Annotated in this window: 55 protein-coding genes (1 of these 55 only partly in view); 23 read left to right on the top strand and 32 right to left on the bottom strand. The window is 55.2% G+C overall.

The window, feature by feature from the left end:
- Positions 1-11: 11 nt before the first annotated feature.
- The gene (locus N5923_RS15640; protein ID WP_267143659.1) at positions 12-320 is read left to right on the top strand and encodes a hypothetical protein; all 309 of its coding nucleotides are present in this window, start codon (positions 12-14) and stop codon (positions 318-320) included.
- A gap of 323 nt (positions 321-643) precedes the next feature.
- On the opposite strand, the gene N5923_RS15635 is transcribed toward N5923_RS15640, so the two are convergent.
- From N5923_RS15635 to N5923_RS15570, 13 genes are all read right to left on the bottom strand, one after another.
- Positions 644-1,030 (bottom strand): hypothetical protein, encoded by a 387-nt coding sequence (locus tag N5923_RS15635; protein WP_267143742.1) that lies wholly within the window; start codon positions 1,028-1,030, stop codon positions 644-646.
- 142 nt (positions 1,031-1,172) lie between these two features.
- Positions 1,173-1,487, bottom strand: coding sequence for an ArsR/SmtB family transcription factor (locus N5923_RS15630; protein WP_267143658.1), 315 nt, complete (start codon positions 1,485-1,487; stop codon positions 1,173-1,175).
- 15 nt (positions 1,488-1,502) lie between these two features.
- The gene (locus tag N5923_RS15625) at positions 1,503-2,627 is read right to left on the bottom strand and encodes an alkene reductase (RefSeq protein WP_267143657.1); all 1,125 of its coding nucleotides are present in this window, start codon (positions 2,625-2,627) and stop codon (positions 1,503-1,505) included.
- 215 nt (positions 2,628-2,842) lie between these two features.
- A complete protein-coding gene (locus tag N5923_RS15620; protein ID WP_267143656.1) occupies positions 2,843-3,088 on the bottom strand; it encodes a YmjA family protein in 246 nt (81 codons plus the stop codon).
- Positions 3,089-3,386: 298 nt separating this feature from the next.
- A complete protein-coding gene (locus N5923_RS15610; protein ID WP_267143655.1) occupies positions 3,387-4,262 on the bottom strand; it encodes a hypothetical protein in 876 nt (291 codons plus the stop codon).
- Between the two features lie 80 nt (positions 4,263-4,342).
- A complete protein-coding gene (locus N5923_RS15605; protein ID WP_267143654.1) occupies positions 4,343-4,900 on the bottom strand; it encodes a fimbrial protein in 558 nt (185 codons plus the stop codon).
- A 56-nt stretch (positions 4,901-4,956) separates the two neighbouring features.
- On the bottom strand, positions 4,957-7,446 hold the full coding sequence (locus N5923_RS15600; RefSeq protein WP_267143653.1) for a fimbrial biogenesis usher protein: 2,490 nt from the start codon (positions 7,444-7,446) through the stop codon (positions 4,957-4,959).
- Positions 7,447-7,548: 102 nt separating this feature from the next.
- Complete coding sequence (locus N5923_RS15595) at positions 7,549-8,253, bottom strand: fimbria/pilus periplasmic chaperone (protein WP_267143652.1); 705 nt, start codon at positions 8,251-8,253, stop codon at positions 7,549-7,551.
- 494 nt (positions 8,254-8,747) lie between these two features.
- Positions 8,748-9,464 (bottom strand): ABC transporter ATP-binding protein, encoded by a 717-nt coding sequence (locus tag N5923_RS15590; RefSeq protein ID WP_267143651.1) that lies wholly within the window; start codon positions 9,462-9,464, stop codon positions 8,748-8,750.
- Complete coding sequence (locus N5923_RS15585; protein WP_267143650.1) at positions 9,461-10,336, bottom strand: ABC transporter ATP-binding protein; 876 nt, start codon at positions 10,334-10,336, stop codon at positions 9,461-9,463. The genes N5923_RS15590 and N5923_RS15585 overlap by 4 nt, the downstream gene beginning before the upstream one ends.
- Positions 10,333-11,619 carry a high-affinity branched-chain amino acid ABC transporter permease LivM gene (gene livM, locus N5923_RS15580; protein ID WP_267143649.1) on the bottom strand — a complete coding sequence of 429 codons (1,287 nt, stop codon included), beginning with the start codon at positions 11,617-11,619 and terminating at the stop codon, positions 10,333-10,335. Before livM ends, N5923_RS15585 begins: the two co-directional genes overlap by 4 nt.
- A 10-nt stretch (positions 11,620-11,629) precedes the next feature.
- Positions 11,630-12,544, bottom strand: coding sequence for an ABC transporter permease subunit (locus N5923_RS15575; RefSeq protein ID WP_267143648.1), 915 nt, complete (start codon positions 12,542-12,544; stop codon positions 11,630-11,632).
- Between the two features lie 113 nt (positions 12,545-12,657).
- Entirely contained in the window at positions 12,658-13,773 is a 1,116-nt protein-coding gene (locus N5923_RS15570; protein WP_407704472.1) for a branched-chain amino acid ABC transporter substrate-binding protein, read from the bottom strand.
- Positions 13,774-14,400: 627 nt separating this feature from the next.
- Between N5923_RS15570 and N5923_RS15565 the strand changes: the two genes are divergently transcribed.
- Positions 14,401-14,928 carry a hypothetical protein gene (locus N5923_RS15565; protein ID WP_407704471.1) on the top strand — a complete coding sequence of 176 codons (528 nt, stop codon included), beginning with the start codon at positions 14,401-14,403 and terminating at the stop codon, positions 14,926-14,928.
- 101 nt (positions 14,929-15,029) lie between these two features.
- Here N5923_RS15565 and N5923_RS15560 read toward each other — a convergent pair whose 3' ends face one another.
- The 11 genes from N5923_RS15560 to N5923_RS15510 all read right to left on the bottom strand — a co-directional run bounded on the left by N5923_RS15560 (position 15,030) and on the right by N5923_RS15510 (position 27,210).
- Positions 15,030-16,331 carry an NtaA/DmoA family FMN-dependent monooxygenase gene (locus tag N5923_RS15560; RefSeq protein WP_267143739.1) on the bottom strand — a complete coding sequence of 434 codons (1,302 nt, stop codon included), beginning with the start codon at positions 16,329-16,331 and terminating at the stop codon, positions 15,030-15,032.
- 42 nt (positions 16,332-16,373) lie between these two features.
- Positions 16,374-17,711, bottom strand: a complete 1,338-nt coding sequence (locus tag N5923_RS15555) for an LLM class flavin-dependent oxidoreductase (RefSeq protein ID WP_267143647.1) — start codon at positions 17,709-17,711, stop codon at positions 16,374-16,376.
- Between the two features lie 28 nt (positions 17,712-17,739).
- Positions 17,740-19,341 (bottom strand): dipeptide ABC transporter ATP-binding protein, encoded by a 1,602-nt coding sequence (locus N5923_RS15550; RefSeq protein ID WP_267143646.1) that lies wholly within the window; start codon positions 19,339-19,341, stop codon positions 17,740-17,742.
- On the bottom strand, positions 19,338-20,171 hold the full coding sequence (locus N5923_RS15545) for an ABC transporter permease (protein WP_267143645.1): 834 nt from the start codon (positions 20,169-20,171) through the stop codon (positions 19,338-19,340). Before N5923_RS15545 ends, N5923_RS15550 begins: the two co-directional genes overlap by 4 nt.
- Entirely contained in the window at positions 20,168-21,169 is a 1,002-nt protein-coding gene (locus N5923_RS15540) for an ABC transporter permease (protein WP_267143644.1), read from the bottom strand. The genes N5923_RS15545 and N5923_RS15540 overlap by 4 nt, the downstream gene beginning before the upstream one ends.
- Before the next feature lie 15 nt (positions 21,170-21,184).
- Positions 21,185-22,801, bottom strand: a complete 1,617-nt coding sequence (locus tag N5923_RS15535) for an ABC transporter substrate-binding protein (protein WP_267143643.1) — start codon at positions 22,799-22,801, stop codon at positions 21,185-21,187.
- 11 nt (positions 22,802-22,812) lie between these two features.
- On the bottom strand, positions 22,813-23,313 hold the full coding sequence (locus N5923_RS15530; protein ID WP_267143642.1) for a GNAT family N-acetyltransferase: 501 nt from the start codon (positions 23,311-23,313) through the stop codon (positions 22,813-22,815).
- Positions 23,314-23,562: 249 nt separating this feature from the next.
- Positions 23,563-24,588 carry an LLM class flavin-dependent oxidoreductase gene (locus N5923_RS15525; protein ID WP_267143641.1) on the bottom strand — a complete coding sequence of 342 codons (1,026 nt, stop codon included), beginning with the start codon at positions 24,586-24,588 and terminating at the stop codon, positions 23,563-23,565.
- Between the two features lie 80 nt (positions 24,589-24,668).
- The gene (locus tag N5923_RS15520) at positions 24,669-25,325 is read right to left on the bottom strand and encodes a methionine ABC transporter permease (protein WP_267143640.1); all 657 of its coding nucleotides are present in this window, start codon (positions 25,323-25,325) and stop codon (positions 24,669-24,671) included.
- Positions 25,306-26,430 (bottom strand): methionine ABC transporter ATP-binding protein, encoded by a 1,125-nt coding sequence (locus N5923_RS15515; RefSeq protein WP_267143639.1) that lies wholly within the window; start codon positions 26,428-26,430, stop codon positions 25,306-25,308. The genes N5923_RS15520 and N5923_RS15515 overlap by 20 nt, the downstream gene beginning before the upstream one ends.
- A 12-nt stretch (positions 26,431-26,442) precedes the next feature.
- Entirely contained in the window at positions 26,443-27,210 is a 768-nt protein-coding gene (locus tag N5923_RS15510) for a MetQ/NlpA family ABC transporter substrate-binding protein (protein ID WP_407704484.1), read from the bottom strand.
- 305 nt (positions 27,211-27,515) lie between these two features.
- On the opposite strand from N5923_RS15510, the gene N5923_RS15505 reads away from it, so the two are divergent.
- Both N5923_RS15505 and N5923_RS15500 read left to right on the top strand, forming a co-directional pair.
- The gene (locus tag N5923_RS15505; protein WP_267143637.1) at positions 27,516-28,502 is read left to right on the top strand and encodes a helix-turn-helix transcriptional regulator; all 987 of its coding nucleotides are present in this window, start codon (positions 27,516-27,518) and stop codon (positions 28,500-28,502) included.
- 134 nt (positions 28,503-28,636) lie between these two features.
- Positions 28,637-30,778, top strand: a complete 2,142-nt coding sequence (locus N5923_RS15500; RefSeq protein WP_267143636.1) for a TonB-dependent siderophore receptor — start codon at positions 28,637-28,639, stop codon at positions 30,776-30,778.
- A gap of 106 nt (positions 30,779-30,884) precedes the next feature.
- Here the strand turns inward: N5923_RS15500 and N5923_RS15495 are convergent, their stop codons facing one another.
- Positions 30,885-31,535, bottom strand: a complete 651-nt coding sequence (locus N5923_RS15495) for a DUF1028 domain-containing protein (RefSeq protein ID WP_267143635.1) — start codon at positions 31,533-31,535, stop codon at positions 30,885-30,887.
- A 197-nt stretch (positions 31,536-31,732) separates the two neighbouring features.
- Here N5923_RS15495 and N5923_RS15490 point away from each other — a divergent pair, with 197 nt between their 5' ends.
- The 5 genes from N5923_RS15490 to N5923_RS15470 are packed head-to-tail and all read left to right on the top strand — an operon-like array spanning position 31,733 to position 37,553.
- Positions 31,733-33,244 carry an ABC transporter substrate-binding protein gene (locus N5923_RS15490; RefSeq protein WP_267143738.1) on the top strand — a complete coding sequence of 504 codons (1,512 nt, stop codon included), beginning with the start codon at positions 31,733-31,735 and terminating at the stop codon, positions 33,242-33,244.
- A gap of 21 nt (positions 33,245-33,265) precedes the next feature.
- On the top strand, positions 33,266-34,213 hold the full coding sequence (locus N5923_RS15485; protein WP_267143634.1) for an ABC transporter permease: 948 nt from the start codon (positions 33,266-33,268) through the stop codon (positions 34,211-34,213).
- Positions 34,210-36,006, top strand: a complete 1,797-nt coding sequence (locus tag N5923_RS15480) for a dipeptide/oligopeptide/nickel ABC transporter permease/ATP-binding protein (RefSeq protein WP_267143633.1) — start codon at positions 34,210-34,212, stop codon at positions 36,004-36,006. Before N5923_RS15485 ends, N5923_RS15480 begins: the two co-directional genes overlap by 4 nt.
- The gene (locus N5923_RS15475; protein ID WP_267143632.1) at positions 36,003-36,779 is read left to right on the top strand and encodes an ATP-binding cassette domain-containing protein; all 777 of its coding nucleotides are present in this window, start codon (positions 36,003-36,005) and stop codon (positions 36,777-36,779) included. Before N5923_RS15480 ends, N5923_RS15475 begins: the two co-directional genes overlap by 4 nt.
- Positions 36,780-36,791: 12 nt before the next feature.
- Complete coding sequence (locus N5923_RS15470; protein ID WP_267143631.1) at positions 36,792-37,553, top strand: FadR/GntR family transcriptional regulator; 762 nt, start codon at positions 36,792-36,794, stop codon at positions 37,551-37,553.
- Positions 37,554-37,595: 42 nt separating this feature from the next.
- On the opposite strand, the gene N5923_RS15465 is transcribed toward N5923_RS15470, so the two are convergent.
- On the bottom strand, positions 37,596-38,252 hold the full coding sequence (locus N5923_RS15465) for a hypothetical protein (RefSeq protein WP_267143630.1): 657 nt from the start codon (positions 38,250-38,252) through the stop codon (positions 37,596-37,598).
- Positions 38,253-38,302: 50 nt separating this feature from the next.
- The gene (locus N5923_RS15460) at positions 38,303-38,599 is read right to left on the bottom strand and encodes a hypothetical protein (protein ID WP_267145243.1); all 297 of its coding nucleotides are present in this window, start codon (positions 38,597-38,599) and stop codon (positions 38,303-38,305) included.
- 221 nt (positions 38,600-38,820) lie between these two features.
- On the opposite strand from N5923_RS15460, the gene N5923_RS15455 reads away from it, so the two are divergent.
- From N5923_RS15455 to N5923_RS15440, 4 genes are all read left to right on the top strand, one after another.
- Entirely contained in the window at positions 38,821-39,840 is a 1,020-nt protein-coding gene (locus N5923_RS15455) for a fatty acid desaturase (RefSeq protein ID WP_267143628.1), read from the top strand.
- A gap of 130 nt (positions 39,841-39,970) precedes the next feature.
- The gene (locus N5923_RS15450) at positions 39,971-40,990 is read left to right on the top strand and encodes a hypothetical protein (RefSeq protein WP_267143627.1); all 1,020 of its coding nucleotides are present in this window, start codon (positions 39,971-39,973) and stop codon (positions 40,988-40,990) included.
- 155 nt (positions 40,991-41,145) lie between these two features.
- Positions 41,146-42,687 (top strand): DUF1593 domain-containing protein, encoded by a 1,542-nt coding sequence (locus tag N5923_RS15445; RefSeq protein ID WP_267143626.1) that lies wholly within the window; start codon positions 41,146-41,148, stop codon positions 42,685-42,687.
- A 113-nt stretch (positions 42,688-42,800) separates the two neighbouring features.
- The gene (locus tag N5923_RS15440) at positions 42,801-44,006 is read left to right on the top strand and encodes an FAD-dependent oxidoreductase (RefSeq protein WP_267143625.1); all 1,206 of its coding nucleotides are present in this window, start codon (positions 42,801-42,803) and stop codon (positions 44,004-44,006) included.
- Here the strand turns inward: N5923_RS15440 and N5923_RS15435 are convergent.
- Entirely contained in the window at positions 44,003-44,701 is a 699-nt protein-coding gene (locus N5923_RS15435) for a response regulator (RefSeq protein WP_267143624.1), read from the bottom strand. The genes N5923_RS15440 and N5923_RS15435 overlap by 4 nt on opposite strands.
- Positions 44,691-46,313, bottom strand: coding sequence for an ATP-binding protein (locus N5923_RS15430; protein WP_267143737.1), 1,623 nt, complete (start codon positions 46,311-46,313; stop codon positions 44,691-44,693). The genes N5923_RS15435 and N5923_RS15430 overlap by 11 nt, the downstream gene beginning before the upstream one ends.
- Before the next feature lie 408 nt (positions 46,314-46,721).
- On the opposite strand from N5923_RS15430, the gene N5923_RS15425 reads away from it, so the two are divergent.
- The 10 genes from N5923_RS15425 (at position 46,722) to N5923_RS15380 (ending at position 55,232) form a co-directional block, all read left to right on the top strand.
- Positions 46,722-48,095 carry a 2-hydroxycarboxylate transporter family protein gene (locus N5923_RS15425; protein ID WP_267143623.1) on the top strand — a complete coding sequence of 458 codons (1,374 nt, stop codon included), beginning with the start codon at positions 46,722-46,724 and terminating at the stop codon, positions 48,093-48,095.
- A 24-nt stretch (positions 48,096-48,119) separates the two neighbouring features.
- On the top strand, positions 48,120-48,980 hold the full coding sequence (locus tag N5923_RS15420; protein WP_267143622.1) for a fumarylacetoacetate hydrolase family protein: 861 nt from the start codon (positions 48,120-48,122) through the stop codon (positions 48,978-48,980).
- A 65-nt stretch (positions 48,981-49,045) separates the two neighbouring features.
- Entirely contained in the window at positions 49,046-50,089 is a 1,044-nt protein-coding gene (gene citC, locus N5923_RS15415; RefSeq protein ID WP_267143621.1) for a [citrate (pro-3S)-lyase] ligase, read from the top strand.
- A gap of 28 nt (positions 50,090-50,117) precedes the next feature.
- Positions 50,118-50,411 carry a citrate lyase acyl carrier protein gene (gene citD, locus N5923_RS15410; protein ID WP_267143620.1) on the top strand — a complete coding sequence of 98 codons (294 nt, stop codon included), beginning with the start codon at positions 50,118-50,120 and terminating at the stop codon, positions 50,409-50,411.
- Positions 50,408-51,283, top strand: coding sequence for a citrate (pro-3S)-lyase subunit beta (citE, locus tag N5923_RS15405; protein WP_267143619.1), 876 nt, complete (start codon positions 50,408-50,410; stop codon positions 51,281-51,283). Before citD ends, citE begins: the two co-directional genes overlap by 4 nt.
- A gap of 28 nt (positions 51,284-51,311) precedes the next feature.
- Positions 51,312-52,838, top strand: coding sequence for a citrate lyase subunit alpha (gene citF / locus N5923_RS15400; RefSeq protein WP_267143618.1), 1,527 nt, complete (start codon positions 51,312-51,314; stop codon positions 52,836-52,838).
- The gene (citX, locus tag N5923_RS15395; RefSeq protein ID WP_267143617.1) at positions 52,838-53,377 is read left to right on the top strand and encodes a citrate lyase holo-[acyl-carrier protein] synthase; all 540 of its coding nucleotides are present in this window, start codon (positions 52,838-52,840) and stop codon (positions 53,375-53,377) included. Before citF ends, citX begins: the two co-directional genes overlap by 1 nt.
- Entirely contained in the window at positions 53,355-54,197 is an 843-nt protein-coding gene (citG, locus tag N5923_RS15390; protein WP_267143616.1) for a triphosphoribosyl-dephospho-CoA synthase CitG, read from the top strand. The genes citX and citG overlap by 23 nt, the downstream gene beginning before the upstream one ends.
- Entirely contained in the window at positions 54,194-54,727 is a 534-nt protein-coding gene (locus N5923_RS15385) for an RBBP9/YdeN family alpha/beta hydrolase (RefSeq protein WP_267143615.1), read from the top strand. Before citG ends, N5923_RS15385 begins: the two co-directional genes overlap by 4 nt.
- A gap of 58 nt (positions 54,728-54,785) precedes the next feature.
- Complete coding sequence (locus tag N5923_RS15380) at positions 54,786-55,232, top strand: type II toxin-antitoxin system RatA family toxin (protein ID WP_267143614.1); 447 nt, start codon at positions 54,786-54,788, stop codon at positions 55,230-55,232.
- A 48-nt stretch (positions 55,233-55,280) separates the two neighbouring features.
- On the opposite strand, the gene N5923_RS15375 is transcribed toward N5923_RS15380, so the two are convergent.
- The 3 genes in view from N5923_RS15375 to N5923_RS15365 are tightly spaced (at most 26 nt apart) and all read right to left on the bottom strand, a layout consistent with a single transcriptional unit that may run on beyond the window.
- A complete protein-coding gene (locus tag N5923_RS15375) occupies positions 55,281-55,976 on the bottom strand; it encodes an RraA family protein (protein WP_267143613.1) in 696 nt (231 codons plus the stop codon).
- 1 nt (position 55,977) lies between these two features.
- On the bottom strand, positions 55,978-57,507 hold the full coding sequence (locus tag N5923_RS15370; RefSeq protein WP_267143612.1) for an MFS transporter: 1,530 nt from the start codon (positions 57,505-57,507) through the stop codon (positions 55,978-55,980).
- Between the two features lie 26 nt (positions 57,508-57,533).
- Positions 57,534-57,671, bottom strand: the 3' portion of a protein-coding gene (locus tag N5923_RS15365) for a 2-hydroxyacid dehydrogenase (protein ID WP_267143611.1). The gene runs 810 nt beyond the window's last position; the window shows 138 of its 948 coding nt (coding positions 811-948); its start codon lies off the right edge, out of view; the stop codon is at positions 57,534-57,536.

The raw sequence follows: 57,671 nt of genomic DNA, 5'->3' as shown, positions 1-57,671 counted from the left end.
TCGGTATGCCAATGAGTTTCGTGCTTTATGTTGCAGAATCACAATCCGGTAGTCTGAAGAAACAATATCCCCGTCTTCTTGATAATTCCCTGGAATGCCTGATCAGCATTCTTCCTGTAATCGCGAACCGCCTCGCGGTTGAAATCGGTCAAGTATTAGCTGTACCGCAACAACAAATTCGTCCGGTATTAGGCTTAATTGTCTATTGGCTAATTCTGGCTCATACAGATAAGAAGACCGGGATGCCAGACAGGGATCAGATGTTTGATATCCTTAGCGGCATCCTGTCTGTAAGGTTTTTGGCATTTAAAAAAATATGAGTCTGCTTGCTACGAATGGGCCATTAGAAATTGCCAGACGTGAGTCACTTATGTCCGCTCCTGGCACTAAACCGCCACAGAAAAAACCTCGGGCACTGATGAGCGCAAAGCTGATATACCTAATATTCAGCAAACTTGCCTGCATCGTTTAAGACCAAATTGATAATTACAATGAGCTGGCTACGGTACTGTGTAATCTGATGTCCGGCCCGAGGCCTTTACTGTCATCGAACAGTTCGTAATCCTGACCGAATTAGATACCGATCAGGTCATCCCGTGCCAGACAACGCCGGTCACAGGTTTTCACTTCAGATGAACCACGCTTATTTTGCTGCAGAGCGTCGGTCCAATATGTCTTTTACATAGTGATCAATAGCAATGTGATGTTCGCGACTCACCCGCGCAATAAACGCCTGGAGAAAATCGAACGTGGAGTGAAGCGTATCCGCGACAAGGCCATCGAAGTCGCTTTGGCTGAAGCGGGCATTCCCCTGCATCGTCGAATGCTGTAGCAAGGCATGTGCAGTGGTTTCAAGAACGGCACGCCTGTAGTCATCGGTAAGCAGCACATCCACATCGACCTGGCGAATCTCAAACCTGAAGCTGAAGCTGACAAACCCTGAGTCGACAGGCTGATCCCAGGTCAACCGCTCGCCTGACTGCTCGACACAGGCTTCGTACCCTTCACCCATCAGCCGTATTGGTTGCATATCGATGCCCTCTCCTTTCAGCCGTTTACTCTTCGCGGAGACATACATTGATGTCCCCCTTAGCAAGACCAGCGGCGCTGACGTTAACGCCGATCAGTTAGTATCACCGGCGTTGTGCTGACCGCTATTCAGTCAGGTCTGTTTACAAGTTTTCAAGGAAATCGCCGAGTGCTGATGCAACCTCATCAATCCGCGGTTCACAGCGCCGGTAATATGTCCACTTGCCTGATTTGCTTGCTTCCAGCAGCCCGGCATCCTGCAGGACTTTCAGGCATAGCGATGTGGCGGGTTGTGAAAGCCCTGCTTTGTCCTGAATCAGGCTGGCGCAAACGCCATACAAATCGTAGTCATAGAGCTGGGTGTAGGCTGCAAAAGATTCGCCTGGATTTTTCAGCCATTTCAATACTGACAGACGGGTTGGGTTGGACAGTAATTTCATGGCATTTTCAGGCGACATGCAGCCTCACAAGGTTCAGGAATTGTAAACAGGATAGTCAGTATATCCTTTACGGGTTCCACCATACAGCGAAGCGCTATCGACGGGGTTCAGGCCGGCATTTTGTTTAAATCGCGCTGGCAAATCCGGGTTAGCAATAAAGGTACGACCAAAGCCAAAGAAATCCCCCCATCCCTTGCTCAGCACATACTCAGCTTTCTCCCGGGTATAACGTCCGGAATACATAATCGGGGAACTGAATGTTTCGCGCAGCGCAATGCGGAAATCTTCAGGCATCTCCGGGCTGTTGTCCCAGTCAGCCTCAGCAATCGACAGATAGCCGATTTTGAGTTCATTTAACATGTTCGCCGCTGAAATATAGGTCGTATGCGGATCGCTTTCTACCAGTCCCAGATAAACACGCTCTTCATCAGTGCTGCTAAAGAGCGGTGCAAAGCGGACGCCGACTTTATCGCTGCCAAAAACAGAGCTCACCGCAACAATAATTTCTTTCAGAAAACGCAGTCTGTTTTCTAAACAACCGCCGTATTCATCGGTACGGAAGTTGGTGTGTTCAGAGATAAACTGATTAATAAGATAGCCATTCGCAGAGTGAAGCTCAACGCCATCAAACCCGGCTTCTTGAGCATTTTCCGCCGCCTGGCGATAAAGTTCGACGATATCTTTAACTTCCTGAGTGCTTAATTCCCGCGGCATACTTGGTGAGGTCAATATACCGGCACCAGGCCCTGTTTCGATAAATACGCGGACGCCTTCAGCAGCAACGGCGGATGGTGCGACAGGCGCTTGTTCTCCCGGTTGAAGCGCATTGTGAGAAACACGCCCGACGTGCCAGAGCTGACAGAAAATCACCCCACCTTGCTGATGAACAGCCTCAATAACTTTTTTCCAGCCGCTGATCTGTTCCTTGCTGTGAATACCAGGCGTCCAGGCATAACCCTGGCCCCGTGGTTCAATTTGCGTGCCCTCGGTGACCATAAATCCGGCGCTTGCGCGTTGACGATAATATTCCACCATCATGTCCCCCGGAATATTGCCAGGCTGTTCGCTGCGACAACGTGTCAGCGGAGGAAGAGCAATACGGTTACGGAGCGTGAATTCTCCAAGCTGAAATGGGGTGAAGAGGGATTTATGGGTCATGAAAAGCGTTGTCCGTTTTGTAAAAGATGGCCTCATTATATTCATACATTTAAATGTGTAAATGTGTTTTTGCTAAAGATGAATGTATCAGCGCCGATCAGGGTTCCATCCCCGGCATGGCTGCGACGCTGTTCCGTTAACGAGCAGGCGGATAGCTTATAAGGACAGGATGCATGGGCACATTTGCATCCCTTATTAAATGGCCTCAACAGGCGCTATTCATTGCCCCATTGATTCAGGAAGGTCGCTATCTCATCAATACGCAGCTCGCTGATGCCCGCTTCACTGGCCATCTCTTTCTGCGCATTCTCACTGATCTCTTCGTTATTCATCAGGCGGGTGATCAGCAACTGGAAATAGCGCGCCAGAGGTTCACGTTCTGGCTCGTTAACCGGCGCTGTGGTTTCCGTCGAATACTCATCCACGATGTCATAATATTTAAGCGGTACTTCATTGTTCATACGTAATTCCAGGGGATAATGTAAATGGCGCAGGGCCAGGCCGAGTTATTCAGACCTTGAGCAGTTTCACCGTGGCATCCACGTCTGTCTCATCTTTCGGGAAGATTAACGTCCTTCCTTTCAACGTGGTAATAGCCCGTTTTTTGCAGCGCGCAGTGTAAAACACATTGCCTGCGCAGACTACGTCTTTGGTTTAAGTCTGGACGATAAATTGCTGGTTTGCGAGGGGCGGCGTCCCCCATGGCGGTTCAAACGATCCGCCCTGCCTAATCCATCAGATATTATTTATCCGCACCGCTTACGAAAAATTCATCGTCAATGTCGCATTCACCTTACGCACTTCAGGTACTGCACCCTCTTTAATCGTCGCTTTAATAACTGGCGTAACGGTTTTACTTTCACCATTGATTTTTCCTACCGGATATTTTTGCTCGCCGTTAGCCAGCCACTCGTTTCCTTCCTGATCCGGGACATCACTGCCATACAGCATTTGCAGCGTCAGGTTATCGTCTTCAAGCAAACGCCCGTGAACATCATGCGCATCGCTGGTCAGCGTCAGTGAAACATCCGGTATAAACTGAAACTGATCGGCTTTTTCACACTCCAGCTGTACCGGCAGCGCAACCCTCGTCTGCGGATTTTTCCTCGACACTGGCGGCACGTTAATCGTCGCCGGCACCGTTATTGAACAGCTGGGCCGTGGCACCTCAATGGTAACAATCAGTTTTGCAATCAGCTTATCTTTAACAGAGACCGGATAATATTCGGTGCCAAGCAGACTGCACTCATATACCTGGCGCTTGGAGATCATCTCCTCAGATTTTTTCCGGGTAATGGTTATCCATGCCGTGGTCTGGAACTGCGCCTCACCCGGTTTCATCTGATAACTGTCATGCACCTCTGGCAGATCGCGTAACCCGATGATTTGCATATCGAAGCCGGAAGAACCGCCCTGCGCTTTGCAGCCCGCCCACTGAACCTCAACACTCGCTGACTGGCCTGCCAGTATTGACTCATCAACCCGAATAGTTATCTTTTCATCCAGCGCGACCTTTTCGTGATTGATATAACGTTTAAAATTGCTTTCATTAATATGCAGCTGTGTCTCCGGAACCGCGCCAAACGCCAGAAAAGAGCAGCTTGCAAGGAGTGCGCACACTATTACTTTTACCATGATTTCATTTCTCAAATAATAACCTGAGCACACCCCTTAATTAATTTATCCGGGAATACGCCTGATAGCTTACCGCTGTTTTACTCGTAGTTAATTTGCATCGTCACAACACTTTTTACATTACCCGCAGTGACGGCAGCGGCGCTGCTCTGTTCCAGTTTCGCGGTAAAATTCATATCTACCTTATGGCTAATCACTTTATAGGTCACCGGAGTGGCACCATTAGGGGTAATTTTTTTACTCTGATCTTCACCGCCATACAGCAGAATCGCTACGCCGCCAGCGCCACCTGATTCGGCATTCAGCGTATTGGCGAATGCATCGGCATCACCCGCATCAACCAGACCACTGGCGGTAACGGTCACCTGAGAGGCGGCATCACCACAATCTTTCAGTTTTAAGGTGAAAGGCTTAGACAACACAACCTTCCCTTTGCCGGTAAAATCATGCTGCGAAGCTTTGCCCATCAGCACATTAACCTCTGAACTTCCCCATTCCGGCGTACAGGTATTATCTGCCACTTCCGCCGTAATATTTACCGTGGCGCTTTCCGACGCCGCCTGTGCATTCAGCGAAGAGACAAACAGAGCAACAACCACAGAAGCCAAAGCCGTTATTTTATGGGTGATTAATGACATCGATATTTCCTTTTTTGCAGAAGAGGTATGACTACCTCGGTGGATTAATAAAAAAATTACTTACAGATTTGCTGAATCTGAATTAACGATTGCTGCAGGTTATTTTCATTTAACTGATAATGCGCGCTACATTGCTGGTTCGCTTCATTACCCCATTTTGCGCTGATAATGCCTTTAGCCGATAAACCGGATAAGTAGACCTGTCCCTCATCCCCCACCAGACCGCTGCTGGCGGCATCCCCGGCGCTGACGATGGCGCCAAAAGGCACCGGTTTGCCATTAAATATCAGTGTCACCAGCGCACGGACGCCGGTATGGGCGCTAAAGTCAGCGCGAACCAGCGCTCCACGTGTCGGAATAACCCGGGTTACCGCATCATCAATATCAACATTGTCATTCAGGTGACTGACATCCAGGGTTACCCGGTTCTCGCGGTATACGCTGGCATACGGCACCACGGTGTAACCCCGCCAGTCGGTGTGGATCCCGGTTTCATTTTCCACCGGTACCCCCGCCGCGCCAGGCGCCGCCACTAACACATTGGTGGTGCCCAGTGGTTGCCCCAGCGTGACCCCACTACCGGTGGCCACTATCCCGCCGGAAGCGCCGTAACGCAGCTGACGGTAGCCATTGCTGGCGCCATAACCCGCAGCAACATTGCCATAGGTGCCTTTGTAATCCAGGCTGGCGTCACCATTTGTCCCTTCGCGCTGTCCGTAACCCTGCGTCACGCTCCAGTTCAGGTTATTCTCTTCCAGCGCCGTACCACTGAGGCCCGTCTGCTGACTGAGATTGCCGTCACCATCGCGACTGGTCGTGGAGGTCGCCCAGACCTGATGCTGTTTACTGCTGTCATGCGCCGAGCCGAAAGTGAGCGGTACGGAGAGCGAAAACAGCACCGCTTTATCCGGGTGCGGCTGTCCGTCCTGCTGACTGTAGCTATATGCCAGGCTGTAACTGACACTCCCCCAGTGACTGTTAAAACCGGCCTGCAGCGTGTCCGCCGCCGCGGCGTTATGCCAGTAAGTCTGGTGACTGCCGCTGAGCGTTAACGAGCCTGAGTCGCCAATTTGCTGGGTAATATTGACCTGCAGCCGTTCACGCTTGTTACTGTTCAGATTGTCATAGCCGCCACTGTTCGGCTTGAGCGCTGTCTCTTCCAGTGTATGGAACCCCTGGGTTGAGTAACGATAACCCGCCAGTTGCAGGGTGGTGCCGGTAGACGCCAGCGTTCGGCCATACAGAAAACGCAGCGACTGCCCATTCTGCCGGGCGCCATCCGGCAGCGTGCTGTTGGCCTGGGTCACATCCGCGGATATTGCGCCCAATACCCCAAGGTTGATGCCCGCGCCCAGCGCTATTGCCTGGTACTCTTCAGCCAGCTGTGCGCCGCCATACGCGGTAATATTGTGTGGCAGTCCCCACAACAGCGTGCCCTGAACAAATGACGGCGTGGCATAATTGCTGCCGCTACGGCGATATTCACCTGCGGTCAGCGCATAACGCAGATGTCCCTGTCGCTGTAACAGCGGAATCGACGCATACGGAATGGCAGAAACCCGTACCGAGCCATCGGCTTCTTTCACTTCGAGCTCAAGATCGCCACCGGTTGATAGCGGAAACAGATCATTAATCACAAAGGCGCCGGGTGCGACAAAAGTCCGGTAAATCACATTGCCCTGCTGCAGGATGCTGACCTGAGCATTGCTTCTGGCGATGCCTCTGATCTCCGGCGCATAACCGCGCTGGGTGTCGGGGTACATATTGTCATCGGTTGCCAGCTCGACCCCGCGAAAAGAAACCGCATCGAACACCTCATTGCTGGTGCTGCTGTCCCCCATCGTCAGTTCACTGCGCAGCGGAATAATGGTCCGCTGAACCGAGGTATTCAGATGCTGCCAGCCACTGTGATAGCCGTTGCGGCTTTCGTAATCACTCCAGCTGCTGTTATCCCGTAAACGCCACGGCCCGAAGTTGATCCCGCTGTTCAGATTCAGGTAGTGGCTGCTGCTGTTACCATAGCGGCCGCTGTTTTCACTGCCGCTAAACTGATAGCTGAGCAGCGCGGCATTAATACCTTCATCCCAACGTTCCGGCGCAATCCAGTCGTGCGGCTGAGTTTGCATCGCAGCCTGCGGCATGCTGATATCCAGTCGCATGTTGCTAAAATCAAATGCGCTGTAAGCCCCCGGAATATCTTTGCCCAGTGAAACACAATAATCATCCGCCCGTGAATTCAGTGCGGCAAAGGCGGATATATTGACCCCCATCGCCAGCAGATCTTTTTTGCTGAGACAGGCGACCAGGCCGGTAACATCATGTGCCTCTGCACTGTTCTGCGCTGGCATAAAACCAATTATCCGGCTGGCGACATTATTGCCATTTAAATAGATATCTACCGGATAAGCGCCCGCAAGCTGAGTCCCTTCGCGTTCAAACTGCGACAGGTCGGAAACTGAATCAGCGTTACCATCAATCATTGATGGATCAAAATGTAACTTTGCCATGGCAGAAATTGGGAATAGCAATATCAGCGATTTTGTCATCAGCGATAAAGAAAAACGTGAACAGATCAATTTATATCAACTCATTTATAATTGACGACAGGTTAAATAGCGCAGAGAAATAACTTATCCATTCACAGCAAACTATTTTATCTCTTTAGTTTCCGCTTTACTGATTGCGCCATAATCATTGATAGTGCTAAAAGTTATTGATCTGGCGCTGCCTGTCGGCAATGATGCAAATGCATGGCTTTTTGGCGCAACCATAATATCTTTAACCCCTTTACCATCACATTCGATGCGCGTCAGGGTAATATAATAAGGCGTTGGATTATCAATATTCAGCTGACTACCCTGATGCTGAAAACTGAGATAATCTGGCGCTCTGGCTGCCTCGGGCGTCAGTCCGGCAGGCCGCACAAACAGCTTAATACGGCTGGCGGTGGCAATCTGCAGCACACTCTTATTCGTTCCGCTGGCATCATCCACTGACGGAATCGCCTTAACAATAAAGTAATACAGCGATTCTCTGTCTTGCGGCACATTACTGTTAAGCTGCATCAGACGCAGAATATTTTCATTCTTCGGGCCGCTAAGATATAACGGTGGCGTCACCACAAAATCTTTACTTTTTTTACCCGCCGCATCTTCTGTCCAGGACTGCACCAGAAAAGCATCCTTAGCCGAGGTATTGCTGACCGTAATACTTTGCTGCTTCGCATGCAGGGGATAAATAATCCGCGTCCCCTGGATAGATACGCCGCCATCCGCGATAGATGAAAATGCCGTTAAATATAACGCAGCAACACCCAGAGCAATAACAACCTGTTTATTAAAAGTTACAGTCATAAAACCCTCACCATCGGCAAACACAGAACAAACGTTATTATATTAACCATAAGATTACTGGCGTCTGATATCTTGATTGCAAGCTTATCACCCCTGAATACCGGGCAGCCGTCAGGTCAGAACAGAATATTCATTCTGTAGTCAGTGCCGAATCTTTACTGGAATAAGAAATTACTTAATCTCGATGCAGAGAATTATAAGGCAGCGATGCGAAAAATTGCTATACCCCGGTAAGACAAAACCTTAAGAATCAGACTGGTCAGATAAACCAGACCATTGCGGGTATGCCGCGATTTAACCGGAGGATTACAGAACAGAAAAAGCAGTATGATGATTTTTATAGCGATGTCTTTATATGGCATATAAAGACATCATTGATATAACAGGCTGACAAAGATGAGGTGACGTTAAAGGCGTTTCAATAAACGCCCCTGCCGACCCTGTACTTTGCCATTCTCATAACTCACCAGCAATTCCCCTTTGCAGAGTTCAGATCACACCCCACCCAAATAAGCACTACGCACTTCAGGATTCACCAGTAAATCCTGGCCGCTGCCAGTCAGGCGAATCTCACCATTAACCATCACATAAGCGCGGTCAGAGAGTTTCAGTGCATGATTCGCATTCTGCTCCACCAGAAACAGCGTCATCCCCTGCTGCGTCAGCTCGCGCAGAATCTGAAAGATCTGCTTCACCACAATCGGCGCCAGCCCGAGACTGGGTTCGTCCAGCAACAGCAATTCAGGCCGGCTCATTAGCGCGCGGGCAATCGCCAGCATCTGCTGTTCCCCGCCCGACAGGGTCATGGCGCGCTGACTGCGACGCTCCTCCAGCCGCGGAAACAACTGATACATCCGCGCCTTATCCTCCTTCTGATAGCGGCTGCCGATGGCGATAGTGCCCATCAGCAAATTCTCCTCGACCGTCATATCCGGGAAAATACGCCGCCCTTCCGGCGCCTGCGCAATGCCATTACTGGCGATAAAGTGGGTGGATTTCTGGCTGATATCCGCGCCGCGATAGAGAATCTGTCCGGCGGCAATACGCGGCTGACCAAAGATCGACATCAGTAAGGTCGATTTTCCGGCGCCGTTGGCGCCAATCAGCGAAACGGCTTCCCCTTCATTAACCGTCAGCGAGATGCTTTTCAGTGCCTGAATCGGACCGTAAAATACATCGACGTGGCGAAACTCCAGTAACGGCTGGCTCATCCGGCGATCTCCTGTTCGTCAGCACCCAGATAGGCGGCGATCACACTCACATTGCTCTGAATCTCCTGCGGCGTACCGCGTGCAATCACATCACCGTGGTCGAGCACAATCACCTGATCGGAAATCTCCATCACCATCCCCATATCATGTTCAATCAGCAGCACCGTGACCCCATGTTGCTGACGCAACGTGCGTACGATGCGGCTGAGCGCGCGAGTTTCCACCGGATTCAGACCTGCAGCTGGCTCATCAAGACAGATCATCTCTGGCCCGGTGCACATCGCGCGCGCAATCTCCAGCCGGCGCTGCTGACCGTAGGAGAGCGTACCCGCCAGGCGGTTGGCGCACTCCACCAGTTCCACCGCTTCCAGCCAGTAGAAGGCCCGATCCAGCGCCTGATTTTCCGCCCGGCGATAACCCGGGGTGTTGAAAATCCCGGCGATAAGATTGCGATTGGCCTGCATATGCTGGGCCACCATCAGATTTTCCACCACCGACATCTCACGGAATAAGCGGATATTCTGGAAGGTGCGCGCCAGCCCGGCGCGATTCACCAGGTGCGTGCCACCAAACATTTTGTACCAGATGCGCGACCCCAGCCGGGCAGGATGGAGAAAATCCGCCGGGCGAATTTTCTGTCCCAGCACCTGGATCACATCGGTCATGCGTGATTGCGCGTTAAGCATAATCGCGCCGCCGGAAGCCTGATAGAATCCGGTCAGGCAGTTAAATACCGTGGTTTTCCCTGCGCCGTTGGGACCAATCAGCGCGGTAATTGAGCCGCGCTCCACCTCAAGGTTAACGTCGTTCAGCGCTTTGATGCCGCCAAAGTGCATCATCAGATGTTCCACACGCAGAATACTGTCACTCATGGCGCCACTCCTTTGCGAACCGCAACACCGACGCGGCTGGTGCGCACCAGCCCGCGTGGTCGCCAGATCATCATCAGCACCATCAGCACGCCAAATAACAGCACCCGGTATTCGGCAAAACTGCGTAATAATTCCGGCGCTACGGTCAGTACAAATGCCGCCAGCACCACTCCCAGCGTCGAACCCATTCCGCCCAGCACCACAATCGCCAGAATTAGCGCCGATTCAAAGAAGGTAAAAGAGGTTGGGTTAACAAACCCCTGATAAGTCGCGAAAAACACCCCGGCGACGCCAGCGGTCGACGCCCCCAGCATAAAAGCAGAAAGCTTGACCAGCACATGATTCAGTCCCAGCGAGCGGCAGGCGACTTCATCTTCACGCAGCGCTTCCCACGCCCGGCCAATCGGCATCCGTGTCAGACGATGTTTGATAAACAGCACCAGCAATACCACCAGAATCAGCACCGCATAGATAAAGATAAATTTCAGATTGGGATTGTAGGTGGTGTGAAAGAACTCATGGAATGGCACACCGCCATCCCTGGCGCGACGCGCGAACTCCAGACCGAAAAAGGTCGGCGCGGGCACCGATACGCCATTTGGCCCACCGGTAAAGCTCAGCCAGTTAGTCAGCACCAGGCGAATGATTTCGCCAAAACCGAGGGTGACAATCGCCAGATAGTCGCCATGCATACGCAGCACCGGAAAACCCAGCAACGCGCCCGCCAGCGCCGCCAGAATCGCGCCCAGCGGCAACATCGCCCAGAAGCCCAAACCGAGATATTGATAGCCGAGCGCCAGCCCGTAAGCGCCAATGGCATAAAACGCCACATAACCGAGATCAAGCAGCCCCGCCAGCCCCACGACAATATTCAGCCCCAGCCCCAGCAGCACGTAGATCAGGCCGAGGATCGCCACCGTCAGCAGATATTTAGTGGCGATAAACGGAAACAGCATCGCCAGCAGCAGCAGCAGCGGAATAATCCAGCGCAGACGCGACTGATAACCCGCCGGGCGCACATAGACGCCATCATCCGCGCCCTCAAAACGGCTGATAAAGCGTCGCCCGCGCTGGCTTTGTAGCGCCAGGCTTAACAACAGGCGCCCCACCATCACCACGCTAACCAGCACCGCCACGCGTCCGGGCGAGAGCGTAAAACTGTACCCTTTTAAAATCACCCCAACGATCGGTCCAAACACCACCAGCGCGCAAAGTCCGGCCAGCACCATATCGACCAGGCACTGCCGGATATTCAGCCCCGGCTTGATAGCCATATCTGTCATCGTTTATCCCTCAAACCTTCGCGACCATCGGACGACCCAGCAACCCCTGAGGGCGAAAAATCAGGATGACCACCAGCAAGCCAAACGAGAAAACGTCTTTGTAATCGGAGTTCACCAGCCCGGCGAATTGCGCCTCGGCGATGCCCAGCAGTAACCCGCCAAGCATCGCGCCCGGCAATGAGCCAATGCCGCCTAACACCGCAGCGGTAAATGCTTTGATGCCGATAATAAAGCCGGCATAGAAATCAAAGGTGCCGTAGTTCATGGTCACCAGCACCCCCGCCAGCCCGGCCATCGCCGCGCCCATCACAAACACCAGCGAAATCACCCGGTCGGTATTGATACCAAGGATCGAGGCCATTCGGCGATCCTGCTGCGTCGCGCGGCAGATGCGCCCCAGTCGGGTAAACTGAATAATCCATGTCAGCAGCGCCATCCCGGCCAGCGCCGCCAGCAGGATAAAGATTTTGGTCCAGGTGATTTGCACGATGCCGTCGCCGACATCAAAACGCAATACGCCGGTCAGCAACGTCGGGATCCCCTGCTGATTCGGTCCCTGGCTGATCTGGACGTAGTTCTGCAGGATCAGCGACATGCCAATGGCCGAGATCAGCGGTGCCAGCCGCGTCGAATTACGCAGCGGACGGTAGGCAATCCGTTCAATCGCCCAGCCGTAAACAGCGGTCACCACGATGGTGAAGATCAGCGTGCCAAAGATCAGCAGCGGAAAGGAGTGAATGCCAAAGAAGGAGAGCAGCCCGAGGCCAATGGCGCAGAGGTATGCCGAAATCATATAGACTTCGCCATGAGCGAAGTTAATCATGCCGATAATGCCGTAAACCATGGTGTAACCGATGGCGATCAGGCCATATACCGCGCCCAACGTCAGCCCGTTAATCAGCTGTTGCAGTAAGAATGCATCCATTGTGAACAGTCTCGCCTGTGATAAGGCAGCAGGGCTACGCGCCCCGGCTGCCTTCAGTGTCGCGACATCCCAACCTGGCGGCGGGACGGAGAGTCAGTACCGGTGCAACAGGGTTACAACTGGTGGTACTTGCCCTGATCATCCCATTCATAGACCACATAATCCGAGACTTTCAGATCGCCCTTGCCATCCCAGGATTTTGCTCCCATCACCGTATCGACGCTATGGGATTTCAGCCATTCACTGGCTTTTTCATTGTCCTTACCGGCGCCGTTATACGCAGCGGCGATCGCCTGAACAGAGGCATAGGCATACAGGGTGTAGCCTTCCGGCTCAAATCCACTGGCGCGGAATTTTTCAATCACCGATTTACCGGCAGGAATAGTGCGCGGATCATTACCAAAGGTCATCAGCACCCCTTTGGTATACTGCGGGCCGCCTGCGGCGGTCACCATCTCGGCGGTAACCACACAGTCACCGGAGAAGAATTTCGCCTGCACCCCTTGCTCACGCATCTGGCGCACCAGCGGACCAGCTTCCGGGTGGCAGCCGCCGAAATAGACCACATCCGGCTTTAACGCACCGATTTTGGTGACCAGCGCATTAAAGTCTTTTTCACCGCGCGACAGGCCTTCATACAGCACCTCTTTGGTGCCGCGTTTTTCCAGCGCCGCTCTGGTCGCGTCGGCCAGCCCCTGTCCGTAAGTATCTTTATCGTGGATAACCGCAATTTTTTTCGCTTTCAGCACATCCAGCATATAGTTTGCCGCCACAACACCCTGCTGGTCGTCACGGCCACACATGCGGAACATGCCTTTCATGCCGCGTTCGGTGATTTTCGGATTGGTCGATCCTGGGGTAATGGTCAGTACACCAGCTTCGTCATACACTTCAGATGCCGGCATGGTTGATGAGGAGCAGAAGTGCCCGACCACGGCAGAGACTTTTGATTCATCCACCAGGCGGTTAGCCACCGCCACCGCCTGCTTGGGTTCGCAGGCGTCATCACCCTGCACCAGCACAATTTTTTCGCCTTTAATGCCGCCAGCGGCATTAATATCGGCAGCGGCTTGCGACGCCCCTTTCCAGTATTGGGCGCCATACGTGGCATTGGGACCGGTTAATGGCCCGGCGATGCCAATTGTCACATCCGCATGCGCATACAACGCCGTACTTAAACAACCAGCAATAGCCATCTGAAGCGGTAACTTAATCATTTTCAAAGACATTCGGATATTCCTCAGCACTGTTCAGAACCAGGCGCCAGCATCTGGCGCGGGAAAAATCACGGACTTCGTCAATACAAGGTGCTTTCAAGCGGGCCGCGAACGGCTTTTTTGTGGCTTCGGTTACTTCGGTTAAATAAGAAAAGAAGCAAAAACTCCGCCAAACAGAGCAGAAACAGAAAATTTCTTTCTGCAATGCAATGCGACACGCAGTAACAGGGCGTTATCCGCCCGAGTCTTAGCTAACAGGGAGTTGGTAGCCATCATGTGGCTGGCAGGGATGCGCGGTGTCCGGACCGTCCTGAATCTTAACTATAGTGGCATGAAACTCAGGCTGCGCACTCTGCTGGTGCAAAAATGCGGCGAAGATCACCTCAGTGCACTGCAGAATAAAATTAAAACTTAAGCTTTTAAAGCGCAGTGTCGCTTTATAAAGGATTTTCTCAATATATGGCGGGAAATTTCCTGGAGAGTTCCGTTTATATATTGTTATACGATCGTCTGACAGTATATAGCGTGGTTTTATTTCTTGATGAGAAGATAAACCCGGAAAGATAAACTTTTACCGGCAGGAATCAATGCCGCCCTGTATATCCGACAACAGTACATTAAATTAACCAGAGGCTTACAATGCGTTACCCAATAGCAAAGATATTTTTGCTGACGGCTATTATGCTCTTTTTATTTTCATCAAGAATCAATGCCAGTGAAATCAACCTTTACTCATTAAATACCGGCTCATTTATTTACCACATTTACGCCCCCGGGACGAATAAAGTTGAATATTTTAAAAATCAGTATGTCGCTGTCGAGCGAAAGTTTTCCGAAGATTCCAAATACAGTATGGTATTGGGAACCCTGAACAACAGCCAGGGAAACCGCTGTGCGCTGATGGGGGTGAGAAGAGACTGGTGGTCTGATAACTCTGGCTGGACAATCAAAGGGCTATATACCTATACCGGTGAATTCTTCTTTGACACTTTTAGTCATTGCGGCGATGACGGCTTTTATCACTCGATAAAACAGAGTACCGGGCTCGGCTTTGCGCCTTATGTTTATCATGCCGCACAATATAACTTCACTTCTTATTTTGGCGTTGAAGGTGGCATTATTTTGCCGGGAATATTTGTCGTCAGCATGCAATGGAGTTTCCGATAACAGCCAGATATCGAAATACCGTTCCCCTTCTGTTGATACAGAAGGGGAACGACAGTGCTAATTGATTAAATCATTTTTAATCATTTTTGCCGGCAATCCGGCTATACCGGCGCTTTTAATGGCGCCAGTTCCAGACTGCTGCGAAAATCCTGCCCCTGATAATCATCATCCAGCAAGCGTCGTTTACGCAGCTCAGGTAGCAGGCCGTTAAGCAGCTGGTCCTGCTGATCGGCCTGACCAAGTCCGTGCAAAGAAATCACATCCAGTAAACCGGCGCGGTAGCGTTGTTCAATCGCATCCGCCAGTACCTCCGGCACCCCGGCGACAAACCAGTGCCCGGTCTCCTCGGCCTTGATGATTAACTCCCTCAGCGTCAGCCCCTGCAGGGCAAAATTGCGGAAAATTTCCGCCCGGCCACGGCGCCGGTTGACCTGCGCCAGCTGCGGCAAGCGCGATTCCGGCAGCGGCTGGTCAAGCGGCAGATCCTGCAGCTCAATCTCGCCTCCCAGCATATCCGCCACTTTCAACCGCCCCCGCTGATAGTCAATTCGCTCATATTTCTCGCGCAAACGGCGCGCGACATCGGCTTCGCTATCGCCAATAATCGAGTGAAAGGAGTTCATTATCAGTGGCAGATTGTTTTCGCGGCCAAATGCCCGCGCCCGCTGCTGCAACTCAGTGACAAAAGTGTTGGCCGCGGTAAAGGTCGGCTGTGAGGTATAAATCACCTCCGCATAACGTGCGCCCAGCGTGATCCCGGCCTCAGACTGCCCGGCCTGAAACTGTACCGGCCGGTGCTGCGGCGGTGGCGGCACATTCAGCGGCCCCGCGACACGGAAGTACTCACCCTGATAATTAATCGGATGCAGTCGCGTGGGGTCAATGCGCACCGCGCCGCTGGCACTGCGTTGTACCGCCTCACGTTCATTGGCGTCAAACAGCGCATTGATCACCTCGATAAACTCGGTGGCGCGCGCATAGCGCTCCGGCGGCGAGGGTAATTCGCTATCGCCAAAGTTCTCTTCCCCGACCGACGAGGTTACCGCATTCCAGCCAGCGCGACCGGCGCTGACATGATCCAGCGTACCAATCAGTCGCGCCAGATTATACGGATGCTGCCAGCTGGTGCTGACGGTGGCGATCAGGCCAATCTGCGAAGTGGCCTGACTTAATGCCGCCAGCGTGATAATCGGGTCCTGACTGCCGGTGGTGCCCGCCAGTCCGGCGGTATCTGCCTGCAACAGATCGGCGGTAAACAGTCCGGTAATCTTCTCTTTCTCGGCAATTTTTGCCAGCGCAATCGCCCGCGCGATCCCGGCGCCCGGTGTATCATCATTCGCGGCAGCAATCACGTTTGCGGCGCCGACCAGGGTTTTCAGACGTCTGCGATTCGGATGCGTCAAAGCGTTCACCTTATATCCTTGTTAATCGAGCGATAAAATCCGTCAGGCCACATCCTGTCGGCGCGCACGGCTAAACTGATTTTCCGGTTCAGCCAGCCCGAGGTTTTCACGCAGGGTGTCGCCTGCGTATTCACGACGATAGATGCCGCGCTGTTGCAGCAGCGGGATCACCTGGTCGACAAAATCATCAAAGGCGTTTGGCGTACCGCCGCGCACAATAAAGCCGTCAGCCGCGCCCTCCAGGAACCACTGCGCCAGCCCCTCCGCCACCTGCTGCGCAGTGCCGAGGAAACCGGGACGCGGCGTCGCGGCTTCCAGTGCCACCTCGCGCAGCGTCAGGTTGCGCTGGCGGGCATCGCGTTTAATGGTGTCGGTGGTGCTGCGGAAGCTGTTCTGGCCCAGCTCGCCAATGTCCGGGAACGGCGCATCCAGCGGGTACTGACTGAAATCGTGATGCTCAAAGTAACGTCCCAGATACTCCAGCGCCTTGTCGATACTTACCAGCTGTGCGGTCTGCTGATAGCGCTGTTCAGCATCGGCTTCGCTGTCGCCAATAATCACGCTGATGCCCTGAAAAATACGAATATCGTCGGCCTGACGTCCGCGCTCCACCAGACGGCGGCGCACATCTTCACGGAAGGCGCGCGCCTGCGACAGGGTTTCATGGCGGGTGTAGATCGCATCGGCGACTTCGGTGGCGAAGGCTTTACCGGCTTCCGAGGCCCCAGCCTGAAACACCACCGGTCGCCCCTGCGGTGAGCGTCCGACATTCAGCGGTCCCTGCACCGAGAAATATTTGCCTTTATGGTTCAGGGTATGCAGCTTGTCAGCGGCGAAAAACTCACCGCTGGCTTTGTCGCGCACAAAGGCATCACCCTCCCACGAATCCCACAGCCCGGTTACCACCTGCAAATATTCGCTGGCGACACGATAGCGTTCATCATGTTCCGGGTGAGTCTGCCGCGAGAAGTTTTTCGCCGACCCTTCCAGTGGTGAGGTCACCACATTCCAGCCCGCACGTCCGCCGCTAAGATGATCGAGGCTGGCGAACTGACGCGCGACGGTAAAGGGTTCGCTGTAAGACGTTGAGAGCGTACCCACCAGGCCGATTTTCTGCGTTACCAGCGCCAGCGCTGACAGCAGAGTGATCGGCTCAAAACGGTTAAGGAAATGCGGGATCGACTGCGGGGTAATAAACAGGCCGTCAGCGAGAAACAGAAAATCAATTTTTCCCTGCTCGGCTTTTTTCGCCAGTTGCTGCACATATTCAATATTGATGCTGGCATCAGCGACCGCATCGGGGTGACGCCAGGCGGACATATTGCCGGAGACACCCTGAATAATCGCCCCGAGGCGCAGCTGAGGTTGTGTCTGACTCATCATTCACTCCTTGCAGATTAATTAAATGTCAGGCGACCTGCTGCGGCAAAACCGGCAGCGCCTGTAATAGTTTTTGCGTCCAGGGATGCTGCGGCGCAGCGAAGACCTGACTGATATCGCCGCTCTCCACCACTTTGCCGTCCTGCATCACCAGCACCCGATCGGCCAGGTGCTGAATAACACCCAGATCGTGGGAGATAAACAGCAGCGCGGTGCCGTGCTGCGCCTGCATATCGGCCAGCAGATCGAGAACCTGCGCCTGTACCGAAACGTCCAGCGCGCTGACCGGCTCATCGGCGACCAGCAGCGCCGGGTTGGGCGCAAAAGCGCGGGCAATCGCCACACGCTGGCGCTGACCACCGGATAGCTCACGCGGATAACGGTTTAAAAAGCGATCGCCGAGCTGCACTTCATCCAGTAGCTGACGCACCCGCTGGCGGCGCGCATCACCAAAGATGCCAACGCTGTCGAGGCTTTCGCCGATAATCTTCTCTACCGTGTAACGCGGATCAAACGAGCTGAAGGGATCCTGCGAAATCAGTTGCAGCCGGGCGCGCCGCGGCCGACGCACCGTTTCCGTCAGGTTGTTCCATGGCTGACCATCCAGCAGCAGCGTGCCACTGTCCGGCTCGCTAAGTCCCATCACCACTTTTACCAGTGAGGTCTTGCCGCTGCCGGACTCACCGACCACGCCAAGGGTTTCTCCGGCATGCAGGGTAAAGTGAATATTATTCAGCACCTGACGTTCGCCATATGCCTTATTCAGCGCCATCGCCTGCAACAGCGGCGCTTCGCGCTGGATAACTTTGGCGGCTAACGGCGTGGGCTCGGCGCTCGCCAGTCGTAATCCGCGCGTCTGCGGCGTCGGCACCGCACGCAGCAGGCGCTGTGTCCAGGCATGCTGCGGCGACTGCAATAACTCCCGGGTCGCCCCCTGCTCCACCACTTCGCCATCACGCATTACCAGCACTCTGTCGGCCAGTTCCGCCACCACCGCCAGATCGTGACTGATCAGCAACAGCGCATGGCCGTCGCGCTGGCGCTGCATCAGCAATTGCAGGATCTGGCGCTGGACGGTCATATCCAGCGCAGTGGTCGGCTCATCGGCGATCAGCAACGCCGGACTGCCCGCCAGCGCAGTGGCGATCAGCGCGCGCTGGCGCTGGCCGCCGGAGAGCTGATGTGGATAGAGCGCCATACGGCTTTCCGCATCGGCAATCCCCGCCGCGTGCAGCAATTCTAAGCTGCGTTCGCGTAATACCGCGGGCTGACGAATGCCCGCTGCTGAGAGCGCATCCGCCAGTTGCTGTTCGATACGCCGCAGCGGATCGAGGGAGATCAGCGCATCCTGCAGTACATAGCCGATACTGCGACCGCGTACCGCCCGCCACTGACGTTGATCGACGTTCAGCATCTCGCGCCCGGCGATCAGAAAGCGATCGGCCGTAACCTTCGCATCATCCGGCTGTAAGCCCAGCAGACTGCGGGCGGTCAGGGTTTTGCCGCTGCCGGATTCCCCGACCAGCGCCACCGATTCACCCGGCCAGATTTGTAAATCCACATTTTTTACCACCGTCACCGCCCCGAAACGGATGGTGAGATTACGAATATCAATTAGCGGCTGACTCATGGTTGCCTCCCTTCAAAACGTGCCTGCCAGTAGCGGCCAAGGGTATTGACCGCCACCACTGTCAGGGTGATAAACACTCCCGGCCAGACGGCAATCCACCAGGCATTGCGCAGATAATTGCGCCCTTCGGCCAGCATCAGCCCCCACTCCGCAGTGGGCGGTTGCGGCCCCATACCCAGGAAACTTAACCCGGCGGTGCCAATAATTGCCGTGCCCAGCCCGAGCGTGGCCAGCGCTGGCACCTGCGCAATCGCATGCGGCAGCACATGGCGGGTAATCAGGGTTAACGGCCGCAGACCAAAGGTACGCGCCTGTTCAACATAACCGGAAGAGAGCACCAGAAAGGTCTGGGCGCGCACCACACGGGCAAAGCGCGGTACCGAAGCGACACCCAGCGCAATAATCAGATTGCTGGTGCCGGGGCCGGTAAAGGCAATCAGCATCAGCGCCAGCAACAGGTCAGGAAATGCGGAGATCACATCCACAGTGCGACTCAGCAGCTCATCCACCACGCCTCTGGCCAGCGCGGCGAACAGCCCGAGCAAGGTGCCGACCACCACCGCCAGCGAGATCGCCGCCACACTGATCAACAGCGAGTAACGGCTGCCATAGATAATCCGGGTCAGCAGATCGCGCCCTAACTGATCCGTACCCAGCCAGTGACTCAGTGAAGGCGGCAGCTGGGCATTGACCGGATCCGCCAGCAGCGGATCGTCCGTCGCCAGCCAGCCCGGCACGATCACCGCCAGCGCCACCAGCAGCAGAAAGCCCAGTGCTGGCCACAACGGCCACGGCAGTGAGGGGCGCAAACGCAGCGCTAAGGTGCTCATCGGCGCGCCTCCCCGGATCCCTGCCGTAAGCGCGGGTCAATCAGCAGATAGAGAATATCCACCAGCGTACTCATCAGCACATAGATCAGCGCCGAGAAGATCGCCACCGCCAGTACCACCGGCAGATCCTTCGCCAGCACCGCGTCGACCGTCAGCTTACCCAGTCCCGGGCGACCAAACACCTGTTCGGTGATCACCGCGCCGCTTAGCAAGCCGCCAATTAACCAGCCGGTCAGGGTCACCGCTGGCAGCGCCGCATGGCGCAGCGCATGGCGCAGACGGATACGGCGCTCACCAACTCCCCAGGCGCGCAGCGTCAGGGTAAAAGGCTCATCCAGCGCCTGTTCCAGTCCGCGCCGCAAAACCTGCGCCACCACCGCGCCCTGCGCCAGCCCCAGCGACAGCGCCGGTAGCACCAGCGCCGACAGATGGCGATCCCCCGCTACCGGAAACCAGCGCAGGGTGAAGCTAAAAATCGCCAGCAGCACCAGTCCGAGCCAGAACGACGGCGTGGAAGCCAGCAGCAGTTCGATACCGTTAGCGATACGCCGCCCCCAGCGCCGGTGGGCGGTCGCCACCGCAACGCCGACCGCAAAGATCAGGCTGACCCCCAGCGCCGCCAGCGTCAGTTTCAGCGTCGGCCACAGCTGGGACAGCAGCAGCTGGCTGACATCAGTATTGAGGATATAAGAACGCCCCAGATCGCCATGCAGCAGCCGCCACAGATAGTGCAGATATTGCCACCACAGCGGCTGATCGAGTCCCCATTCGGCGCGGATCGCCGCTTCAATCTGCGGCGTGGAGATCTGCTCGCCAACCAGCAGGCTGACAATATCGCCAGGCGCCAGATGCACGCCCAGAAAAGCGAGACTGATCGCCGCCCACAACACCAGCACACCGCCCAGCAGGCGTTCAACGATGCGCCGGGTTAACCCATTGCCGCCGAAGCGCGGTGCGCGACGCGGCTGCGGCTCTGTCAATGTGCTTTCCAGACTCATGATTCCCCCGGTAAATTAGTGGTCACTCAGCCAGACGTCATAGGCGTTTTCCGGCATCTGTTTGTAACTGCGGAAACCGACACCATGCACATAGCTGGCAGCCGCAATCTGATCTTCCGGCTCGTACAGCGGCACCGCCACCGCCTGCTCCGGCAGGGCGTACTGCTGCAACTGCCCGTAGAGAGTGCGGCGTGTGGCGGTGTCCAGCGTGCGCGAAGCCTCATCCAGCCAGTGCTGAATTTCCGGGCTGTTGACACGGCTGTAGTTAATCGATCCGCCGGCATTCACCGGGCGATAATGATTTTCGATATCGATGCCATCGGTTTCGGTATTGGAGTTAGCAATCGAGCCAAACTGTCCGCTTTTGCGCACCTCCGCGTAAGTGCCGGAATCCACATAGCGGATATTCAGCTCCACGCCAAGACGCTGCCGCGCCTGCGCCTGGATGGCCTGCAACAGCACATCGCGCTGGTCACGCACCGTGGCCTGCGCCTGGATAATCTCCACGCTCAGACGTTGACCCTGTTTAGTACGGAAACCGGCGCTGTCGCGTACCGTCCAGCCCGCCTCGTCAAGCAGCTGGTTAGCTTTCTCTGGCTGATTGCCATACTTCTGCTCCAGCCCCTTGTCATACAGCGGGTCGACCGGCGACGTGATGCCCCACGCCCGCGTACGCTCGCCGCGATACACCGATTTCAGGATCGGGTCGATATCCAGCCCCTGCAGCAGCGCCTGACGCACGCGCACTTCGCGCGTCGGGCCATAGTCAACATTCAGAAACAGTGAATAAGGGGTGCCGGTATTCAGCGCGTGCTGATAAGTGAAATCGTCGTTATCTTTAAATTCTGCGGCGTCGTTGCCGGAAATACCTTCAATCACATCCACCTGACCGGAGAGCAGCGCGCCACTGCGCACCGAGGATTCTGGCAGGAAGCGATAGATCACTTTATCGAGGTAAGCAGGCCCCTGATGTTTTGTCACCGCTGGCGCCCAGTTGTAATGCGGGTTTTTCACAAAGGTCACCTGCTGACCTTTCTCGTAATTTTGCAGAATAAACGGGCCGGTGCCGGCAATCTCTTTACCGCCCGCTTTCAGTTGCGACGATGTCCAGCTAGCGGGAGAGAGCTGTTTCAGTGACGCGGCAAAAGAGAGGAATGGCGTGTAAGTCTGTTTAAGTTTAATCACCAGCGTAAAGTCATCGGGCGTTTCCACGCTGGCGATTCGCGCGCCCATCGCGCACAGGCTGGAACCGGCGCAGTAAGCGGCATCCTGGGTATGCAGAAAGTTCTGCGCCACGGCCTGCGCGTTAAATTTTTCACCGTCAGAAAAACTGACATCCTTACGCAGCTTAAAGCTGAAGGTCTTACCGTCATCGCTGACCTGATAACTTTCCGCCAGCCAGGGCACATAGCTGCCATCGGCTTTACGCGCCAGCAGTGATTCCCAGGCGACGCGTAAGATCAGTTCGGCCTTGGATTGTCCATTCAGTTGCGGGTTAAAGGTATTCGGTTCGGTCTCAATGCCCCAGGTCAGTGTGCCGCCATTACGTGGTTGTTCGGCGGCAAACGAAAAATGGCTGGTCCCCAGCGCGCAGGCAATAACCAGCGCAGCATGCAAATGATTGGCTTTCATATTGTCCTTAATTAATTTAATGGCAGAAGATCTTTTTTCAGATAGACCAGCTCTTCACCCAGTGGATTCACTTTATGATGAAAAGATTGATAACCACGTTTTTGATAGAGTTGGGTTAGCCAGGGATGTTTAATCGCCGTCGCTAAATAGACTGCGGATGCGTTTAGCTTCTCGGTTAATAAATTCTTTTCGGCCCAGGTTAATATCTGATCGCCAAATCCCTGGCGTTTATATTCCGGCGCCACCGCAAACCAGTGAATAAAAGGCAGCGCGGGCAGTCCGGGTGGATTGTCCCCCTGCGGCAGGCGTACGGTAACGGTAGCAATGGCTTCTCCCTGCTGACGCAGCACCAGCACCGTCTCGTCGCGGATGGCTTTCTGCACCACCTCAAGCGGGGCGCGGGTAATGGTGAAATTAACATTCAGATCCAGCAATGCAGCATAGGCGCGTTGCAGCAGGTTATATATCTCTTCCGCATCTTGCGGTTTGGCAATCTGAATGGTGCTGTCCATTATCGGTGTCCGTTTCATTGATCCGGATCAAATTATTAAAGCACTGTTATTCGATTGTAAAACGACAATAGCGAGAATCTTTTCCCTGATAGTGAAATAAGATAAAGCGTTTTAACCGCTATACTCTTTTTACGATAAGCATCGATTAATTTCTTATAAAGTGCATATCATCAGCACGGGCGGCGAGAACGTCGCCCGTAAAATAAACGCGGAGTCTTTCTTTAATAGCGGAGCACTAAACCTGTTTTGTTACGAACGCCAGCCCATCGCCGGAGCAATATGCTGCAGGATCGATTCAATCACATGCGCGTTATAGTCAACGCCCAGCTGATTCGGCACCGTTAACAGTAAGGTATCAGCTTCAGCAATCGCTTCATCCTGCTTCAGCTGTTTAATCAGCTGTTCCGGTTCGGCGGCGTAACTGCGGCCAAAGATCGCCCGGGTTTTCTCATCAAGGTAACCCACCTTATCCCCTTCCTCACCGCTGCGACCAAAGTAAGCCCGATCGCGATCGTCCATTAACGCGAAGATACTGCGGCTGACCGACACCCGTGGGGTACGCGTATGACCCGCCTCCGCCCATGCCGCACGGTAAGCGCGGATCTGCTGCGCCTGCTGCACATGGAACGCTTCACCGGTTTCATCATCCTTCAGCGTTGAGCTTTGCAGATTCATACCCAGCTTCGCCGCCCATACTGCGGTAGCATTCGAACCTGCGCCCCACCAGATGCGATCGCGCAGACCGGCAGAGAAAGGCTCAGTGCGCAATAATCCCGGCGGATTGGGGAACATCGGCTGCGGGTTAGGTTTAGCAAAGCCCTCGCCACGCAGCACCTCCAGCAGCGCTTCGGTATGACGTCGGCCCATATCGGCATCTGTCTCACCTTCTGCGGGCTGATAACCAAAATAGCGCCAGCCGTCAATTACCTGCTCCGGCGAACCCCGGCTGATACCCAGTTGCAGACGGCCGCCGGAAATCAGGTCGGCGGCGCTGGCGCTTTCGGCCATATACAGCGGATTTTCATAGCGCATATCAATAACGCCGGTGCCAATCTCAATACTGCGGGTACGGGCGGCAACCGCAGCCAGTAACGGGAAAGGAGAAGCCAGCTGACGGGCAAAATGATGCACGCGGAAATACGCGCCATCGGCGCCCAGCTCTTCTGCCGCGACGGCAAGATCAATAGATTGCAACAGCGCGTCGGCCGCCGAACGGGTTCCCGATTGCGGTGAAGGCGTCCAGTGACCAAACGACAGAAATCCGATGTTCTTCATGGCGTATGTGCCCTTATATGCAGGAAAGTAAACCCAGCATGCCATTATTCGATTAGCAGGGGTTAATCCTTTCCTGCGTATTAACGGCGTTTATCGACCCGCGCCACCAGCCGATCGCCCAGCCACTGAATGCCGCATACCAGCACGATCAGTACGGCGATCACCGCAATCATAACGCTGGTTTCAAAGCGCTGATACCCGTAGCGGATCGCCAGATCGCCGAGACCGCCAGCGCCAATCGCACCGGCCATCGCTGAAGCGCCAATCAGCGCCACCAGCGTCACCACAAAACCGGCCAGAATGCCCGGTAACGCTTCCGGGATCAGCACATCCCAGACAATACGCAACCGGCTGGCGCCCATTGCGCGCACCGCATCGATTAAGCCGCGGTCGACATCGCGCAGCGAGACCTCTGCCACGCGGGCAAAATAGGGTGTCGCGGTGATCGAAAGCGGTACTATCGCCGCCCAGGTGCCTAATGAGGTGCCGACCAGAAAACGGGTCAGCGGGATCAGCGCCACCAGCAAAATAATAAACGGCAGCGAGCGGAAGCCATTAATCACCATTCCCAGCGAGCGGTTTACCCAGCGATTTTCCGCTACGCCACCGGCGCTGGTCATCACTAAAATCAGCCCTAACGGCAGCCCGGCGATCAGCGACAACAGCCCGGAGACTGCCGTCATAATCAGCGTTTCCTGAATCGCGTTAAGTAACAGATCAATCATTACCGGTGACATAGCCACTCAACTCCACCTGGGCCTGGTGCTGATGCAGCCAGGCGAGAACCTCTTGTTGCGCCGCGCGGTCGTCTGCCGACACTGCAAAGAAAAAACGTACGATGGCGTAATGCTGAATATGGTCGACACCGCCCTGAATCAGGCGAAACTTGCCGGGCAGTGCCTGCGCCATTCGGGTCAGAATTTCACCCTGCCGATCCTGACCGGCGTACTGCACGCTGTAGATCGCCTGCCCCTGCGGATGCGACGAAAGCTGTGCCGCCAGGCTTTCCGGCAGCTGCGGCAATAATCCGCGCAGTAACGTGCGCGTCAGCTGCGACTGCGGATGGGCAAATACCTGCCATACCGGCCCCTGCTCAACAATCTCGCCGCTATCTATCACCGCCACCCGATGCGCCACACTTTTGATCACCTCCATTTCATGGGTGATCAGCAAGATGGTGATACCCAGCTGCTGATTCAGTGATTTCAGCAGCGCCAGAATGGCGCGCGTGGTTTCCGGATCAAGCGCCGAGGTGGCTTCATCACAGAGTAACAGCGCCGGGCTGGCGGCCAGCGCGCGGGCAATCCCCACCCGCTGTTTTTGTCCGCCAGAGAGCGCTGCAGGATAAGCCAGCGCTTTATCTTCGAGACCGACCAGCGCCAGCAACTCCGCCACCCGCTGCTGGCGCCGGGCTTTAGCGTAACCGGCGATCTTCAGCGGCAGCGCGATATTCTGCTCGACGGTCTTCGCCGACAGCAGATTAAAGTGCTGAAACACCATGCCCACGCGGCTGCGCACTGACTGGAGCTGTTTCTCACTCAGCGCGGTAATCGCCCGCCCCTCAATCTCAATGGTGCCGCTATCCGGCTTTTCCAGACCATTCAGACAGCGGATCAGGGTCGATTTTCCCGCCCCGCTGCGACCGATAATGCCGAGGATCTCGCCTTTTTTTACCGTCAGCGAGACCGATTTCAGCGCCTGCGTATCGCCAAAGCGTCGGCTGACCTGATGCAGACGTACCACATCCTGCGGTGATTCGTCTGGCGTGCCGGGTTTGTCTGCGGAAAAGGCGCCTTCCGGCGCCTGCTCTCTGATGGTAAAACTCTCTGCAATTGCACTCATGCCTGACTATCCTTACCAGGCAGAAACGCCGGTGCCTTTATAGACCTGATCAAATACTTTTTTCACCGCGTCATTCTGGTAAGCGCTCACCAGCGTTTTTACCCATGGCGCATCGACATTCTCTTTTTTCACCGCGATAAAGTTGTTATACGGGTTACCTTTAACTGCCTCCTGCGCGATGCGATCGGCTGGCGTCAGGCCGCTTTTCAGCGCCCAGTCGGTATTGACTACCGCCGCATCCAGATCGGGAACCGAGCGGCCGATAATGCCGGAGTCCAGCTCTTTAATTTTCAGCTTACGCGGGTTATCGGTAATGTCGGCGATAGTGGCGAAAATCCCGGCGCCAGCTTTAAGTTTAATCGCCCCTTCCTGCTGCAGCAGAATCAGACCACGCGCTTCGTTAGCCGGATCGTTCGGTACGCCAACCACCGCCCCCTCTTTCAGCTCTTTAACGCTTTTCACTTTTTTCGAGTAAAGGCCTATCGGCCACACCGCAGTGTCGCCGACACGTACGATATCGTAATGATTCACTTTGATTTGGTTATCCAGGAACGGTTGATGCTGAAAGGCATTGGCGTCGACTTCGCCATTTTGCAGCGCTTCATTTGGCTGGTTATAGTCATTAAATACTACCGGCTTCACCGTCAGGCCTTTCGCCGCCGCCTGCTTAACCACTTCACGCCAGACATCTTCATCTTCGCCGCTGATAATGCCCACTTTAATGGTGGTTTTATCGGCCGCCCGTGCGGCGTTCAGCGGCACCAGTGCCGCGCCAATCATTACTGCGGTGGTGGCTGCCAGTAACACAGCACGAGAAGTTTTACTGATCAACGTGTGCATAAGGTAATCCCCAAAAATAGAATAAGATGCCTGCGTCAGTGCAGGAATGATCGCAGTATACTCAGCGACTTATTCCATAATAATAATATTTTTATAATTGTTATTTCTTTTGGGTATATATTGAATAAAACACCTAATGCGAATACGTATCATTTATTTTACCATTATTATCTGGAGTGCTAAGATGCGCCTTATCCAGCGCAGGTGGGGGGTTCACCTGCCCGCCCCGCAGCAACCGGACAAGCATGAACACACAGCGACCCGCACGGCAGGAACAGCATTTCTCTGTGGCGAACTTTCTCGATTATGGTCAGCGTCACGGCATTGATTACCGTTTTCCGTCGCTGATGGATCCGGTGGCACGGCCGGCACAGCATACGGTGGTGCAGGGTCATGTTGATGAGATTTTGCTGCCGTCAGGGATCAGTGTGACCTGCTCGGATCTGCGTGTACTCGAACCTTATGAAACCACCTCGGTCGGCAGCTCCCCGCTCTATATACTGGTGATGGTCGAAGGCAGCGTACATCTGTGGCTGAACGGCGAAGCGCAATATATGCAGCCAGGTATGGCGCTGGCGACCAGCATCGGTGAACAGCTGGTGCTGCATGCCCGTCATCAGCAGGACCAACATCTGGTGACTATCTCTCTCGGCATCCAGCCCGGGCGTTTTCATCCGCGCTCAGAAATCGCCACTCTGCTCAGCGCCTGGCAGCAAAAAAATCCCGCTTCAGCGGCATGGCATATCCCCGATCATCTGCTAACCGGCCTGCGTAGCGTGCTGCAACCCTGCGCTAACCCGGTGGCGCGTCAGCTGATGCTGGAGGGATTGCTGTTGCAACTGCTGGCGCAACAGCTGCTGGCGCCGTCGCTTCCTGATACGCCCGCTATCGCCGACAATCAGATTGTGCTGCCGCCAGGTGAGCGCAGCCGGCTGGAGCAGGTGCGTCAGTTACTGGCGGCTTCTCCCGAACATCCCCATACGCTGGATGCGCTGGCACGCATCGCCGCGATGAGCCCCAGCAGTCTGCGCTGCAAGTTCCGCCAGACCTATGGTGATTCGGTGTTTAACTATCTGCGCGATTGTCGCCTGGCGCTGGCGCGGCGTTATTTGCAGGAAGGACACAGCGTACAGCAGGCGGCATGGATGTCCGGCTATCAGCACGCCACCAATTTCGCCACCGCCTTTCGCCGCCGCTACGGCGTTGCGCCAAGCGCGCTGCACTCGGCTTAATGCCCTTTCCCGGCGAATCAGCGCCATTTTGTCATCTCTCATACATAACCCGGCATTGTGCATAGCGGTCCGCACGGCCTGAAAGACAATAATAGCCGTCAGGCACCTTATAAAAACAACGAGAGAAACAGATTATGACCAGGCACAGTTACGCACATTTTTCCCTGCTGGCGCTCAGTATTGCCGCCGCAGTTTCATCTCCGGCCCAGGCAGCAAGCGAGCCGAAAACCGACAGCACCATGGTGGTCTCGGCACAGGGTGACGGCAGTGACAACAGTGTCGCGCCTTACACTAACAGCGCCACTAAGTCCGCAGTACCAGAGAGCCGCACCGCGCAAACCATCGATACCATTGGTAAGCAGGAGATCGAAAAACGCCACGCCACCTCACTGAACGAAGTGCTGCGGTATGATGCGGGCGTCTCCAGCGAAATGCGCGGCTCGACCACTTATATGAGCGAATATAAGATCCGCGGCTTCAGTGCAGAACACGAATATTACAATGGCCTGCAACTGCCGTATAACGTCAGCGGCAATACCAAAGCCAGTATCGACCCGATTCTGATTGAGCAGGTAGATATCCTCAAAGGCCCCTCCTCGGTGCTGTATGGCAATGCGTCACCAGGCGGCCTGGTGAATATTCAGGGCAAAACCCCACAGAAACAGCAGAGCACCGAAGTCGGTTTTAACAGCGGTAACCGCAACCTGCGTGAAGGCTATCTCGATTCCACCGGACAGATCGCTGACAGTGACTGGAATTACCGCTTTATCGGTAAGGCCAGCGCCGGTGACGATCAGCCGGAAACCACTAAAACGGAAAGTTACCTGCTTGCCCCTTCGGTGACCTGGCAGCCTTCAGAACAAACCCGTCTGACGCTTGATGCCATTTACCAGAATCAGCCGAGCCTGACGCCATCGAACCCGTTGCCACTGGCTTATCTTCGCAGTGGCTATGCTTCCCGCCGCGACTATGCCGGTGACAGCTGGAACGGGTTCCAGCAGCGTCAGACTCTGCTGGGTTACAGCTTCGAACATCAGTTTGACAGCGGCTGGGGGGTTGTGCAGAAAGCGCGCTACGCCACCGTTGAGACTTACCAGCGCAGCATCTACTCCACCGGCACCAGCGGCAGCAACACCGAGCTGTCGCGCTTTGGCTACACCACGGATGAAGATCTCGACAGCTTTAATATTGATAACCAGCTGAAAAAAACCGTCGAACTGGGCGACTGGACGCACCATCTGTTAGCCGGTTTTGACTACCAGCACCTGAATTCCAACTTTAAATATGATTACGGCACCGCCTATCCGGGCATTGATATGCTCAACCCGGACCATAATCAGCTGACCGATGATAATCTTGGCCTGTATACCGCAACGAAACAGCGTCTGAGCTTTAATCAGGCGGGCTATTATCTGCAGGATCAGCTGGTGTCTGGCGGTCTGAACCTGGTCGCCAGCCTGCGCTATGACGATTATCGCTCTACCACCACTAATCAGCTGGATGGCGACAGTAAAAGCTGGGTCGATCAGCATCGGGTGACCAAACGCCTCGGTGCGTTATATCAGTTCAGCAACGGTATCGCGCCATACATCAGCTACTCTGAAGGCTTTATGCCGGTTTCACCACAGGGCACGCTGACCGCCGATCAGGCCAAACCCACCACCAGCGAACAGGTGGAAGGCGGGGTGAAATATCTGCTGGCGAACTACGCCACCACCCTGACCGCATCGGTATTTAAGATCACCCAGAAAAATGTGCTGACCACCGATTACACTTACGACGCCAACAGCCAGCTGAACTACCGTCAGACCGGCGAAGTGGAGTCGAAAGGCGTTGAATTTACCGCCGTCAGCCGTCCGCTCGACAACCTGAATCTGCTGGCAAGTTATGCTTATACCCATGCGATTAATACTGAAGATGACCTCTATCAGGGACAACGCGCGACCCAGGTGCCGGAAAACGCACTTAAGCTGTGGGCTGACTACACCTTTGACGACGGTATGCTGAATGGATTGATGCTGGGCGCCGGACTGCGCTACCAGGGCAAAACCGCCATTACGCCGGACAACTCAGAGCCAGCGATGGGCGGCAATACGCAGTATGACTTAGCGGTGGCTTACGATATGGGCGTGCTTAGCCCGAGTCTGAAAGGATTAACCCTGAAAGCTGGTGCACAGAACGTGACGAATAAGTTCACCTATACCTGCTACAGCAGCAGCTATTGCTGGATTGGCCGCGATCGCACCTGGCAGGCAGGCGTGAGCTATCGTTTCTGATTTGACTGACGGGCGGCAATAGATCAGATGCAGGGGAGCCGTTAACGGCCCCCTGGGAAGTTTCATAGCGTTATTTGTAGGGGCGGCGTTTTCGCCGCCCGCAATATCACTCCACCTGCCCTTTCGGCAATGCAGCAAAGAAATCCGCATGCTGCGGCTGACGCGTCTGGCGTAAAATTTCCCCCAGCATCTCAAGCGGCGCATCTGACCAGTCGGCGCGCAAATCGACACTGGCGTACTCGCGATCGTGCCAGATTTTTAGTGCCGCCGATTTCAGCCCGCGACGGTCGCCGCCGGCAGCGGCCCCGGCCTGCATTGCCGCCAGCAGACGGTCAGCAAACGCTAAATCATCCCGCACCAGATAAACACGCAACATCTCGTCCAGCGTATCCACAGCGGTCAGCAGATTGCCCGCCACCGCACACTCTGCGCCCTGCTGGCTGGCGGCAAATTCTCCGCACTGCTTACCGCTCCAGTGCGCAATATCGCCGTAACGATCGATGATTATCACCTGCCGTCGTGCGGCATCAGCATCGGTCGCCAGCAGCAACTTCAGGGTCTCGCTGGCGGAAATGCCTTTACGCAGTAGCGCCAGCCCGCGAATGCCGTATAACGGATTGGTCATCGCCTGAGTCGCTATCGCCCCGGTGCTGGTGCTGCCATGCACCACCAGCGCCCCCACTGCCGGACCTGCCGTGGCGCTGGCCACGCCCAGCGCGCCGGTAAGCGGATCGCGTGCGACTATCGAAAAAGTCATCTCAGCTCCATCAGCGTCAGATTAAATTTATATGCATAAATTATTGCAATAAAGTGTATTTATACGCATAAATAAAAAGCAGGACAACGCTTATTCTTTCACCAGAAACTGATGAGGCCACAATGCTGAGTGCGCGACGAAGAGATGTGTTAATCAGAAAAGCCCTGCCGTTCTGCCTGCTGCTTGGTCTGACTGGGATGCCCGCCGTGCAGGCCGCCACGCCCGCGGATGCACTGCTGATTGGTCAGGTGGCGGAGCCGCAGTCGCTCGATCCGCAGGTGGCGACCGCCGCCAATGATTCGCGTATTCTGGTGAATATCTATGATGGTCTGGTGCGCAACGGTGCAGGTACGCTGGATATCGAACCGGCTCTGGCCACCAGCTGGCAAATCAGCCCGGATGGCCTGACTTACCGTTTTCAGCTGCGGAAAAATGTGCGTTTTCAGGACGGCACACCGTTTAATGCCGACGCCGCAAAATTTACTTTCCAGCGTATGCTCGATGAAAAGAGTGCCTGGCATCATACCGGCCCGTTCCCGCTGTCGTTCTTCTTCTCCTCGATAAAGTCGATCGCTACTCCTGACGAACATACGCTGGTATTTCATCTGAATGAGCCGTTTGCGCCACTGCTCTCTAACCTCGCGACGCCAACCGGTCTGATCGTTTCGCCGACGGCGGTTAAAAAATATGGCAAAGATTTTGGCCGTCATCCGGTGGGCACCGGTGCGTTTCAGTTTGCCGAATGGCAGGCTAATCAGCGCGTAGTGGTCACGGCAAACAGCGCTTACTGGGACGGCAAACCGGCGGTCAATACCGTAGTATTCCGCCCGATTACCGATGGCAATACACGCGTGGCGGAGATGCTCTCCGGCGGGATTGATGCGATGGTGGAAGTGCCGCCTGATACGGTGAAACTGTTTGCCGAAAAAAGCAAACGCTTCCGTCTGTATGAAACCACCGGCCCCCACGTCTGGTATGTGATGCTGAATACGCAGGTGCCGCCGTTTAATGATGTGCGGGTGCGCCAGGCGGTGAATTACGCGGTGAATAAGCAGTCGCTGGTGGACAATATTTTGCAGGGCTCGGCTGGCGTGGCCGACGGCCCGATACCGGCCGCTTTTCGCTGGGCCGCCAATAAAGAGGTCACCCCCTGGCCTTACGATCCGGCCAAAGCCCGCCAGCTGCTGAAGGAAGCGGGAGCCGAAGGCGCAACGCTGACCTTCTACGTCACCGAAGGCGGCTCCGGCATGCTGGATCCGGTACCGATGGCCACAGCCATTCAGGCGGATTTAAAAGCGGTCGGGCTGAATGTCAATATTGAGACTTATGAGTGGAATACCTATCTGTCGAAGGTCAATGCCGGACTCGATAACCAGACCAATATGGCGGAAATGGCGTGGATGACCAACGATCCCGACACCCTGCCATTCCTCACCCTGCGCAGCGATGCCTGGCCGAAAAAAGGCGGCTTTAACTCCGGCTATTACAGTAATCCGCAGGTCGACAAACTGCTGGAGCAGGCACGCCTCACGACCGACAACGCCGCTCGCGGCCAGCTGTATCGCCAGGTGCAGCAGCTGGTGCATAACGATGCGCCGTGGATTTTTGTCGCCAACTGGAAGCAGAACGCCGTGACTTCAACCCGCATCGGCCACTTTTCCCTGCAACCCAACTTCAACCTGTTACTCAACCGGGTGACGAAGCACTGATTATTAACGCGGAGCGTGATTATGTGGAGCTACCTGCTGAAAAGGCTGTTATCGATCATCCCGGTGTTTATCGGCCTGTCGCTGATTGTGTTTCTGATTATGGCGATGATCCCGGGAAATCCGGCCGAAGCGCTGCTGGGCGCCTGGGCAACCCCGGAAAATGTCGCGCGGATTAACCAGCAACTGAGACTGGACCAGCCGTTGTATCGCCAGTATCTGATCTGGGCGGGCAATATTTTGCACGGCGATTTTGGCCGCTCATATGTGCTGAACCGGCCGGTGCTGGATGAAGTGTTGCAGCGCCTGAGCGCCACGCTGGTGCTGGGCGGCAGCGCCCTGTTGCTGAGCACCGTACTGGGTCTGCTGGCCGGTACGGTATCAGCAGTACGCCAGTTTGGCTGGGGCGATCGTCTGATCACCCTGCTGGTACTGCTCGGTATTTCGCTGCCCTCCTTCTGGATTGGCCTGCTGATGATTATGTTGTTCGCCGTACAGCTGCAATGGTTCCCTGCCTCCGGTATGTATGCTATCTGGGGTGGCGGCGGCTGGCTGGATTTGCTGCATCACCTGGCGCTACCGGCCATAACGCTGGCGATTGTCGCCACCGGCGTGATTGCCCGCCTGACCCGCACCGCAATGCTGGAAGTGCTGCGTCAGGACTTTATCCGTACCGCACGCGCGAAAGGTCTGTCGGAACGCAAAGTGATTTATCGCCACGCCTTTCGTATGGCGCTGGTATCGGTGATTCCGGTGATCGGTATTCAGGCCGGATTTGTACTCGGCGGCGCAGTGTATATCGAGACGGTATTTCAGTGGCCCGGCCTCGGCGCGATGCTGGTAAAAGCGGTCTCGACCCGCGATCTGTTACTGGTGCAGGGGGGTGTCCTGGTGGCCGCAGCCGCCTATGTGTTGATCAACCTGTGCGCCGATATTCTTCAGGCCCTTCTCGACCCGAGGTTAAAATCATGAGCCAGACGCTGAACTCTCCGGCAGTGCGCCATCGCCCGTCGCCGTGGTCGTTATTGCTGGCCAACCGGCTGGCGACGCTGGGACTGATTATTTTGCTGATCGCGCTGATTACCGCATTATGCGCCCCGCTGCTGCCGCTGGCCGACCCTGATGCCACCGATTTACTGCAACGATTGTTACCGCCGTTATCACCGGGCCATCTGCTGGGGACCGACCCGCTGGGGCGTGATGTGCTGTCACGGCTAATCTGGGGCACCCGCATCTCGCTGGCGGTGGGTATCAGCGCCACCCTGCTGGCGGCTTTTTTCGGCACCTTAATCGGTCTGATTGCCGGTTACGCCGGCGGCAAAGCCGACAGCCTGCTGATGCGCCTGATCGATATGCTGATGGCGTTTCCCTATATTCTGCTGGCGCTGGTGATTGTTGCGGTGCTCGGTCCCGGTCTGCTGAATGCGCTGTACGCCATTGCGGTGGTAAATATTCCGTTCTTCGCGCGCAATATTCGCGGCCTGACCGTCGGCCTGCGTCAGCGTGATTTTGTGCAGGCCGCGCGTCTGTCGGGGAAAAATCACCGCCAGATTCTGCTAAGCGAAGTGCTGCCGAATGTGCTGCCGGTAATCGTGGTTACCATGTCGACTACCGTCGGCTGGATGATTCTGGAGACCGCCGGGCTGTCGTTCCTTGGCCTTGGCGCCCAGCCTCCCGCCGCAGATCTCGGCTCAATGCTCGGCCAGGGGCGCGCCCAGATGTTCAGCGCGCCACATGTCTCACTGGTGCCGGGAATAATGATTTTCCTGCTGGTAATGAGCTTTAACCTGCTCGGTGACGGCATCCGCGATCTGCTCGATCCACGGCTTAAATCCGGCGTATTGCAGCGCGCCAGCGCGGTGACCCGCGTCAGCCGTAAAACGATACCGGCAGCCAGTCAGGGTAATAATGCGCTGCTGGAGGTGGTCGATTTGCAGGTCAATTTCCGCTCTGGCGCAAAAACTCAGGCGGCAGTGAAAGGCGTCAGTTTTTATGTTAAAGCCGGTGAGTGTCTCGGTCTGATTGGCGAAAGTGGCTCCGGTAAAAGCGTAACCGCGCTGTCGGTGATGGGGTTGGTGGCCTCGCCGCCGGGCGAAATCAGCGGCGGCGCGATTTATGTCGCCGGTGAGGAGATGCTGTCGCTGTCGCCGCAGGCAATACAGCAGCGCCGTGGCGCACGGGTGGCGTATATTTTCCAGGATCCGCTGACCACCCTGCACCCGCAGATGAGTATTGGCGCACAGTTAATCGAAGCCATTCAGGCTCATCAGCCGCTGTCGAACGCCGCGGCGCGGCAGAAAGCGCTGGAACTGCTCGACAGCGTCGGCATTCAGGATGCCGCACAGCGTTTTTATGCCTTTCCGCATCAGCTCTCCGGCGGTCAGCGTCAGCGCACCGGTATCGCCATGGCGCTGGCCAATGATCCGCAGATTATTATCGCCGATGAACCCACTACCGCCCTTGATGTTACCGTGCAGGCGCGGATCCTCGAATTACTGCAGCAGCTGCGCCGTGAACGCGGCCTGACCCTGCTGTTTATTACCCACGATTTCGGCGTAATCGCGCAGATTTGTGACCGCGTGGCGGTAATGCGCCACGGTGAAATCGTCGAAAGCGGCGATACTGCCACGGTGCTTAATGCGCCACAGCATCAATACACCCGGCGACTGATTGCCAGCGTGCCGAAACTGGGCCAGGGGCGTGAGTTTCTGCAACAGGTGGCGAAACTCTATCCCCCACGTCAGTCGCAGCAGGAGACGCTATGAGCTATGTGATTGAAGTCGATAAGCTGTATAAAACATTTGGCCGCAAGGCCAGCTGGCTCTCTCCGGCGCGCCATCAGGTGCAGGCGGTCAAAGGCGTATCGTTGCAGCTGTCGGCAGGTGAAACTCTGGCGGTGGTCGGCGAAAGTGGCTCGGGCAAAAGTACCCTGGCACGGATGCTGGTCGGGCTGGAGACGCCCACCTCCGGCAGTATCAGACTGATGGGCGAAAGCGCGCAGCAGCGTGACGCAAAAGCCCTGGGGCGGCTGATACAGTATGTATTTCAGGATCCGGTAGCCTCACTTAATCCACGTAAAACCATCGCCGACATTCTCAATGTGCCGCTTAGCCATTTATGTGGCTATCGCGCCACGCAGCGTAAAAACCGCATGCTGGAACTGATGGAAGCCGTGCAGATGCCCGCCGATGCGCTGCTCGGTTACCCTCATGAGTTTTCCGGCGGCCAGGCTCAGCGGCTGGCTATCGCCCGGGCGCTGGCGGCGGAAGCGCGGATTCTGGTGCTCGACGAACCGGTGAGTGCGCTGGATGTCTCAGTGCAGGCGCAGGTATTGCTGTTGCTGGATCAGCTGAAACAGCAATTTGGCTTGTCATACCTGTTTATCAGCCACGATCTGGCGGTAGTGGAATCCATCGCCGATCGGGTGGCGGTGATGTATCGCGGAGATTTGGTAGAATGTGCCGATAACGACGCCCTGTTTCGCGCGCCGCAACACAGTTACACCCAGAGTCTGCTGGCCAGTGCGCCGCGACTGTAAGGATAAAAGTCTATGAGCAGTGAAACCCCGGCGACGCCTGAACCAGTGCGTCGCAAGCGTACCGATGAAATCGTTGATGCCATCAAAGAGAGTATTATTCGCGATAATCTGTTGCCGGGCGACCGCCTGCCGCAGGAGAAAGATCTGGCGACCCGCTATGCGGCTGGCAAAGGGACGGTGCGTGAAGCGCTGAAGTCACTGGAAGTTCAGGGACTGATCCGCACCAAAACCGGCCCCGGCGGCGGCGCCTTTATCGATTCGATGACCGAAACCCGCGCCATCAGCCTGCTGTCGAACTATCTGTTTACCCGCCAGCTGTCGATTGCCAATATTTATGCCCTGCGCAAGGCGCTGGAACCGCTGGTTGCCGTCAGTGCGATTGGTAATATTGACGCCAAAGGCTTTGAACAGCTGCATCAGCTGATTGCGGTATATGACCATGAGCCGGCGGACGATGCCGAACGCTGGGAACAGCGTATGGCGGAACTGGATTTTCATGCGGTGGTCGCCAGCTACTCTGACAATGTGCTGCTGGCCTTTATCTGCCACTTTCTGCAACGCCTGCTAAAAGACCTGGCGGTCTGCAAAGATATTTACCAGCGCCCGCAGCCGGTGGATCGCAGTGTGGGTATCGACTATCAGTACCGTTTAATAGAAGCGATGCGCCGCAAAGATGCCAGCGCGGTCGAAACGATTATGACCGAACATATGCAGCATGCAGAGGATGCGATGCTGGGTCTGGAAGCGACGCTGGAGGAACGGTTTTTAAAGTGATCGCAAGCGATGAACACCATTATGCGAAGGTTTAAGACGTTATTATCTTAAAACATCAGCGTCTGTTTTAAGGTTAACGTCAGACGAGGGGATGGGACTATTAAACATATTCTGAACACGTCCCCAAAAACTGTTCAATACCCCAACCTTGATCTCTTTATCAGAGGACCAGTAAGCCACAGTATGCAAAATAAATATCAATACAAACACGGCAACCACGCTTTGATAGCCGTTCCATATCCACATAAATATCTTTTTTTTCAAAGAGTAATGTGTTAATGGCCAGGCTCTCATTTTTGTCAGCAGTTCTTTCTGCGTTATTGATTTAGTCTCAGCCTTACATCTGGCAAGCTGTTTTTTACAAGCCTGCTCATTCTGCTGCAGAACGTTTTGATAATGGTTTTTGAGTGTGTCCATCTCTTCTTTATGCTTATCGATTAATCCCTGATCTAAACTTTCGGTAAGTGCTGCCATCACAGCTAACCCTTTTTCTCTGAATTTTTCTAATTGCCCTTGCGTAACGGATACCGCATGAAATAGCTTTAAGGACTTTGCAATGTCACCTTCAGATTTTTTGGCGTTAATTAAATCCCGAGCAAGTTTATCTTTTTCGAGTTTATAACATGCATATGCCAGAATACCCTGATAATCGTGGTCATTACCCACTAATTCTTTAAAGACCCATAATCTGGACTCCACGCTCCGCTCCCCAAATAAAGCATAAAAGATGAATCATTTATTTAACCATATTATTTAATAACCTCAGCAAAGGCTTTTTCAAACATTAAGTTTAACTCTGCCGCCGAACGTTTAGCAGAACGTTGTCTGGCAAGACTGACCGCTGAAGTACTCACGTTATGCGGATCATTAATATCGGGATTATATTTTGAGTATTTAAACGCTACTGCCTGGGCCACAGCATAAGCTCTTTCGCTTACATTTTTAATGATTTCCGCCATTTCGCTTCTCCTTATCTTATTTAAATAGTATTTACCATAACCTGACAGGCAGTTCAAGATGCTGATATTTAATTTTAATATAGCCATAAAGAGACCTCGAATTGGTTATTTAATTATTTCAATTAAAATAATTAAAATTTAAACCTACCAGAGTGCAGATATTTTTATGATTATCACATCATATTCCTGCCACGAAACAGAACTGACTTATGCATTTTTCAACATAGCACTGCGTTTTTAATACGTTGTTATTTCTCAGCCGCCCACGCATGTTGATTTTTATCTCAGCATTTTTTCGGGCGGTATCGATGTCGACTGTGAATTACCTTCATCAGCAGCAACGGGCCTGGATCCATCAGTTGTCACGCAGCTGGCTATGGCGAACTGAGCTGCCGACATGGATACTGATCGTGGTGATTTATGGTGGCTGGTTCGCCACGCTGGCTTACTGGAAAACGCTGGGGATTTTGCCGGCGACCTTGCTGCTGATCTGGTTTACCACCTGGTATATGTCGCTGCAACATGAGCTGATTCATGGTCATCCCACCCGCTCCGCCGCCTTTAATCAGCTGCTGGGGCTGATGCCATTAGCCATCTGGTATCCGTTTGGACTGTATCGCGACTCACATCTGCAACACCATCGCGATCAGCATCTCACCCACCCTGATGAAGATCCGGAAACTTACTATTTTTCTGCGCAACGCTGGCAGCAGTTTTCTGGCTGGCAACGACGTCTGGTGCAGCTGCGCAACACTCTGCCTGGTCGGGTGATCCTTGGCCCGGCCAGCGATATTATTCAAACCCTGCTGAGCATGCTGGCGGCTTTTGCCGGGCGCGACTGGCGCGCCATCGCCATGTGGCTGACCCACGGCAGTTTATTAATGGTGGTGTTTGCCTGGATGCATGCTGTCGATTTCCCGCCAGGGTGGTTTCTGCTGGCGGTCAGCTATCCCGCGCTCAGCCTGACCAAAATCCGCTCTTTTCTCGAACATCGGGCCGCCGACGATCCGCAGGCACGATCGGTGATTAACGAAGCGGCATGGCCATGGCGACTGCTGTTTCTTAATCTGAACTATCACTCGGTACACCATAATCTGCCGGGAGTGCCCTGGTTTGCCTTACGCAAGGTCTATCTGGCCTATCGCGACAGCTATCTGCAACTAAATCACGGCTTTCTTACCCGCGGCTATCGCGAGTGGTTGCAGCGCTTTCTGTGGCGTTCGGTTAAGGTGGAAGTCCATCCGACCATGGCGGGCAATCATTATCCGACTGATAAGATGAGTGCTGAGTTGCACCAGAAAAGAGATGAGCAACAAACGGTCGTCTGAGGCGATAAACCCAGCCCTGAAACCATCCTTTGTTCAGGCTTCCTTCACAAAATTCGCGCCAAAAGCCCGCTCAGAAACCCCGAATCAATGCTATGTTATGGCCGCAACCTGATGCCAGACGGAAGCAGCAATGGACTATAAACAACAGATTCTTAATATTCTGCATAGCGCCGTGGAATCACGGGTCAGCATGACCAAAACGCTGCAGATCACCAAAGCCTGGGTCACCAAGCTGACCTCATCACTGCTGGAAGCGGGGATTATTGAAGCGCGCGAAGTGAAAGATTCGCCCTTTGGTCGTCCGCAGCAGATGCTGGCGGTAAAAGCGCGACAATTTTACAGCCTGAATATTATGATGCGCAGCTATGGCTTGCAGGCAACCCTCAATGATTACAATACTCTGCAACCCACCGCCGCCGCGGTTGAGTATCCGCTGCATGCGCCATTAAGCGCCCGTCAACTGGCCGACACGGTCAGTAATCTGCTTGCTGAACTCTGCGGCATAGCGGTGGTGGACGCCAGCCAGGTCAGGCAGATTGGTTTAGCCCTTGGCGGCGGTATCGAACAGCATTCCGGTGTGGTGAGATGGAGCCCGGTGCTGAAGGAGCATCACTACAATCTGCGTGAGCTGCTGCGTCACACCACCGGCATCGCCACCCAGGTGGTGAATATCGCCTGGTGCTCATGCCATATGCTCAATAAACGCATTGCTTCACGTGACTCCTGGATCGCCCTGATGCCGGGCTTTGGCAGCCTGGGGTACGGTTATTGCATCAACGGTAAGCCGGGACTCGGCGATAACGGCTTCTATCCGGAAATCGTCCATCTTCCCTATGCTGGTGGACTGGAAAATGCGCTGCAATTCGATGCTACCGACACGCAACAGTCCGCCGCACGCGCGGCGGCGGCGCTCTGTTTCGCCATTTGCTGCACCGCGCCAATCCACAATATAAAACGCGTTATTCTGAGCGGTGAGCTGTTTGAAGATTATGCCGATTTGATTATTCCGCTGACGGCAAAATTGCTGGCCGATAACCCCAGTGAACATATCAACACTATCCGCCTCGAATATATGCCAGCCCCCTATAACTACAGCATGTTTGGTCTGGTGCAACTGAGCTCAGATGCCATCACTGATAGCCTGATTTAACTCTCCCGCTGACTTTTTGTGATGCAGATTACAAAAGCGGCTTTTACTTTTTACTTTGTTTCCACTGTTAACTAATGTGTTTTTGTTCGGTTACCGCCATGCCATAAAACCAATAAATAACCATAACTAACTTATTTTTAAGGACTAAAAGTAAAATGTTTATGCTACTGCCCAATCCTCTCACCAGAAGTCTGTTCCTGACCCTGCCGCTGCTCTGCGCCGCTTTACCCGCCACCAGTTATGCCGCAGAGACCCTCCAGCAGATTGCCGGTAAAAATATTCCTTCGCAGGCCAGGCCGCGCGTGTTTGTGCTGACCGATATTGGTAATGAGCCGGACGATCAGATGTCACTGACCCGTTTCCTGCTGTATAGCAACGAAATGACGGTCGAAGGACTGGTCGCGACCACCTCCACCTGGCAACGGGAAAAAGTGCATCCCGATATGATTAACCTGGTGCTGGGTCACTATGCGGAAGTGCAACCAAATCTGCTGAAACACGATAAACATTATCCTTCTGCGGCAGAGCTTAAAGCGCTGGTGGCCTCCGGTCAGCCGGCTTATGGCATGGCCGCCACCGGTAAAGGCAGACAGAGTAAAGGGTCAGATCTGCTGCTGAAATCGATTGAACACAGCAGCAATGCGGCCAGCCCGCTGTTTATCAATCTCTGGGGGGGCGCCAACACGCTGGCACAGGCGCTGACCGATTTATCAGCGAAATATCCGGCGGAGAAAGTGCAGGCGTTAACCCGTAATCTGATTGTCTATTCCATCTCCGACCAGGATGACGCCGGTTACTGGGTACGTCAGCACTATCCGCAGATTAGCTATATTGTTGACCCCTCCAGTCAGAACGGCGACGACTATGCCAGAGCCACCTGGACCGGCATCAGCGGCGATAAATATTACCGTAATGCGCCCGGCGCCGATTTCACCACCGTGTCCCAAAGCTGGCTGGATAAACATATCCGCAGCAAAGGGCCGTTAGGCAAAGGCTATCTGCAATATGCGTTTATTATGGAGGGCGATACCCCGGCCTTCCTCGGCTTAATTCGTAATGGTCTTAACAGTGAAATGAATCCGGGCTGGGGCGGCTGGGGTGGGCGTTATATTGTGCGCCAGCCACAGAATGAATCACATCCGATCTGGAGCAGCGGTGGCGATTTCTATCCGGGCAATGCCAATGCCGCCGATACGGTAACAGGCAGTGACGGTAAATCTTACACCTCCAATCAGGCGACAGTCTGGCGCTGGCGCGAAGCGTTCCAGCACGATTTTGCCGCCAGAATGGACTGGAGCATTAAAGATTACGCCGCAGCCAACCATAATCCGCAGGTGGTGGTAAATGATAAAGCGGGTAAAGAGGTTGTGACCCTTGCCGCCAGAGTCGGAGAAACCCTGACGCTGAGCGCCAAAGGCTCGCGCGATCCGGATGGTAATAAGCTGAGCTATAACTGGATCCGTTATCCGGAAGCCAGTTCCCCTCTTGCCCAGCCGGTGGCGCCAGAAAAAGTGGTCGGTAAACGTGGCGAAGAGTGGCTACAGGCGCCGCCCGTGTTATCGCTTAGCGGTAATCGCCAGCAAACGGCCGAGGTAAAACTGGAAAATAGCGGCACCGAACATATTATTCTGGCGGTGACCGACGATGGCACCCCGGCATTGACCTCCTATCGCCGCATTATTATCACCGCGCAATAACCCTGCTAAGAAGTCAGGAGAGGTGACTCTCCTGACAAATACCTTCCTCCCGCGCGACAAAGATAATGATAAGCATTATCATAAATAACACACCTCACAGCGGGACAGATCAGATGCAGCCGGAATCAGCGCAGAGCGTAAGCACGGATTGTTGTATTGTTGGCGGAGGTCCGGCCGGACTGATGCTCGGTTATCTGTTTGCCAGAGCGGGTGTCAGGGTCGTGGTGATTGAGAAGCATGCCGATTTTCTGCGTGATTTTCGCGGCGATACCATTCATCCCTCGACCCTGCAAATTATGCATCACGCAGGCTTACTGGAAGAGTTGCTGCGCCTGCCGCATCAGAGGGCGGAGAAATTGCAGGCAGAAGTCGGCGGTGAAGAAGTTACGCTGGCGGATTTCACCCGTCTGCCGGTGCAGTGCCGCTTTATCGCGTTTATGCCGCAGTGGGATTTCCTTAACTTTCTCGCCCGCAAAGCCGCTGAACTGCCATCCTTTACCCTGCTGCAATCTACCGCTTTTGACGATCTGCTGTATCAGAATGGCAGCGTCTGCGGTATTCGCGCGACTGCTGACGGGGAAGAAATTGATATCCACAGTCAGCTGGTGATTGGTGCTGATGGCCGCCATTCACAAGTGCGGGAAAAAGCCGGATTACGCGGCCAGTCTTTTGGTTCGCCGCGCGACGTACTGTGGCTGAGGCTCACCAAAGCGGACAGCGATCCTGCATGGGGAATGGGCCATAAAGGGCCGAAGCAGAATTTTATTATGATCGATCGCGGCGAGTTCTGGCAGTGTGGCTACTCAATCACCAAAGGTGACTATCCGGCGCTACAGGCGGCGGGACTCGATGCGTTAAAAAGCCAGATTGCCGATGTTGCGCCCTTCCCGGCTGAGCGACTGGCCGAGATCAGCGACTGGGACCAGCTTAAGCTGCTGGTGATCCGCATAGACCGTCTCGATCACTGGATGAAACCCGGCTTGCTGTGCATTGGTGATGCGGCGCATGCGATGTCACCGATTGGCGGCGTCGGCGTCAATCTGGCGATTCAGGATGCGGTCGCCACCGCGAATTTGCTGACGCCCGCGCTACGTAAAGGCGCGGTCAGCCTGCATCAGCTGGAAAAAGTGCAGAAACGGCGCCAGTTCCCGACCCGTGCCACGCAGTTTTTGCAGATAAAAATGAGCGGTAAAAAGCGCAAAGGCTCGCAGGGCAGTCCGCTGCCCAGGCTGATCAAACGGCTGCCGTTTCTGCCGTATGTTTTTGGCTGGATTATCGGGCTGGGCTTTCGCCGCGAAACGCCGCGTCACCTTCGTTAAGCCGCGCCACTGTTACGCCGGTACAGGCGGCGCGGGTGCCCTACTTTGCCGTACAGCATCTCGACACTCAGCACGCCTTTATCGACGCAGTGTTCCAGATAACGCCGGGTGGTGGTCTTGCTCAACCCGGTTTCCGCCACCACATCATCAATCGAATAGCAGCGCTGGTCGTTAAGCGTAAAAAACTGCTCAATACGTTCCAGCGTTTTATGCTCAATGCCTTTACTGCCGCCATCCTGGCCCATGCCCGTCGCCTGCAATTTATACAGATTATCGACATTCTGCTGATCCACCACCTTCCAGGTGCGCTGGGTTTTCGTAAACTCGACAAAGCGCGCCAGCGAGTGTTGCAGGCGACGCCAGGAGACTGGCTTCAGAATATAATCAAAAGCGCCGCAGCGAATCGCCTGACTACAGGTATGCATATCACTGGCGGCGGTAATAAAGATCACCGAACACTTCAGTGATTTAATCAGCTCGCTTTCAATCAGGGTGATGCCCTGACCATCCGGCAGGAAGTTATCAAGCAACACCAGTTGCGGTCGCTTTTCCTCCAGCATCCTGCGCGCTTCACTTAAGGTAGAGGCAACGCCGCTCAGTCTCAGCCAGGGGTGATTCTCAACCAGATCGGCATGCAGCCGCGCCAGCTGACTTTCATCCTCAACAATCAGTACATCTATTATTTCAGGTTGCATAAATGTCATCTTCCTGGTGATGCGGTTTGTTATCCGGAATAAACAGGGAAAAAACGGTGCCGCGCGGCAGGTTCTCCGCCACTTCAATCGTCCCTTCAGCCTTGGTGACATAACTGGCTACCAGATGCAGACCCAGCCCGTGGTCGCCCTGCGGCTTAGAGGTCACGCCAAAAGTAAACAGGTCTTCACGCAGCGCGGGGGCAATACCGCAGCCCTGGTCTGCCACTTCAATCACCAGTTCTCTTTCACCACTGGCGATATACACCTCCACTGGCGCCCAGGGCGGTTCACTCATTAATGTCGCTTCAATGGCGTTATCCAGCAGATTGCCAATAATCGACATCAGCTCAGTTTCCGTCAGCCGCTGCGGCAGATGAGTGATGCGGCAGGCGGGATCAAACGCCAGCGCCACTCCTTTCTCCTGCGCGCGGGCATACTTGCCCAGCAGCAGGCCACACAGCATCGGCGAACAGAAGCGCGTGGAGACAAAATCCAGCACCTCCTGCGCACTTTCCGACTGCGCTTCAATATAGCGAATCGCTTCGTCGTAGCGTCCCATATGCAGCAGCCCGGCCAGCGTGGCGGTCCAGTTAAGCTGCTCGTGTCGCATAATGCGCAGATTGTCGGCATAGCGCTGCACCTGACTCAGCTGAATACTCAGCCGGTCAATCTCATTGCGGTCGCGAAAGCTGATCACCCAGCCCTGCAGATCATCCTCCAGCAGAATACGCACCCGGCTGGCAATCACCGTCAGCTGGTTAAACAGGCAGATCTCATCATGGGTATCTTCCGCCAGCATCTGCGCCGGATCGAAAAAGGGCACCGGCCTGATCACCTCCGCCAGCGGCTGACCACGCAGTGCCACCGATGGCGCGCTGATCCCCAGCAACGATTTCGCCGCCTGGTTAATCACCGCAATACGCAGCTGATCGTCAACCGCGATCACCCCTTCATAGATCGACTCCATCAGCGCTTTTTGCTGCCGCACCAGCAGGCCAATCTCGCGCGGCTCCAGCGAGAACATCTGCTTTTTAATCCCGCGCGAAAAGAACCAGCAGAGAATAAACAGCGCGCTCAGCACCACCACGATAGTCAGCAGTATATTGATCACTTTACCGCTGGTGACATTGTCGATATGGCTGGTCAGATAGCCAACCGAGACAATGCCGATCACCGCGCCAGCCTTATCCAGCACCGGCGCTTTGCTGCGCAGCGAAATACCGATGCCGCCCTGCCGCACGGTGGTGGTGCTTTTCCCCTGCAATACCTCACTGTTATCGCCGCCGACCAGTTCTTTCCCCACCCTTTCACTGTGTTGTGAATGATACAGGTGCACTGCCTGACTATCACCAATAACAATAAAACTGGCATCGCTGTGGCGGGTAATATTATTCATCAGCCGGGCGATCGCCGGGATATTTCGTGCTTTAATCGCCTGATTCAGATCGGGGATCACCGCGATCTCTTCTGCCTGTATTTTCGCCCGCACGCCCATCTCATCATAAAGCTGACGATCAATATCCAGGTAATAATAAAATCCCAGCAGGGAGAACAACAGCAGGAAAAACACTGTCAGCCAGAGGAAAAGTTTTATCTGGAAAGAGAGCTTCATTCGCATAGGCAGGCCAGACACCGAAAAAACAGCCTGTAACCCTAGCACGTAAGCCACTGTCTGACTGCGACTTTAACGGAAAGTTGTGATCTTCCCCACAGTGAAGGTGAGGACGTTATTGGCGCTATTTAACGCAGTCTTTATTTAAAAACAAACCTCAACATAACGCTCACAGTTAATTAACAATAACTATTTTACGCCAGAATAAATAACATCAATAACAACGAATCTGACGCATAATAATAAAAACCATAAACTCCACGTATTTATTATTTTATCTAAGCAATAATAAAAACCTTAAAAACCATAGAAACCTTTAAAAAACCGTTTTTAATTTGCGACGCTTCACATCCCTTGCCGTTCTGAACAATTAGTCTGGGCCGACATAATGACAAAGGGGCTTATAGCATGAGCACAACTGATGATTCTTTCTCTGTACCGCAAACCCAGGATCCCATCGCACTGAAGCAGACCAGTGTGAAGGAGAAATGGTGGCATATTCTCGATACCTGGAAGGTGGGCATTATTCCGCTGCCGTTGTTTGTGCTGGCAGGCGCGCTGATTGCCATCGACTGCCTGGGCGGAAAATTACCGAGCGATATTGTGGTGATGGTCGCCACACTGGCGTTCTTTGGTTTTGCCTGCGGTGAATTTGGTAAACGCCTGCCGATTGTTGGCAAGATGGGCGCGGCAGCAATCTGCGCCACCTTTATTCCCTCGGCGCTGGTCTATTACGGTTTACTGCCGGATGTCGTCGTTGACTCGACGACTAAATTCTTTAAAAGCACCAACATCCTCTATTTGTATATCTGCTGCATTATCGTCGGCAGCATTATGAGTATGAACCGCACCACCCTGATTCAGGGCTTTCTGCGCATCTTCTTCCCGATGCTGTGCGGTGAAGTGGTCGGCATGATTGTCGGTATGGGCGTTGGTGTCGCGCTGGGTATGGAACCCTTCCAGATCTTCTTCTTCCTGATCCTGCCAATTATGGCTGGCGGCGTCGGTGAAGGCGCCATCCCGCTGTCGATTGGTTATGCCGCCTTACTGCATATCGATCAGGGTGTTGCGCTGGGCCGCATTCTGCCAATTGTGATGCTGGGCAGTCTGACCGCCATTGTCATCTCCGGTTGCCTGAATCAGCTTGGCAAACGTTATCCGCATCTGACCGGCGAAGGTGAACTGATGCCGGCCAGCGAAAAAGAGCGCAAAAACAGCACGGCAGCCAGTGCGGTATTTAGCGGTAAAGCCGATGTCTCGACGATTGCATCCGGCGCGTTGCTGGCGGTACTGCTGTATATGGTCGGTATGTTAGGCCACCGCATTATTGGCCTGCCCGCTCCGGTCGGCATGCTGTTTGTCGCGGTGCTGATCAAGCTGTGCCACGGCGTCTCACCGCGCATGCTGGAAGGCTCGCAAGTGGTGTACAAATTCTTCCAGACCTCGGTGACCTACCCGATTCTGTTTGCAGTGGGCGTGGCGATCACCCCATGGCAGGAGCTGGTTAACGCCTTCACGCTGTCAAATCTGCTGGTGATCGTCAGCACCGTCTGCGCTCTGGTCGGCACCGGCTTTCTGGTCGGTAAAAAAATCGGCATGCATCCGATCGATGTGGCGATTGTCTCCTGCTGCCAGAGCGGCCAGGGCGGCACCGGCGATGTCGCGATTCTGACCGCCGGTAACCGCATGGTACTGATGCCGTTTGCGCAAATTGCCACCCGCATCGGCGGCGCGATTAACGTTTCAGTGGCGCTGCTGGTTCTCGGCAACTTCCTTATTTAATCCTCAACCCATCAGGGACAGGCTATGAAACTTGCAAGCTATCTTCACCAGGGCATCCGTAGCTACGGCATTCCCACAGCGGAAGGCATGATCGATTTAGGTGTGCATCTCGGTCATCTGTTTCCGGATTTGAAAGCGCTGCTGGCTAACCATGGTTTAGCGCTGGCGCAGGAGCTGGCGCATCTGCCGCCAGATCTCCGCTTCGATGAGCTGACCTTCCTGCCGGTGATTGAGCACCCGGAAAAAATCCTCTGCGTCGGGATGAACTACGCCGAAAAGCGCAAAGAGTTTGACCAGCACAATCCGGCGCCGACGCTGTTTGTACGCTTTGCCGATTCGCAGACCGGCCACGCCTCGCCGGTGATTAAACCGCACTGCTCCAGCGAGTTTGACTACGAAGGCGAGCTGGCGGTGATTATTGGCCAGGGTGGCGAAAATATTCCGCGCGCCACGGCGCTGTCACATGTGGCCGGTTACAGCTGCTATATGGATGGCTCAGCGCGCGACTGGCAGCACAGCTGGTTTACCGCCGGTAAAAACTGGGCCAGCACCGGCGCTTTTGGCCCGTGGATGACCACCAGCGATGAAATCCCCGACCCGCAAACGCTCGGTATTCGCACCTGGCTGAACGGCGTGATGGTGCAGCAGGACAACACCAGCAGCATGATCCATAACGTGGCGGAGCTGATTGAGTACATCAGCACCTTTACCCATCTCAGCGCGGGCGACGTGATTATCACCGGCTCCCCGGGTGGCGTCGGCAAAAAACGCACGCCGCCGCTGTTTATGCATCCAGGCGACCAGATCGAAGTAGAAATCGACAAAATCGGCCATCTCAGCAATGTGATTGTCGCCGCCGTACAGCCGCAGAACGCCGTGGCATAACTGACGCACGACCTTTTCCGGGCGCACGCCGCCCGGCGTTTGAGACCAGCAGCAGGGACAGAACTATGTTTAATCGTGATGCCATCGACTTTAGTGTGATTGACGTTGTGCAGCAGCCGGCGGCGCTGGAAGAGGTCCGCGCGCTACTGGAGCAGAGTCAGCTGGGCATGGATGATGATATCGAACTGTTTGTGGTGGCTTATCACGGGCAGCAACTGGTCGGTTGCGCCGGGCTGGTAAGTAATATTATTAAATGCGTTGCGGTGCGCGCAGATATGCGCGGCGCTAATCTCAGCGCGCGCCTGCTGAGTGAAGTGGAAAACCTGGCGGTGCGCAACGGCCATTTCCATCTGTTTCTGTATACCCGCCCCTGCAATCTGGCGCGCTTTCGCGGCTGCGGATTTTACCCGCTGGTGCAGTGGGACAAGGTGGCGGTGCTGATGGAAAATACCCCGGTCGGCATTCAGCACTATTGCCAGCGGCTGACGGCGCAGGCGCGGCGCGGTGAGCGCATCGGCGCCGCGGTAATGAACGCCAACCCCTTTACCCTCGGCCACCGCTATCTGACGGAACAGGCCGCCGCGGCCTGCGACTGGCTGCACCTGTTTGTGGTGCGTGAAGATGTGTCGTTTTTCCCGTTTCGCGCCCGGCTGGAGATGGTACAGCAGGGGGTGGCCGATCTGCCGAATGTCACCGTACATGCCGGATCCGAATACCTGATCTCGCGCGCCACCTTTCCGGGCTATTTTCTGAAAGATGCCGGGCTGGTCAATCAGACCTGGAGCGCGATGGATCTGCTGATTTTCCGCAACCATATCGCCCCGGCGCTGGGCATTACCCATCGCTTTGTCGGCACCGAGCCTTTCTGCCCGGTCACCCATCAGTACAACCTCGATATGCAGCAGTGGCTGGAAGACCGCAGTCGCTCGCCGCGGCCGCCAGTAGCGGTGGTCGAAACGCCACGCAAGCGCCATCCGTCAGGCCGGGCAATCTCCGCTTCCGAGGTTCGCGCGCTGCTGCAAACCCAGCAGTGGGCGCGCATCGCCGAGATTGTGCCGCCAACCACGCTGGCGCATCTGCAACAGCACTACTGCGTGGCCGTGGCTTAACCCATTTTTATTAATCAGGACAGTAATTATGAGAATTATTCAGGAAGCACTCGCCGGTACGGTGGAATCCAGCGATCTGCTGGTGAAAATCGCCCCCGCTGAGGGCGAATTTAACCTCGTTATTAACAGTGAGGTGATGAAACAGTTTGGCGATCAAATCCGCCTGGTGGTCAGCCAGACGCTGGCCGCGCTGGATATCCGTGAAGGGCTGTTTCTGATCGAAGATAAAGGCGCACTGGACTGCGTTATCCGCGCACGCGTGCAAAGTGCGGTACTGCGCGCCGCGGGCGTCGATGAGATCAACTGGGAAAAACTACAATGAAAAAACTCCGCCGCAGTATGCTGTTTCTGCCCGGCGCCAATGCCGCGATGTTATCGACCGCGTTTATCTACCGCCCGGACGCCATTATGTTCGATCTGGAAGACGCGGTGTCGCTGCGCGAAAAAGACAGCGCACGCATTCTGGTGTTCCATGCGTTGCAACATCCGATGTATCAGGATATCGAGACCGTCGTCCGTATTAATCCGCTTAACACCCCGTTTGGTCTGAAAGATCTGGAAGCCGCAGTGCGCGCCGGGGTGGATGTCATCCGCCTGCCGAAAACCGATACGCCGGAAGATATCTATCAACTCGAAGCCCATATTGAGCGCATCGAGAAAGCCTGTGGCCGCACGCCCGGCTCCACGCAAATTATGGCGGCGATTGAATCGGCGACTGGCGTGATCAATGCGGTGGCGATTGCCCGCTGCTCGCCGCGGCTGATTGGCATCGCCCTCGCCGCTTTCGACTATGTGATGGATATGCAAACCGAACGCGGCGACGGCACCGAGCTGTTCTACGCGCGCTGTGCGGTGCTGCATGCCGCGCGCGCGGCCGGCATCGATGCCTTTGATGTGGTGTGGTCCGATATTAATGATGAAGCCGGTTTCCTGCGCGAGGTCGAGCTGGTGCGCAAAATGGGCTTTAACGGCAAATCACTGATTAACCCGCGTCAGATCGAACTGCTGCACAACGCCTATGCGCCGACCCAGGAAGAGGTTGATTACTCACGCCGGGTGATTGCCGCCGCCGAAGAGGGAGAACGCAACGGACTGGGGGTGATCTCGCTGAACGGCAAAATGATCGACGGCCCGATTATCAATCATGCCCGGGTGGTACTGGAACGCGCGTCTGCCTCCGGCGTACGCCGCTAACGCTGCGAACATATAACAGGAACGAGTAATGAGTAACCTGACTGAAATGCTTCATATGCAGTATCCCCAGCTGCGCGATCTGCGCCCGTTTGATCGCGCCCATAGCAGCACGCCATGGCTGGATGATGCTGCTGGCAAAAACCAGCGTAAGTTATGCGCCAGCGTCGAAGATGCGGTGGCGCGTTGCGGCCTGCGCGATGGGATGACAATCTCTTTCCATCACGCTTTCCGCGAAGGTGACCGCACCATTAACAGTGTGGTCGCCACCCTTGCACGGCTGGGATTGAAAAATCTGACGCTGGCCTCCAGCTCGCTGATGACCTGTAACGAGGCGTTAATCGAGCATATCGAGGCTGGCGTGATTACCCGGATTTACACCTCCGGCATGCGCGGCAAACTGGCCGATGCGATATCCCATGGCCTGATGGCCGAACCGGTACAGATCCACTCCCATGGCGGCCGCGTAAAACTGCTGCAGGACGGTGAGCTGAAGATCGACGTGGCATTTCTCGGCGTGCCATGCAGCGACGAGTTTGGCAATGCCAACGGCACCCAGGGGAAATCCTGCTGTGGCTCGCTCGGCTATGCAATGGTTGACGCGCAGTTTGCCCGCCAGGTGGTACTGCTGACCGAATCGCTGGTGCCTTTCCCGAATATGCCGGCCAGTATCATGCAGGATCGCGTCGACTATATTGTGCAGGTGGAGGAAGTGGGCGATCCGGCGAAAATCAGCGTCGGCGCCGCACGCGTGACCAGTAATCCGCGCGAACTGATGATTGCCCGCAGCGCCGCCGAAGTCATCGAGCACTCGGGCTATTTTCGTCAGGGCTTCTCGATGCAGACCGGCTCCGGCGCTTCCGCGACCGCCTGCACGCGCTTTATGGAAGAGAAGATGGAGCGCCAGCAGATTGTCGCCCGCTTTGCGCTCGGCGGCATCACCGGCAGTCTGGTGGATTTACATGAAAAAGGACTGATTGAGACACTGCTCGATACCCAGTGTTTCGACGGCCAGGCCGCCGCTTCACTGGCGCGCAATCCCGGACATATCGAGATCTCCACCAACGTCTATGCCAATCCGGCGGCGAAAGCCACCAGCTGCGATCAGCTGGATGTGGTGATCCTCAGTGCGCTGGAGATCGATACCGACTTTAACGTCAATGTGATTACCGGTTCCGACGGCGTGATGCGCGGCGCTTCCGGCGGTCACTGCGATGTCGCCAGCGCCGCCAATCTGACGATTGTCGTGGCTCCGCTGCTGCGCAGCCGTATTCCCACCGTGGTGAAACGCGTCACCACCCGCGTTACGCCCGGCGAAAGCATTGATGTGCTGGTCACCGATCACGGTATCGCCGTCAACCCGGCGCGAGCAGAAATTCGTCAGCGCCTGGTTGCCGCCGGGTTGCAGGTGATGGATATCGACACCCTGTATCAGCGCGCCATTTCACTGTGTGGCGAGCCAAAACCCATCGCCTTTACCCAGCGAATTGTCGGCGTGATCCGCTATCGCGACGGCTCAGTGATCGATGTGGTTCGTCAGGTTAAGGAGGAGTCATAATGTCAACGCTTACGCCCGCTACTGCGGGCGTTACCCTGTCTGAACTGCTGGATGCCAGAGAGGCACGCGCACAACGGCAGTCCGACTGGTTAACCCGCTACGCCCGGCCGCTGGTTTCGCTGACTTTAGTCACGCCCGGCGCGGTAAAAGATAACAGCCGCTATCACCGCACCATGGGCATTGCGTTGCAGGCCTGCGATCAGCTGTTCTGGCAGCATCACTGGCCGGTTGTCGCGCGCCAGGTGCTGTGGTTGCCGACCGGCGCCGAAGCGCTGTGGTGTATTGATCACGGCGCGCCGGAGATTAAAGCCGCAACCGTCGCGCTGGAAGCGGAGCATCCCCTTGGCCGCCTGTGGGACATCGATGTGATTTGCCCGCAGCAGGGGCTGATTGGCCGCCGTTCACTCGATGAAGCCAGCCGCCGCTGTCTGATTTGCGACGGTCCGGCGCACGCCTGCGCCCGTGCGCGCCAGCATCCGCTTGAGCAGGTGGTGAAAAAAGTGGAGGGGATTATTGATGCCTGGTTTACCCGTGATTAATCCGGCGCTGGCGGCAACGGATATTGCGCTGCTGGCCGAACAGGCGCTGTTGCAGGAAGTGTGGCTGACGCCGAAGCCGGGGCTGGTCGACGCCAGCAATAGCGGCGCGCATCGCGATATGGATCTGCCGCTGTTCCTGGCCAGCATTGCCGCCATCGCCCCGTGGTTTACGCAGTTTGTGACGGCCGGAGAGCAGGCAGCGGAACTGCCCGCGACTCAGGCGCTGGCGCAGGTGCGCCCGGTCGGACTGGCCTGCGAACAGGCGATGTTTAGCGCCACCGCGGGCGTCAACAGCCATAAAGGTGGCATCTTCTCGCTTGGCCTGCTCTGCTTTGCTGCCGGACGGCTCACTCAGCATGCGCTGCCGCTTACCCGGTCGGCATTATGCGCGGAAGTGGCTGCACTGTGCAGTGGCCTGGTAACGCGCGAATTGCGGCAGTCACGCCGTCAGGCCACGGTCGGCGAACGCCTGTACCAGCGCTACGGCCTGAGTGGCGCGCGCGGTGAAGCGCAGAGCGGGTTTGCCACCGTGCGCCGCTATGTGCTGCCTTACTGGCATCAGGAACAGGATGCCAGCCGACGTCTGCTCGCGGCGTTGTTACGCCTGATGGCGGTCAATGCCGATACCAATCTGGTCGCGCGCGGCGGCCTTGCAGGTCTGCGCTATGTGCAGCAGTCCGCGCATCAGCTGCTGAGCGGTGGCTGGCAGATTGCCGATCTGCAGGCGATGGATCAGCAGCTGACGCGGCGCAACCTCAGTCCGGGCGGCAGCGCCGATCTGCTGGCGGTCAGCATGGTGCTGGCTGCCTTTCCGGCATGATCGAGTTTCTGCTGGTTCCCGGTCTGCGTGACAGCGATCCCGCCCACTGGCAAAGCGCATGGCAGCAGCAATATCCGCACTGGAAACGCATCACGCAGCGTAACTGGAGCCAGCCGGATCTGGATGGCTGGTGTGACGCCATTAGCCGCCAGCTGCCGCCACCCTGCCCGCCTGCGCTGCTGATGGGGCACAGCTTTGGCGCGCTGGCGGCATTAAGCTGGGCGCGCCTTTATCCTGAACGCGTTGCCGGTCTGGTGCTGGTCGCGCCAGCAGAGCCGCTGCGCTTTCTGGTTGAGGATCGTATTCTGCCGCAACCGCTGCCCTGCCCCAGCCTGCTGTTCGCCAGCCATAACGATCCGCTGCTGCCGTTTGGCCGCGCCAGTTTCTGGGCTGAAGCCTGGGGCAGCACACTGCTGGATATTGGCGAAGCGGGACATATTAATAGCGAAGCGGGTTTTGGTCCGTGGCCGTGGGGACTGGCGCAGGTTATCGCCTTTGCCGCCAGCCTTACGCCAATGACATTGGACTGAGCGCGGTCACTCTGTTATAGATCACAGCATGCATCAGGGAACAGATTAAAGGCCGGGAATGACGTCTTTCGAAAAAACCGAGGTGGTAGCATTCAGTCAGCAGCAGATGTATCAACTGGTCGCCGATGTCGCCGCCTACCCTGATTTTCTGCCGTGGTGCCACCGCGTCGAGATCCTCGACAGCCATAACAATACCAAACGGGTGCGCATTGGCCTGCAACACAAGCCGCCGCTGCAACTGAGTTTAACCACCGTTGCCACCTTTGATCCCGATAATTCACTGCATCTGAAGCTGAGCGAAGGCTCGTTTCTCTCCGCCTTTGAAGGCGAATGGCGCTTTACGGCGCTGTCGGCGCAGCAATGCAGTATCACCTTTACCGTAAGCTATCGCTTTGCTAATCCGTTGCTGAAGCTGGCACTGGCGCCGTTTTTCAGTATGGTGGTGCGCATGCTGCCGGGGCTGTTTATTCGCCGCGCGCAGGATATTTATCCGCACAGCAGGTAAAAAAAACCGCCCGGGGTGTCCAGGGCGGGCTTTTGATTGGGCGCTGAGTTAACGCCAGATATCATCAATCACTTCAACTTCTTTGCGCGCAAAGGCCTCATCAATCCACCCACGCTCAAGTGAACCGGTTTTCGCCAGCGCAAAGTTATGCTCATCGACAATCAGGTACGACTGCGCGGCACGTAAAATGCGCTCCGCATCGCTGGCCGGGATAATAATCACGCCATCGGCATCACCCAGCACAATATCGCCGGGGAAAACCGGTGCTTTGCCGCAGGCGATCGGCACATTGATTTCTCCCGGACCATCCTTAAACGGCCCGCCGGGGGTGTGGCCGGCAGCATACAGATGGAAATCCATTTCAGAGATGCCGGTAATATCACGGATTGGCCCGTCCAGCACGATGCCTTCAACGCCCTGATAACGCGCATATGTGGTCATCACCTCCCCCATCAGCGACTGACTGCGGTCGCCTTCGTTTGACAGGATAATCACATCATCTTTGCCCGCGATATCCATCGCTTTATGCAACATCAGGTTATCGCCGGAACGCGCTTTTACTGTCACCGCCAGGCCACACATCACCGGTTTCACAGGATTGCTCATCAGTTTGATCTCTGATGACAGAGCCGGCAGACGACTCATACAGTCCGCGACCACCGCAGCCGGTAGCTGGCGGAAGGCTTCCAGGTAAGGCGCGGCACCACCAGGGCGTTTCAGGAATACACGATTGCCAGTAGTCATCTTAACCTCTCATATCAAGTGATTTTTTCTTCGCGGAATCAACCAGATTTGTCCCGGCGGATGGCGTGTCTTTGGTAAACGCACCGCTTAACGGCGTGCCGTCAACGGCATCGTAGTAGCGCAGCGCTTCGGGTTTCAGCCAGCGCTGGACGCGTGAAGGCATATCAAAACCAATCAGCAGGATCACCACGAATGTCAGGGTAAATGACAACCCGCCCAGTGCGGTTCCCAGACTGAAGTTCTGCGCGATGGTAGCGCCCAGCACTGGCGCCAGCGCGCCGCCCAGCGAACCGATGTTATAAATAAAGCCTAAGTTAGCCGCGCGCTGGTCGGTATCGAAATAACCGCTGATCATTTTGGCCAGCAACCCGCCAACCCCCTGGCTGAACAACTGCTGCAAAAAGATCAGAATACATAACAGCCAGACACTGGAGCCGGTCAGCGCAAAGACCGGGATGATAATCACCTGAGCAATCAGCAGGCTGATAACGTAGGTTTTGCGGGTGCCTAATTTGTCAGCCGCGATACCGGCAAGACAACATCCCAGCCCCATACCGAAGCGACTGAAAGAAAAGACCAGTGCCACAATTTCCGGTGAATAGTGCAGCTCAGATTTCAGGTAAGTCGGCAACAATGCATGGATCGGCCAGCCATAGAGAAATACGCACAGGATGGTGACCGTCAGCATCAGACTGGTCGGCCAGCGTTTCCCGCCGCTCTGGACCAGAAAAGAGACAAAAATTATCGCCACAATCGCCGCAAATAACGCCACCACCCCGGCGGCGGTTTTATGACTAAAGCAGAGATAAAGTCCGAAGGCCGCCACCAGTGAGAACACAATATTCATCACATTGCGCGATCGATTTTCACTGCGATAGAGCATATCGACCATCGTTAACGTCGGCTGACTGTTTTTGGCTTTATTTTTTACCCACTCTTCCGCTTCGGGAATTGCACGTCTGAGCCACAATGCGTAGAAGATAGGGATAATGCCGAGATAAAACAGCACCCGCCATCCCCATAAAGGCACCACCACACTGTAGGCCAGCACCGACAGAATCGCGCCGGCGGAAAAGCCTGAATTAAGAAAAGCGCTGGCTTTATTTCGCATATCTTTAGGCCAGGTCTCAATAACATATGCCGAGCTGGTGCCATATTCACCGGCCATACCCACGCCGACAATAACCCGCGCGACAAACATCCAGCTATAATTTGGCGCTAAACCACAGGCTAACGTACCACCAGCAAACAGGACAATACTGGTAATCATCGCGCTTTTACGGCCAAACTTATCGCCCATTGCTCCCAGTGCCAGTCCACCAAACCAGCGTAATATAAAGGCAGCAGAAATAAGCCCGGCGGCTTCTACGGTTGAAACCTGATATTCACTCATAATCTCGGTCAGGACCAGAGTAATTATCACAAAATCAAAACCGTCGAGCATATACCCCATCCATGCGGCCCAGAATGCTTTCCATTGTGTTTTCGTTAGTCTGCGATACCAGGGCAGTTGCGGCGTAATCGTATTCATTTAAACTCTCCGGGGTTTATTACCGACTAATTTGCCGACACCAGAACTTTCCCATGGGAAAAATAACTTTCCAGATTGGAGAAACACAAATCTGCCATTGCCTGCCGCGTTTCATGGGTGGCGCTGCCCACATGCGGTGTCAGAATCACGTTGTCCATCGCCAG

This window comes from Winslowiella arboricola (assembly GCF_025527015.1).
Lineage (GTDB): Bacteria > Pseudomonadota > Gammaproteobacteria > Enterobacterales > Enterobacteriaceae > Erwinia > Erwinia arboricola.
Note: the sequence above shows the minus strand (reverse complement) of the source record. Positions and strands in the feature narration are given on the sequence as shown.

What these genes read in the sequence shown, in the direction of transcription:
- N5923_RS15640 (WP_267143659.1), top strand. Translation starts at nt 12, where the DNA reads ATGAGTTTCGTGCTTTATGTTGCAGAATCACAATCCGGTAGTCTGAAG.
- N5923_RS15635 (WP_267143742.1), bottom strand. Translation starts at nt 1,030, where the DNA reads ATGCAACCAATACGGCTGATGGGTGAAGGGTACGAAGCCTGTGTCGAG.
- N5923_RS15630 (WP_267143658.1), bottom strand. Translation starts at nt 1,487, where the DNA reads ATGTCGCCTGAAAATGCCATGAAATTACTGTCCAACCCAACCCGTCTG.
- N5923_RS15625 (WP_267143657.1), bottom strand. Translation starts at nt 2,627, where the DNA reads ATGACCCATAAATCCCTCTTCACCCCATTTCAGCTTGGAGAATTCACG.
- N5923_RS15620 (WP_267143656.1), bottom strand. Translation starts at nt 3,088, where the DNA reads ATGAACAATGAAGTACCGCTTAAATATTATGACATCGTGGATGAGTAT.
- N5923_RS15610 (WP_267143655.1), bottom strand. Translation starts at nt 4,262, where the DNA reads ATGGTAAAAGTAATAGTGTGCGCACTCCTTGCAAGCTGCTCTTTTCTG.
- N5923_RS15605 (WP_267143654.1), bottom strand. Translation starts at nt 4,900, where the DNA reads ATGTCATTAATCACCCATAAAATAACGGCTTTGGCTTCTGTGGTTGTT.
- N5923_RS15600 (WP_267143653.1), bottom strand. Translation starts at nt 7,446, where the DNA reads ATGACAAAATCGCTGATATTGCTATTCCCAATTTCTGCCATGGCAAAG.
- N5923_RS15595 (WP_267143652.1), bottom strand. Translation starts at nt 8,253, where the DNA reads ATGACTGTAACTTTTAATAAACAGGTTGTTATTGCTCTGGGTGTTGCT.
- N5923_RS15590 (WP_267143651.1), bottom strand. Translation starts at nt 9,464, where the DNA reads ATGAGCCAGCCGTTACTGGAGTTTCGCCACGTCGATGTATTTTACGGT.
- N5923_RS15585 (WP_267143650.1), bottom strand. Translation starts at nt 10,336, where the DNA reads ATGAGTGACAGTATTCTGCGTGTGGAACATCTGATGATGCACTTTGGC.
- livM (WP_267143649.1), bottom strand. Translation starts at nt 11,619, where the DNA reads ATGACAGATATGGCTATCAAGCCGGGGCTGAATATCCGGCAGTGCCTG.
- N5923_RS15575 (WP_267143648.1), bottom strand. Translation starts at nt 12,544, where the DNA reads ATGGATGCATTCTTACTGCAACAGCTGATTAACGGGCTGACGTTGGGC.
- N5923_RS15570 (WP_407704472.1), bottom strand. Translation starts at nt 13,773, where the DNA reads ATGTCTTTGAAAATGATTAAGTTACCGCTTCAGATGGCTATTGCTGGT.
- N5923_RS15565 (WP_407704471.1), top strand. Translation starts at nt 14,401, where the DNA reads ATGCGTTACCCAATAGCAAAGATATTTTTGCTGACGGCTATTATGCTC.
- N5923_RS15555 (WP_267143647.1), bottom strand. Translation starts at nt 17,711, where the DNA reads ATGAGTCAGACACAACCTCAGCTGCGCCTCGGGGCGATTATTCAGGGT.
- N5923_RS15550 (WP_267143646.1), bottom strand. Translation starts at nt 19,341, where the DNA reads ATGAGTCAGCCGCTAATTGATATTCGTAATCTCACCATCCGTTTCGGG.
- N5923_RS15545 (WP_267143645.1), bottom strand. Translation starts at nt 20,171, where the DNA reads ATGAGCACCTTAGCGCTGCGTTTGCGCCCCTCACTGCCGTGGCCGTTG.
- N5923_RS15540 (WP_267143644.1), bottom strand. Translation starts at nt 21,169, where the DNA reads ATGAGTCTGGAAAGCACATTGACAGAGCCGCAGCCGCGTCGCGCACCG.
- N5923_RS15535 (WP_267143643.1), bottom strand. Translation starts at nt 22,801, where the DNA reads ATGAAAGCCAATCATTTGCATGCTGCGCTGGTTATTGCCTGCGCGCTG.
- N5923_RS15530 (WP_267143642.1), bottom strand. Translation starts at nt 23,313, where the DNA reads ATGGACAGCACCATTCAGATTGCCAAACCGCAAGATGCGGAAGAGATA.
- N5923_RS15525 (WP_267143641.1), bottom strand. Translation starts at nt 24,588, where the DNA reads ATGAAGAACATCGGATTTCTGTCGTTTGGTCACTGGACGCCTTCACCG.
- N5923_RS15520 (WP_267143640.1), bottom strand. Translation starts at nt 25,325, where the DNA reads ATGTCACCGGTAATGATTGATCTGTTACTTAACGCGATTCAGGAAACG.
- N5923_RS15515 (WP_267143639.1), bottom strand. Translation starts at nt 26,430, where the DNA reads ATGAGTGCAATTGCAGAGAGTTTTACCATCAGAGAGCAGGCGCCGGAA.
- N5923_RS15510 (WP_407704484.1), bottom strand. Translation starts at nt 27,210, where the DNA reads ATGATTGGCGCGGCACTGGTGCCGCTGAACGCCGCACGGGCGGCCGAT.
- N5923_RS15505 (WP_267143637.1), top strand. Translation starts at nt 27,516, where the DNA reads ATGAACACACAGCGACCCGCACGGCAGGAACAGCATTTCTCTGTGGCG.
- N5923_RS15500 (WP_267143636.1), top strand. Translation starts at nt 28,637, where the DNA reads ATGACCAGGCACAGTTACGCACATTTTTCCCTGCTGGCGCTCAGTATT.
- N5923_RS15495 (WP_267143635.1), bottom strand. Translation starts at nt 31,535, where the DNA reads ATGACTTTTTCGATAGTCGCACGCGATCCGCTTACCGGCGCGCTGGGC.
- N5923_RS15490 (WP_267143738.1), top strand. Translation starts at nt 31,733, where the DNA reads ATGCCCGCCGTGCAGGCCGCCACGCCCGCGGATGCACTGCTGATTGGT.
- N5923_RS15485 (WP_267143634.1), top strand. Translation starts at nt 33,266, where the DNA reads ATGTGGAGCTACCTGCTGAAAAGGCTGTTATCGATCATCCCGGTGTTT.
- N5923_RS15480 (WP_267143633.1), top strand. Translation starts at nt 34,210, where the DNA reads ATGAGCCAGACGCTGAACTCTCCGGCAGTGCGCCATCGCCCGTCGCCG.
- N5923_RS15475 (WP_267143632.1), top strand. Translation starts at nt 36,003, where the DNA reads ATGAGCTATGTGATTGAAGTCGATAAGCTGTATAAAACATTTGGCCGC.
- N5923_RS15470 (WP_267143631.1), top strand. Translation starts at nt 36,792, where the DNA reads ATGAGCAGTGAAACCCCGGCGACGCCTGAACCAGTGCGTCGCAAGCGT.
- N5923_RS15460 (WP_267145243.1), bottom strand. Translation starts at nt 38,599, where the DNA reads ATGGCTATATTAAAATTAAATATCAGCATCTTGAACTGCCTGTCAGGT.
- N5923_RS15455 (WP_267143628.1), top strand. Translation starts at nt 38,821, where the DNA reads ATGTCGACTGTGAATTACCTTCATCAGCAGCAACGGGCCTGGATCCAT.
- N5923_RS15450 (WP_267143627.1), top strand. Translation starts at nt 39,971, where the DNA reads ATGGACTATAAACAACAGATTCTTAATATTCTGCATAGCGCCGTGGAA.
- N5923_RS15445 (WP_267143626.1), top strand. Translation starts at nt 41,146, where the DNA reads ATGTTTATGCTACTGCCCAATCCTCTCACCAGAAGTCTGTTCCTGACC.
- N5923_RS15440 (WP_267143625.1), top strand. Translation starts at nt 42,801, where the DNA reads ATGCAGCCGGAATCAGCGCAGAGCGTAAGCACGGATTGTTGTATTGTT.
- N5923_RS15435 (WP_267143624.1), bottom strand. Translation starts at nt 44,701, where the DNA reads ATGCAACCTGAAATAATAGATGTACTGATTGTTGAGGATGAAAGTCAG.
- N5923_RS15430 (WP_267143737.1), bottom strand. Translation starts at nt 46,313, where the DNA reads ATGAAGCTCTCTTTCCAGATAAAACTTTTCCTCTGGCTGACAGTGTTT.
- N5923_RS15425 (WP_267143623.1), top strand. Translation starts at nt 46,722, where the DNA reads ATGAGCACAACTGATGATTCTTTCTCTGTACCGCAAACCCAGGATCCC.
- N5923_RS15420 (WP_267143622.1), top strand. Translation starts at nt 48,120, where the DNA reads ATGAAACTTGCAAGCTATCTTCACCAGGGCATCCGTAGCTACGGCATT.
- citC (WP_267143621.1), top strand. Translation starts at nt 49,046, where the DNA reads ATGTTTAATCGTGATGCCATCGACTTTAGTGTGATTGACGTTGTGCAG.
- citD (WP_267143620.1), top strand. Translation starts at nt 50,118, where the DNA reads ATGAGAATTATTCAGGAAGCACTCGCCGGTACGGTGGAATCCAGCGAT.
- citE (WP_267143619.1), top strand. Translation starts at nt 50,408, where the DNA reads ATGAAAAAACTCCGCCGCAGTATGCTGTTTCTGCCCGGCGCCAATGCC.
- citF (WP_267143618.1), top strand. Translation starts at nt 51,312, where the DNA reads ATGAGTAACCTGACTGAAATGCTTCATATGCAGTATCCCCAGCTGCGC.
- citX (WP_267143617.1), top strand. Translation starts at nt 52,838, where the DNA reads ATGTCAACGCTTACGCCCGCTACTGCGGGCGTTACCCTGTCTGAACTG.
- citG (WP_267143616.1), top strand. Translation starts at nt 53,355, where the DNA reads ATGCCTGGTTTACCCGTGATTAATCCGGCGCTGGCGGCAACGGATATT.
- N5923_RS15385 (WP_267143615.1), top strand. Translation starts at nt 54,194, where the DNA reads ATGATCGAGTTTCTGCTGGTTCCCGGTCTGCGTGACAGCGATCCCGCC.
- N5923_RS15380 (WP_267143614.1), top strand. Translation starts at nt 54,786, where the DNA reads ATGACGTCTTTCGAAAAAACCGAGGTGGTAGCATTCAGTCAGCAGCAG.
- N5923_RS15375 (WP_267143613.1), bottom strand. Translation starts at nt 55,976, where the DNA reads ATGACTACTGGCAATCGTGTATTCCTGAAACGCCCTGGTGGTGCCGCG.
- N5923_RS15370 (WP_267143612.1), bottom strand. Translation starts at nt 57,507, where the DNA reads ATGAATACGATTACGCCGCAACTGCCCTGGTATCGCAGACTAACGAAA.